Origin of the sequence: Ramlibacter aquaticus, from assembly GCF_015159745.1 — a bacterium.
Classification (GTDB): domain Bacteria; phylum Pseudomonadota; class Gammaproteobacteria; order Burkholderiales; family Burkholderiaceae_C; genus Ramlibacter; species Ramlibacter aquaticus.
Map to the genome: position 1 here is coordinate 1 of NZ_JADDOJ010000006.1, position 56266 is coordinate 56266.

48 protein-coding genes (1 of these 48 cut by a window edge) are annotated in these 56266 nt (G+C 71.3%); 18 read left to right on the forward strand and 30 right to left on the reverse strand.

Annotation, left to right across the window (positions count from 1 at the left end):
• The 4 genes from IM725_RS02615 to IM725_RS02630 form a co-directional block, all read right to left on the reverse strand.
• Window positions 1-188: hypothetical protein (locus tag IM725_RS02615; protein WP_193779016.1), on the reverse strand; the 188-nt coding region annotated here is incomplete at its 3' end.
• Window positions 167-1924, reverse strand: a complete 1758-nt coding sequence (locus IM725_RS02620; protein WP_193779017.1) for a M61 family metallopeptidase — start codon at window positions 1922-1924, stop codon at window positions 167-169. The genes IM725_RS02615 and IM725_RS02620, both read right to left, overlap by 22 nt.
• Window positions 1921-2652: a DsbC family protein gene (locus IM725_RS02625; protein WP_193779018.1), complete on the reverse strand. Its 732-nt coding sequence runs from the start codon at window positions 2650-2652 to the stop codon at window positions 1921-1923. The genes IM725_RS02620 and IM725_RS02625 overlap by 4 nt, the downstream gene beginning before the upstream one ends.
• A 14-nt stretch (window positions 2653-2666) precedes the next feature.
• Complete coding sequence (locus IM725_RS02630; protein ID WP_193779019.1) at window positions 2667-3800, reverse strand: FAD-dependent monooxygenase; 1134 nt, start codon at window positions 3798-3800, stop codon at window positions 2667-2669.
• Between the two features lie 24 nt (window positions 3801-3824).
• Between IM725_RS02630 and IM725_RS02635 the strand changes: the two genes are divergently transcribed.
• From IM725_RS02635 to IM725_RS02665, 7 genes are all read left to right on the forward strand, one after another.
• A complete protein-coding gene (locus tag IM725_RS02635; RefSeq protein WP_193779020.1) occupies window positions 3825-4682 on the forward strand; it encodes an MOSC domain-containing protein in 858 nt (285 codons plus the stop codon).
• 215 nt (window positions 4683-4897) lie between these two features.
• A complete protein-coding gene (gene ychF / locus IM725_RS02640; protein ID WP_193779021.1) occupies window positions 4898-5992 on the forward strand; it encodes a redox-regulated ATPase YchF in 1095 nt (364 codons plus the stop codon).
• 215 nt (window positions 5993-6207) lie between these two features.
• Complete coding sequence (locus tag IM725_RS02645; RefSeq protein WP_193779022.1) at window positions 6208-7644, forward strand: MFS transporter; 1437 nt, start codon at window positions 6208-6210, stop codon at window positions 7642-7644.
• A gap of 11 nt (window positions 7645-7655) precedes the next feature.
• Window positions 7656-8303 carry a fumarylacetoacetate hydrolase family protein gene (locus tag IM725_RS02650; RefSeq protein ID WP_193779023.1) on the forward strand — a complete coding sequence of 216 codons (648 nt, stop codon included), beginning with the start codon at window positions 7656-7658 and terminating at the stop codon, window positions 8301-8303.
• The gene (locus tag IM725_RS02655) at window positions 8300-9298 is read left to right on the forward strand and encodes a 2-dehydropantoate 2-reductase (RefSeq protein ID WP_193779024.1); all 999 of its coding nucleotides are present in this window, start codon (window positions 8300-8302) and stop codon (window positions 9296-9298) included. The genes IM725_RS02650 and IM725_RS02655 overlap by 4 nt, the downstream gene beginning before the upstream one ends.
• A 61-nt stretch (window positions 9299-9359) precedes the next feature.
• Window positions 9360-10925 carry an acyl--CoA ligase gene (locus tag IM725_RS02660; protein ID WP_193779025.1) on the forward strand — a complete coding sequence of 522 codons (1566 nt, stop codon included), beginning with the start codon at window positions 9360-9362 and terminating at the stop codon, window positions 10923-10925.
• 7 nt (window positions 10926-10932) lie between these two features.
• A complete protein-coding gene (locus tag IM725_RS02665) occupies window positions 10933-11631 on the forward strand; it encodes an SDR family oxidoreductase (protein ID WP_193779026.1) in 699 nt (232 codons plus the stop codon).
• Window positions 11632-11661: 30 nt separating this feature from the next.
• Here the strand turns inward: IM725_RS02665 and IM725_RS02670 are convergent, their stop codons facing one another.
• From IM725_RS02670 to IM725_RS02690, 5 genes are all read right to left on the reverse strand, one after another.
• A complete protein-coding gene (locus IM725_RS02670; protein WP_193779027.1) occupies window positions 11662-12663 on the reverse strand; it encodes a serine/threonine protein kinase in 1002 nt (333 codons plus the stop codon).
• On the reverse strand, window positions 12660-14117 hold the full coding sequence (locus IM725_RS02675; RefSeq protein ID WP_193779028.1) for a serine/threonine protein kinase: 1458 nt from the start codon (window positions 14115-14117) through the stop codon (window positions 12660-12662). Before IM725_RS02675 ends, IM725_RS02670 begins: the two co-directional genes overlap by 4 nt.
• Window positions 14118-14149: 32 nt before the next feature.
• Window positions 14150-14902, reverse strand: a complete 753-nt coding sequence (locus IM725_RS02680; protein WP_193779029.1) for a metallophosphoesterase family protein — start codon at window positions 14900-14902, stop codon at window positions 14150-14152.
• 108 nt (window positions 14903-15010) lie between these two features.
• Window positions 15011-15430 carry an organic hydroperoxide resistance protein gene (locus IM725_RS02685; RefSeq protein WP_193779030.1) on the reverse strand — a complete coding sequence of 140 codons (420 nt, stop codon included), beginning with the start codon at window positions 15428-15430 and terminating at the stop codon, window positions 15011-15013.
• 28 nt (window positions 15431-15458) lie between these two features.
• A complete protein-coding gene (locus IM725_RS02690) occupies window positions 15459-15905 on the reverse strand; it encodes a MarR family winged helix-turn-helix transcriptional regulator (RefSeq protein ID WP_193779031.1) in 447 nt (148 codons plus the stop codon).
• Between the two features lie 194 nt (window positions 15906-16099).
• On the opposite strand from IM725_RS02690, the gene IM725_RS02695 reads away from it, so the two are divergent.
• On the forward strand, window positions 16100-16363 hold the full coding sequence (locus IM725_RS02695) for a hypothetical protein (protein WP_193779032.1): 264 nt from the start codon (window positions 16100-16102) through the stop codon (window positions 16361-16363).
• Window positions 16364-16397: 34 nt separating this feature from the next.
• Here IM725_RS02695 and IM725_RS02700 read toward each other — a convergent pair whose 3' ends face one another.
• The gene (locus tag IM725_RS02700) at window positions 16398-17207 is read right to left on the reverse strand and encodes a crotonase/enoyl-CoA hydratase family protein (protein ID WP_193779033.1); all 810 of its coding nucleotides are present in this window, start codon (window positions 17205-17207) and stop codon (window positions 16398-16400) included.
• 86 nt (window positions 17208-17293) lie between these two features.
• On the opposite strand from IM725_RS02700, the gene IM725_RS02705 reads away from it, so the two are divergent.
• A complete protein-coding gene (locus IM725_RS02705) occupies window positions 17294-18943 on the forward strand; it encodes a GMC family oxidoreductase (protein ID WP_193779034.1) in 1650 nt (549 codons plus the stop codon).
• Between the two features lie 22 nt (window positions 18944-18965).
• On the opposite strand, the gene IM725_RS02710 is transcribed toward IM725_RS02705, so the two are convergent.
• Window positions 18966-19769 (reverse strand): ABC transporter permease, encoded by an 804-nt coding sequence (locus IM725_RS02710; RefSeq protein ID WP_193779035.1) that lies wholly within the window; start codon window positions 19767-19769, stop codon window positions 18966-18968.
• On the reverse strand, window positions 19769-20695 hold the full coding sequence (locus tag IM725_RS02715) for an ATP-binding cassette domain-containing protein (protein WP_193779036.1): 927 nt from the start codon (window positions 20693-20695) through the stop codon (window positions 19769-19771). The genes IM725_RS02710 and IM725_RS02715 overlap by 1 nt, the downstream gene beginning before the upstream one ends.
• A gap of 41 nt (window positions 20696-20736) precedes the next feature.
• Between IM725_RS02715 and asd the strand changes: the two genes are divergently transcribed.
• A complete protein-coding gene (asd, locus tag IM725_RS02720) occupies window positions 20737-21597 on the forward strand; it encodes an archaetidylserine decarboxylase (RefSeq protein WP_193779037.1) in 861 nt (286 codons plus the stop codon).
• A 33-nt stretch (window positions 21598-21630) separates the two neighbouring features.
• Here asd and IM725_RS02725 read toward each other — a convergent pair whose 3' ends face one another.
• Entirely contained in the window at window positions 21631-23124 is a 1494-nt protein-coding gene (locus tag IM725_RS02725) for an AMP nucleosidase (protein ID WP_193779038.1), read from the reverse strand.
• Window positions 23125-23354: 230 nt separating this feature from the next.
• Here IM725_RS02725 and IM725_RS02730 point away from each other — a divergent pair, with 230 nt between their 5' ends.
• Window positions 23355-23606 carry a hypothetical protein gene (locus tag IM725_RS02730; protein ID WP_193779039.1) on the forward strand — a complete coding sequence of 84 codons (252 nt, stop codon included), beginning with the start codon at window positions 23355-23357 and terminating at the stop codon, window positions 23604-23606.
• 182 nt (window positions 23607-23788) lie between these two features.
• Here IM725_RS02730 and IM725_RS02735 read toward each other — a convergent pair whose 3' ends face one another.
• Window positions 23789-25915: a DUF6600 domain-containing protein gene (locus tag IM725_RS02735; RefSeq protein ID WP_193779040.1), complete on the reverse strand. Its 2127-nt coding sequence runs from the start codon at window positions 25913-25915 to the stop codon at window positions 23789-23791.
• An 88-nt stretch (window positions 25916-26003) separates the two neighbouring features.
• The gene (locus tag IM725_RS02740; protein ID WP_193779041.1) at window positions 26004-28037 is read right to left on the reverse strand and encodes a DUF6600 domain-containing protein; all 2034 of its coding nucleotides are present in this window, start codon (window positions 28035-28037) and stop codon (window positions 26004-26006) included.
• 1083 nt (window positions 28038-29120) lie between these two features.
• Between IM725_RS02740 and ltrA the strand changes: the two genes are divergently transcribed.
• The 4 genes from ltrA (at window position 29121) to IM725_RS02760 (ending at window position 33483) form a co-directional block, all read left to right on the forward strand.
• Window positions 29121-30872 (forward strand): group II intron reverse transcriptase/maturase, encoded by a 1752-nt coding sequence (gene ltrA, locus IM725_RS02745; RefSeq protein ID WP_193779042.1) that lies wholly within the window; start codon window positions 29121-29123, stop codon window positions 30870-30872.
• A gap of 153 nt (window positions 30873-31025) precedes the next feature.
• Entirely contained in the window at window positions 31026-31814 is a 789-nt protein-coding gene (locus tag IM725_RS02750) for an MlaE family ABC transporter permease (protein ID WP_227753526.1), read from the forward strand.
• Entirely contained in the window at window positions 31814-32776 is a 963-nt protein-coding gene (locus IM725_RS02755) for an MlaD family protein (RefSeq protein WP_407692494.1), read from the forward strand. The genes IM725_RS02750 and IM725_RS02755 overlap by 1 nt, the downstream gene beginning before the upstream one ends.
• A complete protein-coding gene (locus IM725_RS02760; RefSeq protein WP_227753528.1) occupies window positions 32773-33483 on the forward strand; it encodes a hypothetical protein in 711 nt (236 codons plus the stop codon). Before IM725_RS02755 ends, IM725_RS02760 begins: the two co-directional genes overlap by 4 nt.
• A gap of 105 nt (window positions 33484-33588) precedes the next feature.
• On the opposite strand, the gene IM725_RS02765 is transcribed toward IM725_RS02760, so the two are convergent.
• From IM725_RS02765 to IM725_RS02805, 9 genes are all read right to left on the reverse strand, one after another.
• The gene (locus IM725_RS02765; RefSeq protein WP_193779044.1) at window positions 33589-34227 is read right to left on the reverse strand and encodes an alpha-ketoglutarate-dependent dioxygenase AlkB; all 639 of its coding nucleotides are present in this window, start codon (window positions 34225-34227) and stop codon (window positions 33589-33591) included.
• A gap of 68 nt (window positions 34228-34295) precedes the next feature.
• Window positions 34296-34742: a histone H1-like DNA-binding protein gene (locus IM725_RS02770; protein WP_193779045.1), complete on the reverse strand. Its 447-nt coding sequence runs from the start codon at window positions 34740-34742 to the stop codon at window positions 34296-34298.
• A gap of 200 nt (window positions 34743-34942) precedes the next feature.
• The gene (locus tag IM725_RS02775; protein WP_193779046.1) at window positions 34943-36163 is read right to left on the reverse strand and encodes a ribonucleotide-diphosphate reductase subunit beta; all 1221 of its coding nucleotides are present in this window, start codon (window positions 36161-36163) and stop codon (window positions 34943-34945) included.
• A 125-nt stretch (window positions 36164-36288) separates the two neighbouring features.
• Window positions 36289-39213: a ribonucleoside-diphosphate reductase subunit alpha gene (locus IM725_RS02780; RefSeq protein ID WP_193779047.1), complete on the reverse strand. Its 2925-nt coding sequence runs from the start codon at window positions 39211-39213 to the stop codon at window positions 36289-36291.
• 216 nt (window positions 39214-39429) lie between these two features.
• Entirely contained in the window at window positions 39430-40014 is a 585-nt protein-coding gene (ampD, locus tag IM725_RS02785) for a 1,6-anhydro-N-acetylmuramyl-L-alanine amidase AmpD (protein WP_193779048.1), read from the reverse strand.
• Window positions 40001-41455, reverse strand: coding sequence for a sigma-54-dependent transcriptional regulator (locus IM725_RS02790; protein ID WP_287066985.1), 1455 nt, complete (start codon window positions 41453-41455; stop codon window positions 40001-40003). Before IM725_RS02790 ends, ampD begins: the two co-directional genes overlap by 14 nt.
• Window positions 41452-43161: a sensor histidine kinase gene (locus IM725_RS02795; RefSeq protein ID WP_227753529.1), complete on the reverse strand. Its 1710-nt coding sequence runs from the start codon at window positions 43159-43161 to the stop codon at window positions 41452-41454. Before IM725_RS02795 ends, IM725_RS02790 begins: the two co-directional genes overlap by 4 nt.
• A gap of 1 nt (window position 43162) precedes the next feature.
• Window positions 43163-43393, reverse strand: coding sequence for a PP0621 family protein (locus IM725_RS02800; RefSeq protein ID WP_193779049.1), 231 nt, complete (start codon window positions 43391-43393; stop codon window positions 43163-43165).
• Window positions 43394-43406: 13 nt separating this feature from the next.
• Window positions 43407-44204, reverse strand: coding sequence for a cytochrome C assembly family protein (locus IM725_RS02805; protein WP_193779050.1), 798 nt, complete (start codon window positions 44202-44204; stop codon window positions 43407-43409).
• 79 nt (window positions 44205-44283) lie between these two features.
• Between IM725_RS02805 and ffh the strand changes: the two genes are divergently transcribed.
• Window positions 44284-45660, forward strand: coding sequence for a signal recognition particle protein (gene ffh, locus IM725_RS02810; RefSeq protein WP_193779051.1), 1377 nt, complete (start codon window positions 44284-44286; stop codon window positions 45658-45660).
• 21 nt (window positions 45661-45681) lie between these two features.
• On the opposite strand, the gene IM725_RS02815 is transcribed toward ffh, so the two are convergent.
• The 4 genes from IM725_RS02815 to IM725_RS02830 form a co-directional block, all read right to left on the reverse strand.
• Window positions 45682-46782 carry a hypothetical protein gene (locus tag IM725_RS02815; RefSeq protein ID WP_287066991.1) on the reverse strand — a complete coding sequence of 367 codons (1101 nt, stop codon included), beginning with the start codon at window positions 46780-46782 and terminating at the stop codon, window positions 45682-45684.
• On the reverse strand, window positions 46779-47111 hold the full coding sequence (locus IM725_RS02820; RefSeq protein WP_287066993.1) for a metal-sulfur cluster assembly factor: 333 nt from the start codon (window positions 47109-47111) through the stop codon (window positions 46779-46781). The genes IM725_RS02815 and IM725_RS02820 overlap by 4 nt, the downstream gene beginning before the upstream one ends.
• 146 nt (window positions 47112-47257) lie before the next feature.
• Complete coding sequence (locus tag IM725_RS02825; RefSeq protein WP_193779052.1) at window positions 47258-48109, reverse strand: adenylate/guanylate cyclase domain-containing protein; 852 nt, start codon at window positions 48107-48109, stop codon at window positions 47258-47260.
• 241 nt (window positions 48110-48350) lie between these two features.
• Window positions 48351-49265, reverse strand: coding sequence for a LysR family transcriptional regulator (locus tag IM725_RS02830; protein WP_193779053.1), 915 nt, complete (start codon window positions 49263-49265; stop codon window positions 48351-48353).
• Between the two features lie 83 nt (window positions 49266-49348).
• On the opposite strand from IM725_RS02830, the gene IM725_RS02835 reads away from it, so the two are divergent.
• Both IM725_RS02835 and IM725_RS02840 read left to right on the forward strand, forming a co-directional pair.
• A complete protein-coding gene (locus IM725_RS02835; RefSeq protein ID WP_193779054.1) occupies window positions 49349-50899 on the forward strand; it encodes an NADH-quinone oxidoreductase subunit L in 1551 nt (516 codons plus the stop codon).
• An 18-nt stretch (window positions 50900-50917) separates the two neighbouring features.
• Complete coding sequence (locus IM725_RS02840) at window positions 50918-53467, forward strand: YbcC family protein (RefSeq protein ID WP_193779055.1); 2550 nt, start codon at window positions 50918-50920, stop codon at window positions 53465-53467.
• A gap of 65 nt (window positions 53468-53532) precedes the next feature.
• Here IM725_RS02840 and IM725_RS02845 read toward each other — a convergent pair whose 3' ends face one another.
• Window positions 53533-54795 (reverse strand): M20/M25/M40 family metallo-hydrolase, encoded by a 1263-nt coding sequence (locus IM725_RS02845; protein ID WP_193779056.1) that lies wholly within the window; start codon window positions 54793-54795, stop codon window positions 53533-53535.
• A protein-coding gene (gene uraD / locus IM725_RS02850) for a 2-oxo-4-hydroxy-4-carboxy-5-ureidoimidazoline decarboxylase (RefSeq protein WP_193779057.1) crosses the window boundary here: on the reverse strand, window positions 54792-56266 show its 3' portion. It continues 313 nt past the right edge of the window; 1475 of the gene's 1788 nt are visible here — the last part of the coding sequence; the start codon falls outside the window, past its right edge; it ends in the stop codon at window positions 54792-54794. The genes IM725_RS02845 and uraD overlap by 4 nt, the downstream gene beginning before the upstream one ends.

A 56266-nucleotide genomic window follows, 5' to 3' on the forward strand; every position in this document is an offset into this window, starting at 1 on the left:
GCTGGCCGGGCCGCGGCCTGCTGCAGCAGCCGGGTGAAGACCGGGTCGGCCATGGCCTTCAGGCGCGGCGGCCCGGCCAGCTCGTGGCTGACCCAGCCCAGGGTGGCCAGGTGCAGCAGCAGCACCGCCAGGACCAGCGCCGCGAGCGCGGCGAGGCCCGGCCGGATCAGGCGTTCGCGGCCAGCCACGGCTGGGCGCGGGCGGCGTCGCGCAGCACCAGCCGCCAAGTGATGGAACTCGCGGGCAGGGTCAGGTCCAGCCGCAGCAGGCGGCGGTCGCGCGCCACCAGGGCCACCAGCTTGCGGTGCGTGCCGGCGTAGAGCGGCAGGTCGTCCATCTTCGACAGGCGCCAGCCCTGGCCGCCCACCTCGATGCCCAGCCATTCGTCGCCCGCCGCCATGCCGGCCTGTTCGGCGGCACCGCCGCGCAACACGGTCTTGAGCGTGACGCTGCCGCCGGACTCGGTCACGCGCAGCCCCAGGCGCTGCTGCCACTGCGCAGGCTCGTGCAGCACCTCCACGCCCTGCTGGCGCAGCAGGTCCTCCAGGGGCAGCTCGCGCGTGCCATGCACCCAGGCCGCCAGCTCGCGCGTGAAGGCGCGGCCGCCCACGTCCTTGAGCACGGCGGCGAAGTCGGCCTCGCCCATGGGCCCGGCCTTGCAGCGCGTCCACAGGGCCCGCATCACGTCGTCCAGCGTCGCCTGGCCCTCGGCGCGCAGCGCGAGGTCGAAGCACAGCGCCACCAGCGCGCCCTTGGTGTAGTAGCTCACGGTGGCGTTGGGCGTGTTCTCGTCCTGGCGGTAGTACTTCACCCAGGCGTCGAAGCTGGCCTGGGCCACCGACTGCACCTCGCGGCCCGGCGTCTGCATCACCTGGTTGATGGTCTTGTTCAGAAGGCGCAGGTAGGTGGGCTCGTCGATCAGCCCGGCGCGGCGCAGCAGCAGGTCGTCGTAGTAGCTGGTGAAGCCCTCGAAGAACCAGAGCAGCTGGGTGTAGTTCTCGCCCGCGTAGTCGTACTCCGCGAATTCGGCGGGGCGCAGCCGTTTCACGTTCCAGGTGTGGAAGTACTCGTGGCTGATCAGGCCCAGCAGGGTGACGTAGCCTTCCGCCATGCGCGACTCGCCCAGGCGCGGCACGTCGCGACGCGAGGCGATCAGCGCGGTGGAATTGCGGTGCTCCAGCCCGCCGTAGCCGTCGTCCACCAGGTTGAGCATGAACACATAGCTCTTGAAGGGCGGCTTGCGGCGCTCGTGCCAGAAGCGGATCTCGGTCTCGCAGATGCGGTGCACGTCCGCCAGCAGCCGGGCGCCGTCGAAGGATTCGGGCGCACCCGCGACCACCAGCCGGTGCGGCACGCCGGCGACGCGGAACTCCGCGCTCCAGAAGCTGCCCATCTCCACCGGGCAATCCACCAGCTCGTCATAGTCGGCCGCCAGGTAGGTGCCGAAGCCGCGCTTGCCCACCTTCCAGGGCGCCAGGCCCGTGGCCACCTGCCAGCCGGCCATGGTCGCGTCGGCCACCAGCTCGAGCGAGTGCACCCTGTGCTCCTGGCCGTGCGCGCGCAGGCACAGGCTGGTGCCGTTGAAGAAGCCGCGCTGCGCGTCCAGCCAGGCGGCGCGCACCGAGTTGTCCCAGGCGTAGGCCTCGTAGCTGATCAGGAGCGGCGTGCCCGGCACGCACTCGGCCTGCCAGCTGCACTTGTCCAGCTGGGCCAGCGGCACCGCCCGCCCGTCCTGGCGCGCGACGATCTTCTGCAGGTGGCGCGAGAACTCGCGCACCAGGTAGCTGCCCGGGATCCACACCGGCAGCGACAGCTTCTGCTGCGCCGAGGGGTTGTCGATGGACAGCGTGACGCGGAACAGGTGGGCGTGCAGGTCGGCCGCCTCGACCCGGTAGTGCACGCTGGCGCCGCGGGCCCCTGTCATTGGGGCTTGGCGGCGGTGCCCGCCTGCGCCAGCAGCTTCTCCACCTGCGCCAGGGGCATGGCGCCGGGCATGCGCGTGCCATCGGCGAAGAAGGTCGTGGGCGTGCCCTGGATCTTGTGCTTGCGGCCGAACTCCAGGTTGCGCGTGATGGCGCCGGTGTCGCAGGCGCCCATGGCCAGCGGCGCCGGCTTGTCGCGCACCATCCAGTCCTGCCAGGCGCGGCCCTTGTCGGCGGTGCACCAGTGGTTGCGCGACTTCTCCGGCGAGTCGCCGCCCAGGATCGGGTAGAGGAACATGTAGACCGTGACGTTGTCGATCTTCTGCAGGTCGCGCTCGAAGCGCTTGCAGTAGCTGCAGTTCGGGTCCTCGAAGATGGCCATCTTGCGCGCGCCATTGCCGCGCACGATGGTGAAGGCGTCCTTGAGCGGCAGGGCCGCGAAGTCCACGGCCAGCAGCTTCTGCTCGCGCTCCTCGGTCAGGTTGCGCTTGGCGCGGGTGTCGAAGATGGCGCCCTGCACCAGGTAGTTGCCCTGGTCGTCGGTGTAGTAGATGTCGCTGCCGACGCGCACTTCCCACAGGCCCTGGATCGGGCCCTTGGCCACCTCCTCGATCTTGCCCAGCGTGGGCAGCCGCTCGGCCAGGTTCTTGCGGATCGCGGCTTCCTGCGCGTGCAGCGCACCCGCGGCCACCAGCAGCGCCAGCGCCGCGAGGGAGGACTTCATGTTCATGCTTGGTTCCAGTGTCAGAGGCGGCCCATGGCCTGCCGGACCGCCCAGGCCTTGAGCGGCCCGCTGCGGTCGAAGCCGCGCATGCCCCAGTTGCGCACGGCGGACCAGGGGTCGCCCGTGCGCGCGAAGAGCTGCTGCAGCGAATCGGTGGCCAGACCCATGGTGAGCACGTCGCCCTTGCGGGCGCGCTCGTAGCGGCGCAGCAGGCGCTCGTCGCCCACGCTGCGCCAGTACTCGCGTCCGTGCAGGGTGCGGGCCAGTTCCCGGGCATCGGCCAGGCCCAGGTTCAGGCCCTGGCCGGCCAGCGGGTGCACGGTGTGGGCGGCGTCGCCCGCCAGCACCCAGCCCGGGCCGCACCAGCGGTCGGCGCGGGCGATCTGCAGCGGCCAGGCGGCGCGCTCGCTGGCCAGCGCGAGGGGGCCCAGCGCCTCGTGGCTGGCCTGCGCGACGCTGCGGGCGAAGTCGTCCGGCGACTGCGCGAGCAGCGCCGGGGCGCGCTCGGCCATGACCGACCAGACCAGGGCCACATGGCGCCCGGCGGCCGCGGGGTCCGGCGTGGCGCTGCCCGCGCCCGCGCCGTCGGCGAGCGGCAGCAGGGCCATGATCTCGCCGTTCGCGAACCACTGGCGGGCCACGTTGCCGTGCGGCTTCTCGCAGCGCAGGCGCGCCGCGATCGCATGCTGGGGATAGGGCTGGGCCTGGAACTGCACGCCGAACTCGGCCCGCGTGCTGCTGGCCTTGCCCTCGCACACCGCGGTGAGCGGGGCGGGCTCGGGCGCGTCCAGCCAGGTGACCAGCGGCTGGAAGCGCAGGGCCTCCTCGAGCCGGGCCAGCAGGCCCTGCACGTCCACGATCCAGCACAGCGCATCCAGGCCCAGGCGCTGGGCGCCGAAGCGCAGTTCGCCGCCCTCGTCGCCGTGCACTTCCATGGCCGCCACGGGCGCGGCATGCTGCGCGTCCGGCCAGGCCCGCACCTGTTCCAGAAGGTCGCGCGCGGAGGCATTCAGGGCGTAGGCCCGCACATCGCTGCTGGCGCCCTGCGGCGGGCCGCCGCGCACCAGCCCCACGCGCAGTCGGTCACGCGCCAGCAGGAGGGCGAGCGTGCGCCCCACGATGCCGGCGCCGCGTATGCATACATCGAGGACCATTCCGGCATTGTAGGATTGCCCGCCATGAGCCCCGACGTCAGCACCCGCATCGCCCGACTGTTCTGCTATCCCGTGAAGTCGTGCGCAGGCGTGGAGCTCGCGCAGGCCGACCTGGCCGAGACCGGCCTGGACCTGGACCGCGCCTGGATGGTGGTGGACGAGGACGGCGAATTCGTCAGCCAGCGCGAGCTGCCGCGCATGGCCCTGGTGCGGCCGCAGATCAAGCTCTCCGAGGTGGTGTTGCGCGCGCCTGGCATGCTGGCGCTGCACCTGGCGGTGGACACCGTGGAGTCGCCGCGCCGCGTGCGGGTCTGGGACGACGAGGTCGACGCCTGGGACATGGGCGACCTGGCGGCCCAGTGGTTCAGCGATTTCCTGGGCCAGCGCCTGCGCCTGGTGCGCTTCGACCCCGAGGTGCGCCGCCTCTCCAGCCGGCAGTGGACGGGCACGCTGGAAGCCCCCAACCAGTTCAGCGACGGCTTCCCGCTGCTGGTTGTAAGCGAGGGCTCACTGGCGGAACTCAACCGACGCCTGGCCGAGGCCGGCCACGCGGCCGTGGGCATGGAGCGCTTCCGCCCCAACATCGTGCTGGCCGGCCTGGAGGCCCAGGACGAGGACCGGCTGGGCGCGCTGCGCATCCTCACCGGCGACGCCGAGGTCCTGCTGCGGCCGGTCAAGCCCTGCCCGCGCTGCCCCATGCCCGACATCGACCCGGCCACCGGCGTGCCCAGCCCCGAAGTCGGCGACACGCTGCGCCGCTACCGTGCGAACGAGCGCGTGGGCGACGCGGTGAGCTTCGGCATGAACGCGGTGATCGTCGCAGGCGTGGGCCAGCGGCTGGCGGTGGGCCAGGCGGTCGAGGCCGGCTGGCAGTTCGACTGAGCGGCGCCGCCGGGCGGCGCTGCCGTCCCGCAGGGCGCGGCCGCACCCCGGCCGGTACAATCGCAGGCTGATCCCGGGCCGGCCCTCGGCCCCCGGGAACGTGCCGCCCGTCCGGTGGCGCCCGGCGGTTTGCGCGGCCCACCGCGGCCGGCGCGGCGCCCCGCACGCCCGGACCCGGCGCACCCCTTGAGCTGATCCATCCAGAAGGTTTCCCCATGTCCTTGAAATGCGGCATCGTTGGCCTGCCCAACGTCGGCAAGTCGACCCTGTTCAACGCCCTCACCAAGGCCGGCATCGCCGCCGAGAACTACCCCTTCTGCACCATCGAGCCCAACGTGGGCGTGGTGGAGGTGCCGGACCCGCGCCTGGCACAGCTCTCGGCCATCGTGGAGCCCGAGCGCATCGTGCCGGCCATCGTGGAGTTCGTGGACATCGCCGGCCTGGTGGCCGGTGCCAGCAAGGGCGAAGGCCTGGGCAACCAGTTCCTCGCGCACATCCGCGAGACCGACGCCATCGTCAACGTGGTGCGCTGCTTCGACGACGCCAACATCATCCACGTCGCCGGCAAGGTGGACCCGGTGGCCGACATCGAGGTCATCCAGACCGAGCTGTGCCTGGCCGACCTCGGCACGGTCGAGAAGAGCCTGCAGCGCTACACCAAGGCTGCCAAGTCGGGCAACGACAAGGAAGCCGCCAAGCTGGTGCAGGTGTTGACCCGCGTGCAGGCCCACCTGGACGCCGGCAAGCCCGTGCGCACCCTGGCGCAGACGGACGAGGAGCGCGCCCTGCTCAAGCAGCTGTTCCTCATCACCGCCAAGCCGGCGATGTTCGTCGGCAACGTGGACGAAGCCGGCTTCGAGAACAACCCCTACCTGGACCGCCTGAAGGAGTACGCCGCCACGCAGAACGCGCCGGTGGTGGCCATCTGCGCCAAGATCGAGGCCGAGCTGGCCGACATGTCGGACGAGGACAAGGGCATGTTCCTGGCCGAGATCGGCCAGGACGAACCGGGCCTGAACCGCCTGATCCGCGCGGCCTTCAAGCTGCTGGGCCTGCAGACCTACTTCACCGCCGGCGTGAAGGAAGTGCGCGCCTGGACCATCCACGTCGGCGACACCGCGCCGCAGGCCGCGGGCGTGATCCACACCGACTTCGAGCGTGGCTTCATCCGCGCCCAGACCATCGCCTTCGACGACTTCATCGCCCTCAAGGGCGAACAGGGCGCCAAGGACGCCGGGAAGATGCGCAGCGAGGGCAAGGAGTACGTGGTCAAGGATGGCGACGTCCTCAACTTCCTCTTCAACGTCTGACGCCGGCGGCCGCCAGTCCGGACCCCGAAAACGGCCGGAAAAAGGTATAGTGAAAACGCGTTTCGCTTCGTGAAGTAAGCGGACGTCAAAAGTTAAAAAAACGCGTGGTCCCCCGGTACCACGCGCCGCTCGACCCTGCTAGATTGGGCCGAGGCGGTGCCGTTCGCATCCGCCATCGACGCGGAGTTCGCACGGTGACAAATCTCTCCACGCCCATGGCCGGCACTGCGGCTGGCGCCCCTGCGGCAACAGGTCCCACCTCCTTCGTCCGCTCGGCATGGCCGCAGCTGCTGATGGGCGTGGTCTGCATGGTGGCCATCGCCAACTACCAGTACGGCTGGACCTTCTTCGTCCCAGAACTGCAGAAGGCCTTCGGCTGGGAACGCGCCGCGATCCAGGTGGCCTTCACCCTGTTCGTGCTGTTCGAGACCTGGCTGGTCCCCGTCGAGGGCTGGCTGGTGGACCACTACGGGCCACGCGCCGTGGTCTTCGGCGGCGGCGTGATGTGCGCGCTGGGCTGGTGGGTCAACTCCTGGGCCGCGTCGCTGCCGGCCTTCTACGTGGCGCAGATCATCTCGGGCATAGGCGCGGGCGCGGTCTACGGCACCTGCATCGGCAATGCGCTCAAGTGGTTCGGCTCACGGCGCGGCTTCGCGGCCGGCGTCACGGCCGCGGGCTTCGGCGCCGGCTCGGCGCTGACGGTGGCGCCCATCCAGAACATGATCGCCAATGCCGGCTACCAGCACGCCTTCCTGTTCTTCGGCCTGGTGCAGGGCGCGGTGATCTGCGTGCTGGCGCTGCTGCTCGCCCCGCCGCCCGAGGGCACGGCCGCGGCGGTGGTGCAGCCCCACCACATGCGCCACAACTACCGGCCCAGCCAGGTGATCGGCCCCATGTCCATGTGGGTGCCGACCATGGTGGCGGTCGGCGTGGTCGCCATCGTCATGTTCATCGCCGGCCTGGGCTTCTGGATCCCGCTCATGCTGTGCGCGGCGATCTTCCTCGTCGGCGGCGGCCTGGTGGTCGCCAAGGGCGAGCCGGTCTTCGTGCTGATGTACTTCATGTTCGTCGCCGTCGGTGCGGGCGGCCTGATCGTCACCGCCAACCTGGCCTCCATCGCGCAGGACCTGAAGGTGGCCAAGGTGCCGGTCAGCCTGATCGGCATGACGTTGCCGGCGCTCACCTTCGCCGCCACCATGGACCGCGTGCTCAACGGCGTCACGCGGCCCTTCTTCGGCTGGGTGTCCGACCGCATCGGCCGCGAGATGACCATGTTCGTCGCCTTCACCCTGGAGGGCCTGGGCATCTACGCGCTGTACAAGCTGGGCTCGGACCCGGTGTGGTTCGTGATCCTGAGCGGCCTGGTGTTCTTCGCCTGGGGCGAGATCTACAGCCTGTTCCCGGCGACCTGCACCGACACCTTCGGCGCCAAGTACGCCAGCGCCAATGCGGGCGTGCTCTACACCGCCAAGGGCACGGCCGCGCTGCTGGTGCCCTATGCCAGCACGCTGGTGAAGAGCACGGGCTCCTGGGACATCGTCTTCCTCATCGCGGCCGCCGCCAACGTGGGGGCCGGCCTGCTGGCCGTGCTGGTGCTGCAGCGCTGGCGGCGGGCGGTGATCACGCGCGGCAATTCGCGCGTCTTCCTGTAGTCTTGCGGTCCATGCAGAAACCCGGAAAGTTCCTCGCCCTCTGGAACAACTACCACGAGCTCGCCGCCAAGCAGGGCAACGCCATCCCGGCCGAGCCCCTGTACTTCGTCAAGACACCCAACAGCTACAGCGGCCATGACGACCGGGTCATGCCGCCGCGCGACACCGAAGTCGGCCGCGTCTTCTACGAAGGCGAGCTGGGCATCGTGATCGGCCGGCGCTGCGCCGGGGTGGACGAGGCCGAGGCCGAGGCCTGCATCGCTGGCTACACTTGCGTGAACGACCTGACGGCGCCCGCGCTGCTCGGCCGGGACGCCTCCTTCGCCCAATGGACGCGGGCCAAGTGCTTCGACGGCTTCGGCGCCTTCGGCCCCGCGGTGGTGAGTGGCCTGGACTGGCGCACCTTGCGGGTGCAGGTGGTGGTGGACGGCCGGGTGCGCCAAGACTATCCCTGTTCCGACATGGTCTTCAGCCCCGCGCAGATCGTGGCACGCATTTCGCAAGACATCACCCTGGAGCCCGGCGACCTGATCGCCTGCGGCACCTCGGTCGGCGCCCTGCCGCTGCGTGAGGGCAGCGTGGTGGAGGTGAAGATCGACGGCATAGGCACCCTGCGCACGCACTACGGGGCGAAGAAGGACCAAGGACAGCAGTCATGAGAATCTGTGTGGTGGGCGCCGGCGCGATCGGCGGTTTCGTCGCGGCGCGCCTGGCGAAGGCCGGCCATGAGGTCAGCATCATCGTTCGCGGCAAGAACCTGCAGGCCGTGCGCGAGCGCGGTGGCCTGCGCCTGATCGAGCAGGACGGCAGCGAATTCCTGGCCCCCGTGAAGGCCACGGACCGCATCCCCGAGGCCGGCCCCCAGGACCTGGTCGTGCTGGCCGTCAAGAGCCACCAGGTGGCCGACGTGGCCGCCGACCTGCCCGCGCTGTTCACGGCCACCACCCGCGTGGTGACCATGCAGAACGGCATCCCCTGGTGGTTCTTCCACGGCATGCCCGGCTTCGAGGGCCGCAGCCTGCGCAGCGTGGACCCCACCGGGGCCGCGTCCACCCACATCGACGCCTGGCGCATCATCGGCAGCGTGGTCTACCCGGCCGCCGAAGTGACCGCGCCCGGCGTGGTACAGGTGATCGAGGGCAACCGCTTCTCCCTGGGCGAGCCGGGCGAGCGCAGCGAGGCGCTCTCGGAGGTCAGCAAGACCTTCATCGCCGCGGGCTTCAAGGCCCCGATCGCGCGCGACATCCGCGCCGAGATCATGGTCAAGGTCTGGGGCAACATGAGTTTCAACCCGATCTCGGCCCTGACGCACGCCACGCTGGAGGACATCTGCCTTCACCCCGGCGCACGCGCCCTGGTCGCCAGCATCATGCAAGAGGGCCTGGCCGTGTGCGAGAAGCTGGGCATCCGCCTGGGCGTGGGCATCGACCAGCGCATCGCCGGCGCGCAGGCCATCGGCCAGCACAAGACCTCCATGCTGCAGGACGTGGAGGCCGGGCGCCGGCTGGAGCTGGACGCGCTGGTGGCCGCCATGCTGGAACTGGGCGAGGCCACGGGCGTCCCCATGCCGCAGCTGACATCCATCCATGCGCTGGCCGACCTGCTGGCGCAGACCCTGGCCCGGGCCCAAGGCCGGCTGGCCATCCAATCCTGAGGCCGCGGCGCCGCGCGCCGCGCCCCACCTTCGAATCCTTCATTTCACCAGAGGTTTTTGCATGGGCCACCCCGACACCCTCCACGCCATGATCGCGGCGCAGGACCCCGCCGCAACCGCACTCACCGTGCCCGCCGAGACCTACGCCGGCGGCGCACAGCCGCTGCGCTACGAGGGCCTCGCAGCGCAGATCGCCCACACCCGGGCCCAGCTCAACGGCTGGGGCCTGGGCCGTGGCGACCGGGTCGCCATCGTGCTGCCCAACTGCCCCGAGATGGCAGCCTGCTTCGTCGCCGTGGCCAGTGCCTGCACGGCCGCGCCGCTGAACATGGCCTACACCGAGAAGGACTTCGAGTTCTACATGGGAGACATCCACGCCCGTGCGGTGGTGATCGCGCAGGAGGGCGGCAACGCCCTGGCGGCCGAGGTCGCGCGCCGCATGGGCATTGCCATCCTCTGGCTGCACAAGGACACCGCCCAGGGCGCGGGCCGCTTCACGCTGGTGTCGGACCTGCCCGCCGCCACCGCGGCGCAGCCCGGCCCCGCGCAGGCCGAGGACGTGGCCCTGATCCTGCACACCTCGGGCACCACCAGCCGGCCCAAGATCGTGCCGCTTTTGCATCGCAACGTCACCGCCTCGGCCTACAACATCCGCAAGTCGCTCGCGCTCACGCCGGCCGACTGCGGGCTGCACGTGATGCCCATGTTCCACATCCACGGCCTGATCGCGGCGCTGCTGGCGCCCTGGTCGGCGGGCGGACGGGTGTTCGTGTCGCCGGGCTTCAACGCCCTGAAGTTCTTCGGCTGGATGGCCGAGGGCAAGCCCACCTGGTACAGCGCGGTGCCCACCATGCACCAGGCCCTGCTGGTGCGCGCCGAGAAGGGCGACAACGCCGGCATCATCCGCGACAACCCGCTGCGCTTCCTGCGCTCCTCGTCCAGCTCGATTCCCACCCAGGTGATCGCCGAGCTGGAGCGGGTGTTCGGCGCCCCGCTGATCGAGGCCTACGGCATGACCGAGGCCGCGCACCAGATGTGCAGCAACCCGCTGCCCCCGGCCCAGCGCCGCCCTGGCTCCGTGGGCATCGCCGCCGGCCCGGAAGTGGCCATCATGGACGACGCCGGCACGCTGCTGGGCCCGGACCAGATCGGCGAGGTGGTGATCCGCGGCGCCAACGTCACGCCCGGCTACGAGAACAACCCCGAGGCCAACGCCAAGGCCTTCACCAACGGCTGGTTCCGCACCGGCGACCAGGCCTCGCTGTCGGCCGACGGCTACCTCACGCTGACCGGCCGCCTGAAGGAGATCATCAACCGCGGTGGCGAGAAGATCTCCCCGCTGAAGATCGACGAGGCCCTGATGGACCACCCGGCGGTGCAGCAGGTGGTGGCCTTCGCGATGCCGCACAAGATGCTGGGCGAGGCGGTGGCTGCGGTGGTGGTGCTGCGCGAAGGCCAGGCCGCCACCGAGGCCGAGATCAAGGGCTTCGCGGCGGGCAAGCTGTCCAAGTTCGAGGTGCCCGAGAAGATCATCTTCATGAACGAGATCCCCAAGGGCGCGACCGGCAAGCTGCAGCGCATCGGGCTGTGGGACAAGCTGGTCGCGGCGGGCGCGGCGACCGCCTGAGCCCGCGATGGCGATCCCGCTGCAGGCGCCCTTCTCGCTGGCCGGCAAGCGCGTCCTGCTGACGCAGGCCGGCGAGTTCATGGGCCCCGCCCTGGCCGCGCAGCTGCGGGCGCTGGGGGCCGAGGTGGTGTGCAGCGAGCGGCCCCTGGCCGAACCGCAGGCCGCCCAGGAGGTGGTGCAGGCCGCGGGCGAGGTGCACGTGCTCGTCATGCACCTCGCGTACCCGGCGCCCAGCACGCGGGTCGAGGACGTGCAGGAGGACGAGTGGCGCGACCTCTTCGCCCACCTGGTGGACCCCATGCCGCGGCTGGCGCGGGCGGTGCTGCCGCAGATGCTGCAGCGCGGCCACGGCAAGATCCTGGTCATGGGCAGCGCCGCCGCCCTGCGCGGCCAGAAGCGCACCAGCGCCTACAGCGCCGCCCGCGGCGCCCAGCTCGCCTGGGTGCAGTCCGCGGGGCTGGAGCTGGCGCCGCGCAACATCCAGGTGAATGCGATCGCGCAGAACCTGGTCGACAACCCGACCTACTTCCCGCCCGAGGTGCAGGCCAACCCGAAGTTCCAGGAGCGCCTGCAGCGCGAGGTGCCCCTGGGGCGCCTGGTGAGCGCGCAGGAGGACGCGGCCTTCGCGGCCTACCTGTGCAGCGACGCGGCCGACTGTTTTGTCGGCCAGGTGTTCCCGCTGTCGGGCGGCTGGGCGATCCGCTGAGGCAGCGGGCCACCCGCAGGCCGCCGCGGCTCAGGCCACCAGCGGCGGCTCCTGCAGGGCCTCGATCTGCTCCTCCAGCATCTGCACCTGGCCCTGCCAGTAGTCGCTGCTGCCGAACCAGGGGAAGTTCGCCGGGAAGGTCGGGTCGGCCCAGCGCCGGGCCAGCCAGGCGCTGTAGTGGATCAGGCGCAGCGTGCGCAGCGGCTCGATGAGCGCCAGCTCGGCGCGGTCGAACTCGCGCATCTGCTCGTAGCCGTCCAGCAGCGCGCCCAGCGAGCGGTTGCGCTGGGCACGATCGCCCGAGAGCAGCATCCACAGGTCCTGCACGGCGGGCGCGGTGCGCGCATCGTCCAGGTCGACGAAGTGCGGGCCCTCGCCGGGGGTCCACAGGATGTTGCCGAGGTGGCAGTCGCCGTGCGAGCGCAGCAGGCGGATGCCGTCCGCGCCGCCGCGGCCCAGCGGGGTCTCGTCGATCAGGGCCAGCGCCTCGTCGCAACGCTTCTGCCAGGCGCCCTGCACGTCCAGCGGGATCTGGTCGTGCGCCAGCAGCCAGTCGCGCGAGTCGCGGCCGAAGCTCTGCAGGTTCAGCGCGGGCCGCAGGGCGAAGGGCCGCCGCGCGCCCACGGCGTGGATGCGGGCGAGGAAGCGGCCGGTCCACTCCAGCACCTCCTCGTCCTCCAGCTCGGGGGCGCGGCCGCCGCGGCGGGGGCTCACGCTGAACTGGAAGCCGGCATGGTCGTGCAGGGTGCGGCCCTGCAGCACCAGCGGCCCGACGACCGGAATCTCGGCCGCCATCAGCTCGGCGGCGAAGGCGTGCTCCTCCAGGATCTGCGCCTCGCTCCAGCGGCCGGGCCGGTAGAACTTGGCGACCACGCTGGCGTGGCCTTCGTGCGGCGACTCCAGCTGGACCTGGTAGACCCGGTTCTCGTAGGAGCTCAGCGCCAGCAGCCGGCCGTCGCCGTAGAGGCCGACGCCGGCCAGGGCGTCCAGCACCACGTCGGGGGTGAGCGCGTCATAGGGATGCAGGGTCATGCCGCATTGTCCTCGTCCGCCTGCGCCAGCGCGTCGAAGGGCAGGGTCTGCTTCACCAGCATGACGCTGCAGGGCGCGTCCATGGCGACCCGGATCGGCAGCGTGGCGACGAAGCGCTGCATCTTCAGCCCGTGCGTGGCCGCGCCCAGGATGATGAGGTCGACCGCGTTCTGCCGGGCGTAGGCCAGCAGCGCCTCGGCCGCGTCGCCGGCATCGAGCACGTGCAGCGAGACCTGGCGCCCGGCCAGGTCCAGCCCGGCCGACCACTGGCGCAGGCGGTCCAGGTGGCTGCGGTGCAGCTCGACGGCGTTGCGGCCGGGCGCGCCGGGCAGGCCGCTGCCGCTGTCGACCACGGTGACGCAGGCGAGCCGCGCCCCCGGGCGTATGCCCAGCGAACGCTCCACGGCCAGGCGCAGCGAATACAGCGTGGCGTCGCTCACGTCGCGCCAGGGCACGGCCACCATCACGATGGGCACGCTGGCCAGCTCCTGCGTGGGCAGCGGGCTGGGCTGGTAGTGCAGGCCGGCCGCCTTGAGCCAGCGCCACAGCCGCGTGCGCCACGGGTCGGCCCGGGTGCGCCGGCCGCGCGGCCCCACGCGCACCTCCTCCGGGTGGGCGAGGTCGAAGGCCAGCTGCGCGGCCGAGCCGTAGCGGCGGCTGGCCTCGGGCTCCAGGCAGCGCAGGATCACCTCTTGCAGCCAGGCCGGCACGCCGGGCTGCAGCGCGCGCGGCGGCACGGGCTCCATCCACAGCCGCTGGCGCAGCCCGCCGCGCGTCTGCGGCTCGCCGAAGGGCAGCTCGCCGGTGGCCAGCTCGTAGAGCATCACGCCGATGGCGAAGATGTCGCTGCGCGGGTCGCCCCGCATGCCCACCACCTGCTCGGGCGCCATCCACGGGCCCGAGCCCACCGGCAGGCGCGTTTCCTCGGCCAGCAGGTCGGGGTAATGGGCGTGCCAGCTGAGGCCGAAGTCCAGCAGCACCGCGCTGCCCTCGGGGCGGATGACGACGTTGCCCGGCTTGAGGTCCAGGTGCACGGCCTCCTGCAGGTGCAGGCTGTGCGCGGCGGTGGCGACGGCGGCGCCCAGGCGGGCGATCAGCTCGGCGGCGGGGCGTTCGCGGCGGTCCTCGGCCTCGTCCAGCCAGGCCTGCAGGGTGCGGCCCTGCACGTACTCCATGACCAGGAAGGGCGTGCGCGCCAGGTCGCCGGCGGCCACGAAGCGCGGCACGTGCGGGCCGGCCAGCACCTGCAGCATCTGGTGCTCCACCTCGAAGCCGACGATGGTCTCGGTGCCGTCGCTGCCCGCCATGCGCGGCACCTTCATGGCCAGCGGAAACGGCGGCTCGCGGCCGGCGGCGGCGTAGCGCACGCGGTAGATGTGGGCCATGCCGCCCGCATGGACGCAGTCCTCGACCAGGAAGCCGTCGAGTTCGGTGCCGGGCGCCATCAATGTCATCGTGCCTCCCCTGTTCCCTACACCGGCCCGCCTCAGCGGCCCCGGGCCAGCCGGGCCGCGTCGGCCTCGGGCCGGCCGGCGCGGCGTATGGCCTGCGCCGCGGCCGCCACGTCGTATTCCACGCGCAGGAAACGCAGGCGCTGCGCCTCGCCGTCGAACAGCGCGTACATGGCCTGCGGCCGGCCATCGCGCGGCTGGCCCACCGAGCCCACGGTGGCCAGCCAGCGGCGGTGCCCGGGCACCGGGATGGCCACGCCCGGCGTGGGCTCGAAGGCCATCACGCGGCCGCCCGCGCCGTCGTAGAACAGCCGCTGCTCGTGCACGTGGCCGCCGAAGACCCAGCGCGCCCCGGCCGCCTGCGCGGCCGCCAGGCTGGCCGTGGCCGACAGCGGCGTGTCCACGTAGGCCCAGCGCGCGGGCGCGTCCGCGCTGGCATGGACCATGAGGATCTCGCCCTCCCGGATCACCAGCGGCAGGCCGGCCAGGAAGCCGCGCTGGGCCGGGCTCAGCTGCGCGTGGGTCCAGGCCGCACCGGCCTGGTCGGCGCGCTGGGGCACGCCGGCGGGCGGCTGGACGGCGACGGCGTCATGGTTGCCGCCCAGCACCCAGGCGCCCTGCGCGGCATGCGCCATGACGAGGTCCAGCACGGGGCCGGGGTCGGCGCCGTAGCCCACCAGGTCGCCCAGGAAGGCGTGGTGGGTGGCGCCGCGGGCCCGGGCGTCGGCCAGGCAGGCCTGCAGGGCCTGCAGGTTGGCGTGGAGGTCGGAGAGCAGGGCGAGCTTCATGGCGGCGACGCCATCATCCACCAAGGCAGCGCCGGGCCCAAATGGGCGCGGGGGCCGGGCTGACCTGCGTCAACCCGGCCCCCGCGTGCGAGCGCAGGGCGTGGCGCGTCAGACCTTGACGGTGAAGCCGACGTCGATGTTGCCGCGGGTGGCGTTCGAGTACGGGCACACCTGGTGGGCGGCGTCCACCAGCGACTGGGCGGCGGCCGCGTCCATGCCCGGCAGGTTCACCGTCATGCGCACGGCGATGCCGTAGGCGTTCGGGATCGGGCCCAGGTCGACTTCGGCGTCCACCGAGAGCTCGGCCGGCAAGGCGACCTTGGTCTTCGCCGAGACGGCCTTCATCGCGCCGATGAAGCAGGCCGAGTAGCCCGCCGCGAACAGCTGCTCCGGGTTGGTGCCGGTGCCGGAGGTGCCGGGCGAGCTGAGCTTGACGTCCAGGCGGCCGTCGTCGGTGCGGGAAACGCCTTCGCGGCCGCCGGTGGAATGGGCGCGGGCGGTGTACAGGACTTTCTCGAGCTGGGTCATGGTGCTTCCTTCAGGGTGGGAGGGTGGATCAGGCCGCGAGGCTGGCGCGCAGCGCCTTCAGTTCGCGGGTCAGGCGGACGACATCGGGCAGGGAGCAGCCGGAGCGCTCCAGCACGCAGCCGGGCAGGTGGCGGGCGGCGGCCTTCAGGCGGCGGCCGGCCGGCGTGAGCTTCACGTGCACGCGCCGCTCGTCCTCGACGGAGCGAAGCCGCGCCAGCAGGCCGGCCGCCTCGAGCCGCTTGAGCAGGGGCGTCAGGGTGCCGGAGTCCAGGTGCAGGCGCTCGCCGAGGGCGGACACGGACAGGCCGTCCTGTTCCCACAGCGCGAGCATCGCCAGGTACTGCGGGTAGGTCAGGCCGATCTCGTCGAGCAGCGGCTTGTAGAGCTTGGTCATGGCCAGCGAGGCCGAATACAGCGCGAAGCAGAGCTGGTTGTCCAGCAGCAGCGAGTCGTCGGAGAGGGAGGCGTTGACCATGGCCTGAATTATGGCACGCAATTCAATTGCACACAACTGATCTATGAAAAGGGCCGCTTTGGCACCCCTTATGGATGAGCTGGGTCTTAAGCAAAACAACTAGGCCGCGGCAGCCGAACGCCTACGCCGCCGGGGGCCAGCGTTCCTAGACTTGCATCACGGTTCGGGCGAAGGCGCCCGGACGGAGATTCACCATGGCAACCACCACTTCAACCCGCGTCGTGCCCTCGTCGTCCACCCCGCGCAGGAACTCCACCCCCCTGCTGCTGGTGACCGCGGGCATCATGGGACTGGTGCTGCAGACCTCGCTGCCCTCGTGCAGCTTCGACCTCTCGGGCATGCTGGACAGCAACAAGACCTGCGGCGCCCAGCTGGCGCAGAGCATCCACCAGGCCGGCGGCAGCAATGCCGAGCGCGTGCTGGGCTCGGCCGCCTGCAAGGGCCCGCAGATCCGCTGAACGGAGCGGCACGCCCCCTTGCGGCGGACTGCCGCTAGCGGCCCTGGAAGCGGGCGGCGCGCCGCTCGACGAAGGAACGCACGCCCTCCGCCGCGTCCTCGCTGCGCGAGAGGCGCTGCTGCACCTCGATGAACTCCTGCATGGCGGCGATGGGCCCTTCCTCCACCGCCTTGAGCGCGTTCAGGCGCGTGGCCACCACGGCCAGCGGCGCCTGGGCCGCGATCGCCTGCGCGATGCGCAGGGCCTCCTCCAGCTCCTGGCCGGCAGGCACCACCTTCTGCACGAAGTTCAGGCGCAGGGCTTCGGCGGCGCCGAACTCGTCCCCCGTCAGCAGGTGCAGCAGGGCGTTGCCCAGGCCGGCGCGCTCGGCCATGCGCAGCGTGGCGCCGCCCGTGGCCATGATGCCGCGCTTGACCTCCAGCTGCGAGAAGCGGCAATCGTCGGCCGCGACCACCACGTCGGCGGCCAGCATGAGTTCGATGCCCAGGGTGTAGGTGATGCCCTTGACGGCGGCCACCATGGGCTTGGTGCGGCGCCGGTAGCCGGGCGTGCCCAGGTTGAGCGGCTCGACGTCGCCGGGGCGCACCAGCTTCTCGCCGCGCTGCATGGAAGGCGCGATGGTGGGCAGGTCCAGGCCGGCGGTGAAGTGCTTGCCGAAGGCGTGCAGCACGCCCACGCGCAGCGCGGGGTCGTCGTCCAGCCGCGTGTAGGCCTCGCCCAGCTCGCGGAACATGCGCGGCGTGAAGCCGTTGTACTTGGCCGGGCGGTTGATGCCCACCAGCAGCAGTTCGCCCCGCACCTCGCAGTGGATGCTGCCTTCGGCGGGTGTCTCGGGATGGTCCATGGCGTGTCCTCGATTGGGTGTTTCCGCTCTAATTACAGCAGGCCGCCCGGGTGTACAACCGCACGCAGGTGACAACTGGAGTGTGAATGGTCGACTACATCATCGTGGGCGGGGGATCGGCGGGCTGCGTGCTCGCGGCGCGGCTGAGCGAGGACCCCGCGGTGAAGGTGACGCTGCTCGAAGCCGGCCCGCCGGACCGCAGCGTGCTCATCCACTGCCCCGGCGGCCTGGCCCTGATGGCCAAGAGCGGCCAGGCCAGCTGGCGGCTGGAGACCGTGCCGCAGCCCGGCCTGGGCGGGCGCCGCGGCTACCAGCCGCGCGGCAAGGTGCTGGGCGGCTCCAGCTCCATCAACGCGATGATCTACCTGCGCGGCCAGCCCCAGGACTACGACAACTGGGCCGCGCGCGGCAACCCCGGCTGGTCCTGGGCCGAGGTGCTGCCCTGGTTCAAGCAGGCCGAGCACAACGAGCGCGGCGCGAACGAATTCCACGGCAGCGGTGGCCCGCTCAACGTGATGGACCTGCGCAGCCCCAACCGCTTCAGCAGCACTTTCGTCGAGGCCGGGCGCCAGGCGGGCTACCCGGTCAACCCCGACTTCAACGGCGCCATCCAGGAAGGGGTGGGCCGCTACCAGGTGACGCACCGCAACGGTGAGCGCTTCAGCGCGGCCAAGGCCTACCTCACGCCCGTGCTCTCGCGCCCCAACCTGCGCGTGATCACCGGCGTGCACGTCACGCGCGTGCTCACCGAAGGCCGCCGCGCGACCGGCGTCGAGTACCTGCAAGGCGGCCAGCGGCACAGCCTGCAGGCGGGGCGCGAGGTGATCCTCAGCGCCGGCGCGTTCCAGACCCCGCAGCTGCTCATGCTCTCGGGCATAGGCGCGGGCGCCCAGCTGCAGGCCCACGGCATCCCGGTGGTGCACGACCTGCCGGGCGTGGGCCTGCACCTGCACGACCACCCGGACGTGGTGCAGGTGGTGGACGCGCCGCACCTGAAGGACCTGTTCGGCCTGTCGCCCACCGGCCTGGTGCACGCACTGCGCGGCATCGCGCAGTGGCGGCGCAGCCGCAGCGGCATGCTCACCACCAACTTCGCCGAGGCCGGCGGCTTCATCCGCAGCGACCCGTCCGAGCCGCGGCCCGACCTGCAGCTGCACTTCGTGATCGGCAAGCTGGTGGACCATGGCCGCAAGACCACCTTCGGCCACGGCTACTCCTGCCATGCGTGCGTGCTGCGGCCCAGGAGCCGCGGCAGCGTGCGCCTGGCCAGCCGCGACCCGCTGGCCGCGCCGCTGATCGACCCCAACTTCCTGGGCGACCCGGACGACCTCGCGCGCCTGGTGCGCGGCTTCAAGATCATGCGCCGCATCCTGTCGCAGCCGGCCCTGGCCTCGCTGGGCGGGCGCGAGCTGGCGGTCTCGGCACGGGCCCAGAGCGACGCCGAGATCGAGGCCTTCATCCGCGACCACGCCGACACCATCTACCACCCGGTGGGCAGCTGCCGCATGGGGCCGGACCCCATGGACGTGGTGGATGCGCAGCTGCGCGTGCACGGCATGCAGGGGCTGCGCGTGGTCGACGCCTCCGTCATGCCGGAGATCACCAGCGGCAACACCAACGCGCCGGTCATCATGATCGCGGAGAAGGCGGCGGCGATGATCCGCGCCTCGGCGGGCGGCAGCGCACCGGCCCCGGCCGCCGCCACGGCACGGGCGGAGCCGGCGGCGGCGCACTAGGGCTGCGGCGGCGGGCCCAGGCTCAGCTGCGGAAGCGCCGCCGGGTCAGGCCCAGGGCCAGCCAGTAGGCGCCCACGGCATACACCGCAAGCACCACCAGCCCGCGCACCGGGTGCTCGGGCCACCGGTCCATGAACATGGGCCGGACCAGCTCGACCGCATTGGTGAGCGGCAGCCAGTCGGAGACGGCGCGCAGCAGCGCCGGCAGCTGATCGCGCGGGAAGAAGACGCCCGACAGGAACATCATGGGCGTGAGAAAGAGCGTGAAGTAGTAGGTGAAGAAGTCGTAGCCCTTGGCCACCGCGTTGAAGACCAGCGCGATGCTGGAGAAGGTGATGCCCGCCGCCGCCAGCACCAGCCAGGCCACCGCGAGCTTGGGGCTGTGGCTGATGCCCAGCGCCAGCATCACGCACAGGATGGCCGTCACGGTGAAGATGGACTTGTAGGCCGCCCACAGCATCTCGGCCAGCACCACGTTGTCCAGCGAGACCGGCGCGTTCATGATCCCGTCCCAGGTCTTCTGCACATGCATGCGCGAGAAGGCCGAGTACAGCGCCTCGAAGGACGCCGCGTTCATCGCGCTCATGCAGATCGAGCCGCTGGCCAGGAACAGGATGTAGGGCACCTGCGTGCCGCCCAGCCGGACCTGCCCCACCAGCGCGCCCATGCCGTAGCCGAAGGCGACCAGCCACATCAGCGGCTCGGCGATGTTGCCGACCAGGCTGGGAATGGCCAGCTTGCGCCACACCAGCAGGTTGCGCATGAACACCGGCCACCAGCGGCCGGACAGGTCCGGCACGCGCCACACGGACTGCGGATTGCGCATCAACCGTCCTCCCGGATCTGCCGGCCCGTGAGCTTGAGGAACAGGTCCTCCAGGTTGGCCGGGCGGTGCAGGGTGCGCAGCTGCGCACGGGCGCCCAGCGCCTGCAGCAAGGGCAACGCCTCATGGGTGTAGAAGAAGACCGTCTCGCCGCTCTGCTCGATGCGCGCGGCCAGGGGCTGCAGCGACGGGTCCCCGGCGAGCGCGAGCGCGCCGGCGCCGTAGGCCTCGACCACGTCGGGCTCCAGGTACTGGGCGATCAGCGCGCGCGGCGCGCCCTCGGCGATCTTGCGGCCATGGTCCAGCACCAGCAGGCGCGAGCACAGCCGCTCGGCCTCGTCCATGAAGTGCGTGGTCAGCAGGATGGACTTGCCCTGCTGCAGCAGCAGCTGCAGGCGCTCCCACATCAGGTGCCGGGCCTGCGGGTCCAGGCCGGTGGTGGGCTCGTCCAGCAGCAGCAGCCGGGGGTCGTTCACCAGCGCGCGCGCCAGGCTGAGCCGCCGGCGCATGCCGCCGGACAGCTCGCCCGGCTTGGCATCGGCCTTGTGCGAGAGCGCGGCGAACTCGAGCAGGCGCGGCACCCGCGCCCGCGCCTCATGGGCCGCAATGCCGAAGTAGCGCGCATAGACGAGCAGGTTCTCGGCGCAGCTGAAATCGGGGTCCAGGCTGTCGAACTGGCTCACCACGCCCAGCTGGGCCTTGATCGCGTTCGCATCCTGCGGCATGCGCAGCCCCAGGGCGTGCACCTCGCCCGAATCGGGCACGGTCAGCCCCAGGCACATGCGCAGGGTGGTGGTCTTGCCGGCGCCGTTCGGGCCGATCACGCCCAGGCACTCGCCGGGCGCGATCTCGAACGAGACGTCCTGCACCACGGGCTGCTCGCCGTAGCGCTTGCACAGGTGGCGGGCTTCGAACAGGGCGGAGGGCATGGGGTTCGCGGCTATTGTGTCGCACTCCCTAGAATGCGCGCATGTCCCGATTCGCGGTGCTGCCGCAATACCTCCTGCCCAAGCGTCTCTTGACGCAGCTCATGGGCCGCATCGCCAGCCTGCGCGCGGGCGCCTTCACCACCTGGATGGTGCGCCGCTTCGTGCGCCGCTACGGCGTGGACATGGCCGAGGCGGCCGACCCGCGCATCGAGAGCTATGCGAGCTTCAACGACTTCTTCACGCGGCCGCTGAAGGCCGGCGCCCGGCCCATCGCCGAGGCCGACTTCGTCTGCCCGGTGGACGCGGCCATCAGCCAGTTCGGCCCGATCGCACGCGACCAGATCTTCCAGGCCAAGGGCCACAGCTACTCGACGCGGGCCCTGCTCGGCGGCGACGCGGCGCTGGCGGCGCAGTTCGACGATGGCCATTTCGCCACGCTCTACCTCGCGCCCAAGGACTACCACCGCATCCACATGCCCTGCGACGGCGTGCTGCGGCGCATGGTCTACATCCCCGGCGACCTGTTCTCGGTCAACCCGCTGACGGCGCGCCACGTGCCGGGCCTGTTCGCGCGCAACGAACGCGTGGTCTGCGTCTTCGACACGGCGCACGGCCCCTTCGTCAACGTGCTCGTGGGCGCCACCATCGTCGGCAGCGTGGCCACGGTGTGGCATGGCGTGGTGAACCCGCCGCGCAGCCGCGACATCCGCAGCTGGGACTACAGCGGCCAGGGCATCCGGCTGGCCAAGGGCCAGGAGATGGGCCGCTTCCTGCTCGGCAGCACGGTGGTGATGCTGTTCCCGCGCGGCGTGGTGAGCTTCAACGCCGACTGGCAGCCGACGCGGCCGGTCCGCCTGGGCGAGCCCATGGCCATGGCCGCCCGGGCGCCAGGCCCGGCCTGACCCGGGGCCGGGCCGCGCGCCCCGGCCCCGGGCCTACTGGAACGCCACCTCGTCGAAGCTGCGCAGCTTGCGGCTGTGCAGGCGCTGGGTGCCGGCACCGCGCAGCAGCTCGATCGCGCGCATGCCGATGCGCAGGTGCTGGTCCACGCGCTCGCGGTAGAACTGGTTGGCCATGCCCGGCAGCTTGATCTCGCCGTGCAGCGGCTTGTCGCTCACGCACAGCAGGGTGCCGTAGGGCACGCGGAAGCGGAAGCCGTTGGCGGCGATGGCCGCGCTCTCCATGTCCAGCGCCACCGCCCGGCTCTGGCTGAAGCGGCGCTGCGGCTCGTTGCCCGGCAGCAGCTCCCAGTTGCGGTTGTCGGTGCTGGCCACGGTGCCGGTGCGCATGATGCCCTTCAGGTCGGCGCCGCGCAGGCCGGTGACGTCGGCCACGGCCTGCTCCAGCGCGACCTGGATCTCCGCCAGCGCGGGGATGGGCACCCAGACCGGCAGCTCCTCGTCCAGCACGTGGTCCTCGCGCACGTAGGCGTGGGCCAGCACGTAGTCGCCCAGCTGCTGGCTGTTGCGCAGGCCCGCGCAGTGGCCCAGCATCAGCCAGGCGTGCGGGCGAAGCACCGCGATGTGGTCGGTGATGGTCTTGGCGTTCGAGGGCCCCACGCCGATGTTCACCATGGTGATGCCGCCGTGGCCGGGCCGCATCAGGTGGTAGGCCGGCATCTGCGGCAGCCGCGGCGGCACGGCGCCGAAGGCATCGCCAGGCTCCACCGGGCTGCCGGCCCGGCGCGTGACCACGTTGCCCGGTTCGACGAAGGCCGTGTATTCGCTGTCGGGCCGCGCCATGGCCTCGTGCCCCAGCCGCACGAATTCGTCGATGTAGAACTGGTAGTTCGTGAAGAGCACGAAGTTCTGGAACCACTCCGGCGCCGTGCCGGTGTAGTGGCGCAGGCGGTGCAGCGAATAGTCCATGCGCGCGGCCGTGAACAGCGAGAGCGGCTGCGCCTCGCCCGCGCGCGGCTGCCAGGTGCCGTTGGCGATACCGTCGTCCATGGCCTCCAGGTCGGGCAGGTCGAACACGTCGCGCATGCGCATGCGCCGCTCGGCGCTCAGGTTGCCTTCCAGGTGCTCGTTCTCGGCGAAGGAGAAATGCACCGGGATGGGCTGGGTGCTGGTGCCCACCTCCAGTTCCACGCCGTGATTGTGGCGCAGCAGGCGGAACTGCTCCAGCAGGTAGTTGGCGTACAGGTCGGGCCGCGTGAGCGTGGTCTCGTAGCGGCCGGCACCGGCGACGAAGCCGTAGCTCAGCCCGGCGTTCTCCAGCGCGGCCTGGCGCACCACCGTCTCGGTGTGGATGCGCACGAAGGGGTAACAGGCGCGCACGTGGCCGGGCAGCTCCTCGCCGGACACGAAGCGCTGCATGGCCTCGCGCAGGTGGCCGATCTGCTGGTTGTAGATCAGCCGGACCTGCGCCAGCGCGCTCTCGGGATCGGTGTGCCGCGTGGGCGCGATGAAGGGCGGCATGTGGGGCATGCGGCCATTTTGCAGCACCCGCAAGCCGCCTCCGTGACGCCTGCGGGCTGCTGCGGCAGCGTCCTACAAGGTGTAACGGCGACAGATGACGTTACAAAAACTGGCTTGCGGCCACAGTGTTCCCAGCCCGCGATTTGCACTGCGTTCCACCCGGATCGCACGCGAAAACACCGGAAAAACCCAAGAAACCGCGTCAGCCTGCGCCCAACGAACACCAAGGAGTCCACCCCATGAGCACCACGACGATGGCCAATCCCTTTGCGCTGATGACCGATCCCGCTGCCGTGCGCGAAATGATCGAGAAGTCGGAAGCGCTCGGCCGCCTGAGCCAGCGCCAGTGCCATCCCCTGGACCGGGCGGTGATCCGCAGCGCCAGTGCCGAGCTGGCCGCCTACGACGCCAAGATCGACCGCACCACGGTGTACCTGCCGCCGGAAGAGGACCGCAGTGCGACCCGTGGCCTGCCGCGCCGCCTGAACTGAGCACCCCGGGCGGCCAGGCGCAGCCCGCATCCCACATCGCGAGGGGCCCCGACGGGGCCCCTCGCGTTTTTGCAAGGCTGTGCAGGTGCGAGGGCGCGAAGCCGGTCCCACCGGTCTGGGGCGGGTCTCGATCAGGGACCGCCCTTCGCAAACTGCAAAGCGGCAGGGCGGCCCCAGCCTCCTCAGGGGCGCCGGCCGCCGTCGTCAGGCCGGGCGCCGGGCTCGTCCCGGCGCGGCACGGGCCTGGGGATCTGCTTGTGCACATCCCGCTCGGGCTGCCCGGGCCGCACCTGCTCGCGCTGCGGTGCCTGGGGCTGCTGGGGAGGCTGCTGCGCCTGGATGGCGCGCTGCTGCTCCTGGACGGCACGCTGCTGTTCGCGCTGCAGGCGCTGCGCCTCCTGCTGGGCGCGTTGCTGCTGCTGGACCGCGCGTTGCTGCTCGGCCTGCTGGCGCTGCTGCTCGCGCGCCGCCCGCTCCTGCTGCTGCAGGCGCAGGGCCTGCTCCCGCTGCGCGTTGCGGACGGCCGCAGCCTGCTGCTGTGCCGCGCGTTGCTGTTCCTGCTGCGCACGCTGCTGCTCCTGCTGCTGGCGCTGGCTGTCCCGCTGGGCTGCGCGCTGCGGGTCTTCCTGCGGCCCGGGCTGCGCCTGCGGCTGGCGTTGGCCCTCCCTTTGCGCGGCGCGCTGCTGCGCCTGCTGTGCCCGTTGTGCCTCCTGTTGCGCCTGGCGATCGTGCTCGGCGCGTTGCTGCGCCCGCTGCTGCTCCTGCTGCTGGCGCAGCGCCTGCTGCGCGGCCTGGGCGTCCCGGGGTGTCCCGGGCGGCATGCCGGCGCCTGGCACAGTCGCGCGCCCGGCCGGTTGCGGCGGCAGGCCCGCGGCTGGCACGGCAATGCCGGCCCCCGGGACCGCGGGGACGAAACGGCGCGGAAGCGGCGCAGGCACCGGGTGGACCGCCACGGGGGGCGGCAGGGCCTGGGCCGGCGGCGGTGGCGCGCGCAGCGGGGCGCGCTGCTGCGTCTCCAGGGCGAAGCGGCGGCCGTCCGCCACCACGGGCGGCGGGGCCGGGGGCGCCTGCAGCAGGGCGCGCCGGTCCAGCCCGGCCGGCCGCACGGGCACCGGCCGCCCGGTCTCAAACTCGTGCAGGGGCATGGCCGAGAACCAGCCCGGCGGGCGGTGGAAATGGGGCGGCTCGCGGCGCAGCACCACGACCTGGTTCACCTGCTGCACATACACCGTGCTCGTGCGGTACCAGGGGCGCCAGGGCTCCCAGGGCGCGAGCGGGTACCAGCCGATGCCCGGGCCGCTGCGCAGCGTGAGGCTCCAGCCGCCACCGCCGATGAACCCGACCAGCGCGGGGGCGTAGACCGGGCGCGGCCCCAGCCGCCCCGGCACCCAGGCCCAGCGCGGGCCCAGCTGCACCCAGCGGCCGTAATGGAAGGGGGCGAAGCCCCAGGGCGCGTCGTCGATCCAGGTCCAGCCCCAGGGCGCGATCCATTCCCAGTGGCCATACCGGTAGGGCGCCCAGTCGACCACCGTGACGGCCGGGTACCAGACCGGCCCCCAGGTCGAGTCCTGGGCCCAGCGGCCGTAGTGGTCCAGCTGGGCATAGCCGACCACGGTGCGCGGCACGTAGCGCGCGGCGATGGACCGGTCCTCGTCACGGTTGTGCGCCGCGGCCCAGCGCTCGAAATCGTCCTCCAGCAGGGCGGCAACGCCCAGCGCCAGCGTCAGGTCGCGGCCGGTGAAGGCCAGCTGGTCGCCGGCGGCCAGCTCGCGCGAGGCGCCGTTGGCCCCGTAGGCCGTGACCACGCCGCTGCGCACGGACACGCGCGTGATCTGCAGCGCCAGGTCCACGTCGATGCGGAATTCGCCGGGCACCGCGGCCCGCACGGCCAGCTGCGGCGTGTCGATCTCGAAGCTGTCGTCCGCGCCGAGCTGGCGCACCCGGGCCATGGCGCTGCCCTGGTCCAGGGTGGCCTGGACGACGCCGGCATCGATGTCGGTGAGGTCCAGGAGGCTGCGGCCATCGAGCTGGAGGGCGGCGGAGCCGGCATGCAGCTCGGCCCGGCCGCCCGCGTCCACCCACAGCCGGTCGCCGCGGGTCAGGGGACGGTTGCGCGTGGCGTCCAGCCACTCGCTCTCGCCGGCGGGCGCCCAGGCGACCGCGCCCTGCTTGGCCGTCAGCGTGGCGACGCGGGCGGGCGGATCGGCCTGGGCCTGCGCGGGCAGGGCTGCCAGGCCGGGCAGCAGGAGCACGAGCACCGCCACCCAATGACGCGCCAGGGCGCGGAACCCGCGAAGAATGGCATCCATGGGAGGACCTCCTTCCTACTCAACGCGCGAGGCCGGCCGCCGGAGGTCAAGGCGGCGTCAACAAGGTTAAATCATGCAGCCACCCTGCTCAGCCGGGCGGCCCGGCGCGCAGGATGGGCACGCCGCGCTGGCGCTGCTCCCAGGCCTGCTGGTCGCGCTTGAACTGCTCGGCCACGGCCTGCTGGTGCCTGTGCCAGGCCGCCAGGGCCTCCGCCTCCTGGCGCTGGCGGCGCAGCGCGGCCGCGTCCCGCTCCGCCGCGCGGCGGGCATGGGCCAGCTGCAGCTCGCGCGCCTGCCGGCGGGCCAGCGAGGGCGCCGCCCGGCCCCGCGCGCCGCGGTGCGACACCCCCGCGCGGCCGGCACTGCCCCGGGCGGAGGCGCTCGCGGTCCGGGCTTGCGACGCCGGGGCGGACGCCACAGGCTGCGCAGGTGCCTGGGCCACCGCGCTGCCCGCGGCCACGCCCGACGCAGGCCGGGCGGAGGCTGACGCCGCAGGGGACGGCTGGGCCTGGGCCTGCTGTGTGGACGGCTGGGCAGGCGCTGGCGGCGGCTCGGCTTGTGTCCGGGCCTGCGCCTGCGCCTGCGGCTGCGGTTGCGGTTGCGGTTGCGGTTGCGGTTGCGGTTGCGGTTGCGCTTGCGCTTGCGCTTGCGCCTGAGGTTGCGCCTGCGCCTGGCGCTGGGGCTGCGCTGGCGGTGCCTGCGTTTGCGCTTGCGCCTGGGGCGGTGCTGGCGGCTGGGCCTGTGCCTGGGCGGTCGCGGCGCTGCCCAATCTTTCAGGCGGCGGCGCAGGCAGCGCCGCGGTGGCCTGGGCCGGTGCCTTGGCCCCTGCAGAAGCCTGCGCCCCGCCCATCGTCCGGGCCGCGGACTGTGCCGGAGCGGGCGCCGCGGGCAGGGCCACCGGGGCCGGCGGCGAAGCGATCGCCACCAGGGAGGCCAGGGCCACGCGCAGCCCGCTGGCTGCCTGCGGCCGGGCCTGGCCCAGATCGCCCTCGGCCACGCTCACCGCGTCGGGGTGCCGCTGCCAGGCGTGGGCGCCCGGCTGCGCCGTCAGGCCGCCATTGGCGGCCGCCACATAGCGTTGCGAGGCCGCGTAGGGCGGCTGCCAGGCTTCGCCCGGGGCCAGCGGGAACCAGGCCAGGCCCCGGCCCGCGCCGCCGCCCGGCAGTTCGGTGAAGGCGACCATGGCCGGGCCGTAGACCGGGCGCAGGGTGAGCGGGCCCGGGGCCCAGGCCCAGCGCCCCTGCCATTGCGTCCAGCGGCCATAGTGCGAGGTGGCGAAGCCCCAGGGCGCATCGTCCAGCCAGGTCCAGCCCCAGGGCGCGATCCAGCGCCAGTGCCCCATGCGGAAGGGGGCCCACCCGGCGGGCACGCTGTTGGGCACCCACAGCGGGCCCCGCGTCGCGTCCTGCACCCACTGCCCGGCGTCGTCCAGCTGCTGGTAGCCGGCCAGTTCACGCGGCAGGTGGCGCGCGGCCACGGACTGGTCCTCGCGCCGGTTGCGCTCGGCCACCCAGCGGTCGAAGGGGTCGTCGGGCGGCGATTCGCGCGTCGCCAGCACCGCCAGCGCGCGGCCCTTGAAGACCACCTGCTGGCCACCGCCCAACGGCATCGCCGCGCCCCCGTCGCCATAGGCCGTGCCGGCGCCGGCCAGCACGGTCACGCGCGTGGTGCCGTGCACCGGGTCGACGTCCAGGCGGAAGTCGCCGGGGTAGGCCACGCGCCAGGCCAGCTGCGGCGTGTCCACCTCCAGGTTCTCGCCCTCGGCCAGGGTGCGCGCGTGCAGGGCCAGGCTGCCCTGGCGCAGGGCGACGCGCAGCGCGCGGTCGTCCATGGTGCGCAGCTCGAGCTGCGTCAGCCCGTCCATTCTCAGCATCGCCGAGCCGGCCTGCACCTCGGCCCGTGCGGCCTTGTCGGTCCACAGGCGGTCGCCCTCGACCAGCGGCCGGCTGGTGGGGGCGTCCACCCATTCCACGTCGCCCGCCGGCGCGAAGCTCACGGCGCCCTCGGTGTCGCCCAGGCGGGCCACCCGCGCAGGCGGGTCGGCGGCCTGCGCGGCCAGGGCCAGGCCCAGGCCGCCCAGCAGCAGCAACAAACGCAGTGTCCCCGTCATCGTCATCGGCATGGGTCCAACCGAGTAGAGCGCCTGAGCTGGTGCGCAGGTGTTGCCGCCGCGCGAGCTTTGTAATGGCGCGTAAGCCGGTGGCGCCCATGCGGGCCCGTCGCCGCGCCACGCGGCACTATGATGGATTCATGGTGCGACTCGAAGTCGCTTCATCGTCGTCCCCGAGACGACCTATACCCAGAGCGTTTCTCCTCGGAGGAACGTCAACTTCCCTAGCGGAAGTTCATCAGATGGCAGCGGTTTTGCTCCGGCAAAACAACTGCCCGAAGTCACCCTCACGGGGCGGCTTCACAACAAAAACCGGCCTGACGGCAGGTATTCTGTTGTCTGAAAGACACGCTTTACAAATCTTTACGCAGATTTGTACGGGCGTGAAACTGGACTCTGGCCAGTTAAAGGCGACACCGCCTGAGGTGTCTTGTTTCTTCTACTGAAACCACTTCTGGAACGAAGTGACTGCGTCCATGCGTGCAGCCGGAGTAATCCAACTGTTCGGAGCCATGGAAAGCCATCCCGTGCCCGTGAGGGCACGTAACTGCCTGTGAAGGTATGCGAAAGCGCGGAACAAGCCGTGCTGGGATGACGCGGTATAGGGTACGGGAAAGAGAACTGAACGTTCGTAAGAACCGTCGTCAACATCAGGAGCTTGCTCTTGTTTCGGTGCGCAATCACCGGAGCTCCGAGACCAAAATGGCACACGTGGAGAGTCGGCTGTCATGAACGACGACTCGTTCCTCCAAGGCGTGCGGCGGATAGAACGTCCCTAACCCCATCTTCTGGCTTGCCAGCCAGATGGGCACCTTAGGAAACGAGGTAAGCCCGATACATCGCCCTGCTCAAATGAGCAGGGCAACCTGAGCGTAAGCAACGGCCATGGTGTAGCGGGTAGAGGAAGAAGCAAAAAGCAAACGCTGGCCTGTAACGGGTCGGATAGGGGTTCAAACTTTGCCCTAACGCGAAAGCGGGCTGACTTGCTTCAGGTGCGACGGTGCAAGCCGCTGCAAACTTTATTAACTGGCCCTGCGGGTAGATCTACCCGGCAGGGCAGGTCTGATCCCATAGGGGCTCCTCATCGGAGTAGGTATGGAACAGATCAACGACCAACAGGTCCGCGACCTAGGGATCCTCACCGATCCTGAAACTGCGACTCCGGACGTACCAAGCAACTGGCATCTCATTGATTGGGGTCTAGTTGAATTGTTCGTCGGGAAGTTGCAGACGCGTATTGCGCAGGCAGAACAGAACAAGAACTACAGGATGGCCAATCGGCTCTCTCGTAGCCTCGTTCGCTCCTGGCAAGCCAAGGCATTGGCTGTCCGGAGAGTGACCACCAACCAAGGGAAGCGGACGGCTGGCACCGACCGCGAACTCTGGTCTACACCAGACGCCAAGTGGGCGGCGGTATGTCGACTTAACAAACCGGGATATAAGGCGCGACCATTGCGACGCATCTATATCCCGAAATCGAACGGCAAGGTTCGCCCTCTGGGCATCCACACCATGTTCGACCGGGCAATGCAGGCGTTGTACCACCTTGCGTTGGACCCTAAGGTGGAGTGCAAGTCCGACCCAAATAGCTACGGCTTTAGGAAAGGACGAAGTACGCACGACGCTTGCGGTCAACTGTTCATATCGTTATCCAAAGACACCTCTGCGCAATGGATTCTCGATGCGGACATTTCCGGGTTTTTCGACAACATCAATCACGACTGGTTGCTTGCGAACGTCCCAATGGACAAACGCATCCTCCGTCAGTGGTTGAAAGCAGGTTTTCTCGATAAGGGATGCCTCTACCGCACGGAAGTGGGCACCCCGCAAGGGGGCATCATTTCACCGACCTTAGCAAACTTCACACTGAACGGCCTTGAGTCTGGCCTGCATCGCCACCTGTTGGCGACGCTGGGCTCGAAGCGGGGCAGCGGGGTGAAAGTCAACGTGGTGCGATACGCGGACGACTTTGTCGTCACCGGAATTTCGAAAGAGCTTCTGGTCTCCGTAGTTCAACCGTGGATAGAACAGTTCCTGCGTGAGCGAGGACTGTTCCTGTCTGCGGAGAAAACTCGGCTCGTCAGCATCTTCGAAGGCTTCGACTTCCTAGGATGGAATTTTCGAAAGTACGAGTCCCAGCTGGCCAAACGGCAGCGCGGATTCAAACTTCTCATCAAACCGAGTCGCAAGAGCGTGTCCGCGTTCTACGACAAGGTGCGCACCATCATTGGCAAGTCGCTGTCGGTTCCCACACAGGACCTCATCAAAACGCTAAACCCAATCCTTCGCGGATGGGCGCGTTACCACCGCGGCGTGGTTGCCAAAAAGACCTTCACCCGGCTCGACAGCCTCATTCACTGGCGGTTGAGACGTTGGGGAAGTCGCCGGCATCCGCGCAAAACCGGAAAGTGGGTATATCAAACCTACTGGCTCCCGGTCGATCACCGTGTCGTTTTCACCGCCACGGGGGTTGACGCTCAAGGGGAACCAGTGACTTCTGTGCTCTACCGCTTGGGTTCCACAAAAATCGATCGGCATCACAAGGTCTTTGGCAAGTTCAATCCCTACGATCCGTCGTGGGAACGCTACAGCGAAATCCGAAGTGCGGCGTCAGGGGAGCAATCCATCCTAAGCGCTGCGCGACTGAAACTGTGGCAGGAACAAGGCGGCTACTGCGCCTTGTGTGAGGTGCCTATGAACAGTACAGACCCGATCGACGACCATCACATCGTCTATCGGATGTACGGTGGGAGCAACGCTCTCGCCAACCGCGTGCTCATGCATTCGGTTTGTCACCGGCGGGTACACGCCCTTGGCTTGGAGGTCACCAAGCCGGCCTCAGCATGAGAGGCTTTAATCTGGATTGCTTAGACTAGGGCCATGCAGCCCGATGACGCTAAGTCTCCAGTGGTCGTGCGTGAGCCGTATGCGTCGAAAGGCGCAAGTACGGTTCTTCGGGGGGGGCGAAGCCGCGAGGCTTCGCCCCTACCCTCCAGTTCCTTGTGGCATGCGCGCCTGGTGGGCGCGGGCGTCCTGCCCCTGCGCTGGATCGCGGGCTGGGGCCGGCTGCTGTTCACCGTGGCCAGCCTGCTCGTCCTCGCGCTGTCGCCCTCCAGCTACGGCCGCGAGTGCCGCACGGTGCTGCTGCGCCACCTGGTGGCCGACACCGCGCCCATCCTGGCCGGCTTCACCGCGCTGTGCGCCCTGCTCACGCTGGTGATCACGCGCATCGTGATCGTCACCGCGCTGAGCTACGGGCTGACGCGCTACGCGCTGGAGATGGTCATCCGGGTGCTGGTGCTGGAGCTCATCCCGCTCACGGCGGCGCTGTTCGTCGCCCTGCGCTGCACCATCCCCAACGGTGCGGCCCTGGCCACGCTGCGGCTGCAGGGGCGCTTTCGCGAATGGCAGGCGCGCGGGCTGGACCCGCTGGCCGCGCAGGTGATGCCGCGCGCCGTGGCCGGCGTGTACGCAACGCTGACGCTGGCCGCGTTGAGCTGCGTGGTCGCCCTGGTGATCGCCTACTTCGCGGTCTACGGCGCGAGCACCGCGGGCCTCGCCGCCTACACCCGGGTGTTCGGCCGCGTCTTCAATCCGTCGGTGTCGCTCATCTTCGTGCTCAAGACGCTGTTCTTCAGCGTGGCCGTGTCCTTCATCCCCATGGCCTCGGCGCTGGCCGATGCGCAGCCCGGCCACTCGCGCGAGGGCGCCGCGCTGCAGGCGCTGGTGCGCATGTTCGCGGTGCTGCTGCTCCTGGAGGCGGCCTCGCTGGCCGGCAACTACTATTGATGGACCCGATGGAAGAACCCTCCACTGAACGCAGCCTGCGCCAGCTCGCGCCCAAGGCGGCCCTGCTGCTGGCCTTCACCGCGCTGCTGGTGGCCGGCTCGGTGCTCTATCTGCTGTATGCGCGCGGTGTCTTCGAGAGCAAGCAGACCCTGGTGCTGCTGGCCGAGGATGCCGAGGGTGTGGGCGCCGGCCTGGACATGACCTTCGCCGGCTTCCCGATCGGCCGCGTGCGCAAGGTCGAGCTGGCCGCGACGGGCAAGGTGCGCATCCTGGTCGACGTGGACGCCGACGACTGGCACTGGCTGCGCAGCAGCAGCGTGTTCACGCTGGTGCGCGGCGTGGTCGGCGGCACCACCATCAAGGCCTACTCAGGCATCCTCAGCGACCCGCCGCTGGCGCCGGGGGCGGAGCGGCCGGTGCTCAACGGCGATGCCACCGCCGAGCTGCCGCGGGTGCTCTCGGCCGCGCGCGAGGTGCTGGACAACCTCTCCGCGATCACGGCGCAGGATGCGGCGCTGCGGGGCGCGGTCGGCAACCTGCAGGCGATCACCGAGCGCATGAAGGGCCCGCACGGCGCGCTGGGCGTGGCCTTCGGCAACGACGCCGACGCGGCCAAGCTGGTGGCCGCGCTGGAGCGCAGCAACGCCCTGCTGGCGCGGCTGGACACGCTGGCCGGGCATGCCGACACCCAGGTCTTCGGGCCGCAGGGCGTGGTGCGCGATGCGAAGGCCACGGTGCAGCAGCTCAACGCGGTGCTGGCCGACACGCGCACCAGCCTGAAGAAGGTGGACGCGCTGCTGGTCGAGGCGCAGGGCATCGCCGGCAACGTGCGCGGCGCGACCGGCGACCTCTCCAGCCTGCGCGGCGAGGTCGAGGCCAACCTGCGCAAGCTGGAGGGCCTGGTCAACGAGATCAACCGCAAGTGGCCGTTCGCGCGCGACACCGAGGTGAAGCTGCCATGAGGCGCGCGTCGACCCCGTCCTCCGCGCCGCGGCCCGGGCGCGTCGCGGCGCGTCTGCGGCCCGCGCCCTGGGCCGTGCTGGCGGCCGCCGCGCTGCTGGGTGCTTGCGCAGGCAAGCCCCCAGCGCCCGACTGGGAGATGAATGCGCGCGGCAGCCTGGACCGCTATGTCGCGGCCTGGATGGACGGCGCCGACCGGGCCGCCGATGCGGAGTTCGCGCGCGCCCGCACCGCGCTCGCGGCGACCGGCCAGCCGGCGCTGGTCGCCCGCGCCGAATTGACGCGCTGCGCGCTGCAGGCCAGTGCGCTCGTGGTCGCGCCCTGCCCCGGCTTCGAGACCCTGCGCGACGACGCACCCGCGGCCGAGCGCGCCTATGCCGATTACCTCGCCGGCCATCTGGCCCCCTCGCAGGCCGACCTGCTGCCACCCCAGCACCGCGACGTGGCCACGGCCGCCGCGCCCGATGCCGCGCTCGCAGCCGTGCCGGACCCGCTGGCGCGGCTGGTGGCGGCCGGCGTGCTGATGCGCTCGGGCCGGGCCACGCCGGGCGTCATCGCCAGCGCCGTGGACACCGCCGCCGCGCAGGGCTGGCGGCGTCCGCTCCTGGCCTGGCTGGGCGTGCAGGCCCTGCGCGCCGAGGCCGCTGGCGACGCACAGGCCGCGGCCCGCATCCGCCGGCGCATGGCGCTGGCGGCGGGCGAGCGCTGAGCGCGGCTTGGAGCCCGCCACGCCCACGGTCGACCTCGGGGGCCACGACTTTCTCTCCAAGGCGCAGCGCCCCCGGCAACCCTGCGGCGGATGCGCAGGCGCCGCTCAGCGGCGCAGGCGGCGCGTGCGGAAGGTGATGGAGTAGCGCAGCGCCGGCGTGGGCGCGACGCTGTGCTGCCAGTCCCAGCGCGAGGGCCCCCGCAGCAGGTAGATGGAGCGCGGCGCCAGCGGCAGGTGCAGCACGTCGCGCGCGCGCGGCGCGTGCGCCGGCCAGCGGCGAAAGCGCATCACGGCCTCGCCCAGCAGCGAGATGCCCACCACGTCCTCGAAGTCGGGCACGTCGCGGTGCCAGCCCAGCGGCGTGCCGGGCGCGTACTCGGCCACGAGCGCGTGCGCCAGGCCCTGCGGTGTCACGCCCAGCCAGGCGGCCGCCCGGTCACGCAGGGGCAGCAGGGCCGCGGGCAGGGGCGGCGCATCGTCAAGGCGCTGGGCGTCGAAGTCGTAGCGGCCGCCGAAGCTGGCGACGCGGCGGCGTGCGGTGTAGCCCTTGTAGGCCATGGCCTCCAGCGGCAGGGACTGCGCGAAGGCGATCCAGTGCGCCTCGTCCTGCGGATCGAGGAAGTCGGCCTGGTAGCGCAGGCCCTCGGGCAGGGCGGCCGCCTCGCTGCCGAAGAGCTCGGCCTGCGCGGGGCCGGTGCCTGCAGGAAGGGCGGTGCCCTGGGGCGCGGGGGGATGACCGGGCATCGCCCCATGCTAAAGAAAAAGCCCGGCGCCGTGAGGCAGCCGGGCTGGTGCGGAAGAACTCCGCCGCCTCAGGGCTTGGAAGCCGTGGGGAAAGGCCAGGCGGCCTGCGGGTTCAGCGTGGTCTGCGCCGCAGGTGCCGCTGGCGCAGGGGCCGCAGCGGCAGGCTTGGCAGCAGGCGCTTTCGCCGCCTTTTTCGCAGCCTTCTTCGCAGGCTTTTTCGCAGCAGCCTTCTTCGCAGGCGCCTTCTTCGCCGCGGCCTTCTTGGCCGTGGTCTTCTTCGCGGCGGCCTTCTTCGCAGGCGCCTTCTTCGCAGCGACCTTCTTGACCGCGGCCTTCTTCGCCGGGGCCTTCTTGGCCGCAACCTTCTTCGCCGGGGCCTTCTTGGCCGCAGCCTTCTTCGCCGGGGCCTTCTTGGCCGGGGCCTTCTTCGCGGCCGGCTTCTTGGCCGCGGCCTTCTTCGCCGGGGCCTTCTTGGCGGCGGCCTTCTTTGCCGCCGGCTTCTTCGCAGTTGCCATTTCCATTCTCCTGTTCAAGTTGACCAAAACATCAACCCATGAAGCACCTCACGCATTGTTGGTGGGCGTGAAGCGATCCATGAAGTTGGGCTTGCCGCCCAGCTCCATGAACACCTGGGCCCGGTCCGCGCCGCTCGTGCCGGCGGCTGTGGATGCGGATCGGGCGCTGTTCTCTTCGACTTTCCTTCTTGTCGTTCTTTTCAGTCCCAGGAAAGCGCGCCACCCGTCTGGTACTCGATGACCCGGGTTTCGAAGAAGTTGCGCTCTTTCTTGAGGTCGATCATCTCGCTCATCCAGGGGAACGGGTTTTCCTCGTTCGGGAAGAGCGGCTCCAGGCCGATCTGCGTCGCACGCCGGTTGGCGATGTAGCGCAGGTAGCCCTTGAACATGGAGGCGTTGAGGCCCAGCACGCCACGCGGCATGGTGTCCTCGGCATAGCGGTACTCCAGCTCCACGGCCTTGGCGAACAGGCCCTTGATCTCGGCCTTGAATTCGGCCGTCCACAGGTGCGGGTTCTCCAGCTTGAGCTGGTTGATCAGGTCGATGCCGAAATTGCAGTGCATCGACTCGTCGCGCAGGATGTACTGGTACTGCTCGGCGGCACCGGTCATCTTGTTCTGCCGGCCCAGCGCCAGGATCTGGGTGAAGCCGACGTAGAAGAACAGGCCTTCCATCAGGCAGGCGAAGACGATCAGGCTCTTGAGCAGCTTCTGGTCGGCCTCGGGGGTGCCGGTGTGGAAGTCCGGGTCCATGATCGCCTCGATGAAGGGGATCAGGAACTGGTCCTTGTCGCGGATGGACTGGACCTCGTTGTAGGCGTTGAAGATCTCGCTCTCGTCCAGGCCCAGCGACTCCACGATGTACTGGTAGGCGTGGGTGTGGATCGCTTCCTCGAAGGCCTGGCGCAGCAAGAACTGGCGGCACTCGGGCGCCGTGATGTGGCGGTAGGTGCCCAGCACGATGTTGTTGGCGGCCAGCGAATCGGCGGTGACGAAGAAGCCGAGGTTGCGCTTGATGATGCGGCGCTCGTCCTCCGAAAGGCCGTTCGGGTCCTTCCAGAGCGCGATGTCGCGCGTCATGTTCACTTCCTGCGGCATCCAGTGGTTGGCGCAGGTGGCCAGGTACTTCTCCCAGGCCCACTTGTACTTGAAGGGGACGAGCTGGTTGACGTCGGTCTGGCCGTTGATGATGCGCTTGTCGGAGGCCACCACGCGGCGCGTGGCGCTGCCCGCGGCGGCCGGCGCGCGCGGCGCGGCGGGTGCGAGCGCGACGTCGTCGAAGGACTGCAGCGCGGTCTGGGGAAGGGAGGCGGATTGCGGGGCGAGTGCCTCGCGAGGAGAGAGGGGCACCTCGCGGTTCGAAGTCGAACCGCTGTTCAAGGCTGGCGAAGTGGGAGTGACTTCTTCGTCCCAGGTCAACATAAGTTTTCCAATGCTCGGATTATGTGAGCAGCGATGTGAATCGCAAAGTGTTCGTTCACATCACCGCCCGATTCTGTTGCTCAATCGCATCGGCGTTCTGTCAGAGAACGCCGACACACGAATCATCACTGGCAGGCTTCGCAGCCCGGGTCGTCGATGGCGCAGAACTTGATGTCCGTCGCCGGCGCCGCGCCCGTTTCCGCGGCGGCCATCTGCGCCTGCGCAGCGGCCGCGGCCTTCTCGAGCGCACCCATGCTGCTGGTCGGCGTGCCGTTGGACACCGCGTTCAGGCGGCCGGACTGCACCGTGGACTTCTCGGCCTGCGTCGCGCTGGTGGTGCGCAGGTAGTAGGTGGTCTTCAGGCCGCGCAGCCAGGCAAGCTTGTAGGTGTCGTCCAGCTTCTTGCCGGAGGCGCCCGCCATGTAGATGTTGAGCGACTGCGCCTGGTCGATCCACTTCTGGCGGCGCGCCGCGGCTTCCACCAGCCACACGGTCTCCACCTCGAACGCGGTGGCGTACAGGGCCTTGATCTCCTGCGGCACGCGGTCGATGGGACGCAGCGAGCCGTCGAAGTGCTTCAGGTCCATGACCATCACGTCGTCCCACAGGCCCAGGCGCTTGAGGTCGCGCACCAGGTAGTGGTTGATGACCGTGAACTCGCCGGACAGGTTGGACTTCACCGACAGGTTGCCGAAGCAGGGCTCGATGGAGGCGTCCACGCCGATGATGTTGGAGATGGTCGCCGTCGGGGCGATGGCCACGCAGTTGCTGTTGCGCATGCCATCCTGGGCGATCTTGCGGCGCAGGGCGTCCCAGTCCAGGGTGGCGGAACGGTCGAGCTCCACATAGCCGCCGCGGGCCTGGGCCAGCAGGTCCAGCGTGTCCAGGGGCAGGATGCCCTTGTCCCACAGCGAGCCCTTGTAGCTGGAGTAGCGGCCACGCTCGCGGGCCAGCTCGGTGGACGCCCAGTAGGCCTGGTAGCACACGGCCTCCATGGACTTGTCGGCGAACTCCACCGCCTCCTGGGAGGCGTAGGGGATGCGCAGCTCGTACAGCGCGTCCTGGAAGCCCATCACGCCCAGACCCACCGGGCGGTGGCGCATGTTGGAGTCACGGGCCTTCTTGACGGCGTAGTAGTTGATGTCGATCACGTTGTCGAGCATGCGCATGGCCGTGGTGACGGTGCGCTTGAGCTTGTCGTGGTCGATGGCGCCGTCCTTCAGGTGCTGGGCCAGGTTGACCGAGCCCAGGTTGCACACGGCCGTCTCGGCGTCGCTGGTGTTCAGCGTGATCTCGGTGCACAGGTTGGACGAGTGCACCACGCCCGCGTGCTGCTGGGGCGAGCGCACGTTGCAGGCATCCTTGAAGGTGATCCAGGGATGGCCGGTCTCGAACAGCATGGTCAGCATCTTGCGCCACAGGTCGGTGGCCGGCAGGGTGCGGCTGGGCTTGATCTCGCCCCGCTTGGCTTTCTCTTCGTAGGCCACGTAGGCCTTCTCGAAGTCGGCGCCGAACTTGTCGTGCAGGTCGGGCACGGACGAGGGCGAGAACAGGGTCCACTCGCCCTTCTCCATCACGCGGCGCATGAAGAGGTCGGGGATCCAGTTGGCCGTGTTCATGTCGTGGGTGCGGCGGCGGTCGTCACCCGTGTTCTTGCGCAGCTCCAGGAACTCCTCGATGTCCAGGTGCCAGCTCTCCAGGTAGGTGCAGACAGCGCCCTTGCGCTTGCCGCCCTGGTTCACCGCCACGGCGGTGTCGTTCACCACCTTCAGGAAGGGCACCACGCCCTGCGATTCGCCGTTGGTGCCCTTGATGTGCGAGCCCAGGGCGCGCACGCGGGTCCAGTCGTTGCCCAGGCCGCCGGCGAACTTGGACAGCAGCGCGTTTTCCTTGATGGACTCGTAGATGCCGTCCAGGTCGTCCGGCACCGTGGTCAGGTAGCAGGAGGACAGCTGCGAGCGCAGCGTGCCGCTGTTGAACAGCGTCGGGGTGGACGACATGAAGTCGAAGGTCGACAGCACCTCGTAGAACTCGATGGCGCGCGCCTCGCGGTCGATCTCGTTGAGCGCCAGGCCCATGGCCACGCGCATGAAGAATGCCTGGGGCAGCTCGATGCGGGTCTTGCGAACGTGCAGGAAGTAGCGGTCGTACAGGGTCTGCAGGCCCAGGTAGTCGAACTTCAGGTCGCGCTGGGGCTTGAGCGCGGCGCCCAGCTTGCGCAGGTCGTAGTTGAGCAGCTCGGGGTTGAGCAGCTCGGCGTCCACGCCCTTCTTGATGAAGACCGGGAAGTAGTCGGCGTAGCTGGCGGCAGCCTCTTCCGGGGACACGTCGCGCGCGAGCACCTCCTTGAAGATGGTGTGCAGCAGCAGGCGCGCGGTGGCGTAGGTGTAGTCGGGGTCCTTCTCGATGTGGGTGCGGGCGGCCAGGATGGACGCCTTGTACACCTCGTCGATCGGCACGCCGTCGTACAGGTTGCGCATGGTCTCGGCCACGATGGGCTCGGGCTTGACGTCAGCCGACAGGCCGCTGCAGGCCGACTCGATCAGTTGCTTGAGCGCGCCCAGGTCCAGCGGGACGCGCTGGCCGTTGTCGGTGACATGCAGTTCGGGCGCCGCCTTGGGGGCCTGCTGCTCCTGCTTGGCGGCGCGCTCCTGGGCGCGGCGCTCGCGGTACAGCACGTAGGCACGGGCGATCTCATGGTGGCCGCCGCGCATCAGGCCCAGTTCGACCTGGTCCTGCACGTCCTCGATGTGGAAGGTGCCGCCGCCCGGGCGCGAGCGCATCAGGGCGCGCATCACCTGCTGGGTGAGCTCGTCCACCGTCTCGCGCACGCTGGCCGAGGCCGCGCCCTGCGTGCCATGCACGGCCAGGAAGGCCTTCATCATGGCGACGGCAATCTTGTTCGGCTCGAAAGGCACCACGGCCCCGTTGCGGCGGATGATCTGGTAGTGCGCCAGCGCGTTCTGCGCCGGCTCGCTCGCGGTGTTGTTCGGTGCGGCCACCAGGCCGGCGGCGGGGGCGGAGGGGGTGCTCAGTGCCGTGTGCTGCATGCGTATGTCTTTCCTTGACTGCCGTTGTTTTCGCGGGGGGCGCAGTGTAACCCGCCGCGGCGTTGGGGCACTATATATAGGGCTCGCCAGGCTTTCAAGCACTAGATGTAGTGGTTTCCTTGGGGGTGGCCTGTTCACCACCTGTGGATTTCCTGTTCGCAACCGGCAGGCGGCCGCGCCTGCTCCTGCATGCGCGCGCCGCGCCTGGCTTGCGACTCAGGCGAGCGTGCCCGGCGGGAAGAAGGCGGCGGGCCAGCCGACCTGGCGTTGCAGCATCGACCATGCAAATTGCGCGCCCGGATCACGCTTGCGGCCGGGCGCGATGTGCTCGTGCCCGGCGACGTGCGCCACCGGGTAGCGTTGCGCGAGGGCACGGCAAAGCCGCGAAAGCGTGTCGTACTGCACGGCCTCGAAGGCCTGGTCCTCCAGGCCCTCGAGTTCGATCCCGACAGAATCGTCGTTGCAGTTGTCGCGCCCGCGCCACGACGAGGCCCCGGCGTGCCAGGCGCGGTCGTCGCAGCTGACGAACTGCCACAGGCTGCCGTCGCGCCGCAGGTAGAAGTGCGAGGACACGCGCAGGCCCTCGATGGACTTGAAATAGGGGTGCGCGTCCCAGTCCAGGGTGTTGGTGAAGAGCCGCTGCACGTGGTCGCCGCCGTACTCGCCGGGCGGCAGGCTGATCGAATGGATGACCACCAGGTCCACCACCGCGCCGGGCGGCCGCGGCCCGAAGTTCGGCGACTCCAGGCGCCGCGCGCCGGTGTACCAGCCGCCCTGCCAGGCGGCCTCAGGCCTCGTCATTCGACTCGTCGCCCGGCGCGGCGATGGCCAGCCGGGCGATGCGGTAGCGGATCTGGCGCAGCGACAGGCCGAGGCGGCGCGCCGCTTCGGTGCGGTTGAAGCCGCTTTCGCGCAGCGCCTGCACCAGGATCTCGCGCTCCTGCTGGTCCAGCCAGGCCTGCAGGTCGCTCGGCAGCGCGCCGGGCGCCAGGGGTGCCGGGGCGGTCGTCACCACGGGCAGTTCCGCGCCCAGCGCCAGCGCCGAGGTGGGCGCGAAATCGACCTGCAGCGCGTCGCCGTCGGACAGCGCGACCGCCCGGTGCAGCAGGTTCTCCAGCTCGCGCACGTTGCCGCTGAGGGGGTGCGAGAGCAGCTGCCCGATGACCGCCTCGGACAGGTCGGGCACGGGCATGCCGGTTTCCTGGGTGATGCGGTCCAGCAGGGCCTCGCACAGGGCGGGCAGGTCCTCGCGCCGCTCGCGCAGCGGCGGCACCACGATCTCGATCACGTTGAGCCGGTAGAACAGGTCCTGCCGGAAGCGCCCGGCCTGCACGTCGGCGGCCAGGTCCTTGTGGGTGGCGCTCACGATGCGCACGTCCACCGCGTCTTCCTGGGTGGAGCCCAGCGAGCGCACCTGGCGCTCCTGGATGGCGCGCAGCAGCTTGGACTGCATGGGCAGGGGCAGGTCGCCGATCTCGTCGAGGAAGAGGGTGCCGCCCTGGGCGGCCTGGAAATAGCCCTGCCGGTCGGCCGTGGCGCCGGTGTAGGAGCCCTTGCGGGCGCCGAAGAATTCGGCCTCCAGCAGGGACTCGGGGATGGCGCCGCAGTTGACGGCCACGAAGGGCCCGTCGGCGCGGTGGCTGCAGGCATGGATGGCCCGCGCCACCAGCTCCTTGCCGGTGCCGGACTCGCCGCGCACCAGCACGGGCGCCATGCTGCGCGCGACCTTGCCGATGCGCTCCTTGACCTGGCGCATCGCGGCCGACTCGCCCACCAGGCGCGCCAGCGCGGCGCCCGGCGCCGGCGCCTCGGCCTGCGGCGCGCCCGCGCGCGGGGCGCTGCGCGAGCGGCTGCGCGGGGCGCCGTCCTGGATGGCGGAGGCCACCACGGTGCGGAACTGCTTGAGGTCCACCGGCTTGGTGAGGTAGTCGAAGGCGCCCGACTTGAGCGCCTCCACCGCGTTCTCGGCCGAGCCGTAGGCCGTCATGACGATACAGCGCTCGCTGCGCTGCTGCGAGGCCATGCGCTGCAGCAGGTCCAGGCCGCTGCCGTCGGGCAGGCGCATGTCGGTGATGACGGCGTCGAAGCGGCGCTCCTGCAACAGGGCGGCGGCTTCGGCGACGGTGCCGGCCGCATCCACGCGATAGCCTTCGCGCAGCAGCGTCAGTTCGTAGAGGGTGCGCAGGTCGGGCTCGTCGTCGACGACGAGCACCTGGGCGGCATGCAGGGGCGGCGGGCTCACGCGGCTATTTTGTCAAAGCCCGCGGTGCCTGCCTGCGGCGCCTGCGCAACGGCGAGCTTGAGCGAGAACTGGTTGCCCTCGCGCAGCAGCCCGGCGGCGCCCCCCAAGCAGCGCTGGTAGGCGATCTGCGCCCCGTGCCGCTCGCACAGCTCGCGGCAGATGAACAGGCCCAGGCCGCTGGAGCGGCTCTCGGAGGTGAAGAAAGGCTCGAACAGGTGCTGCTCCACGCTGGGCTCCAGCGGCGCGCCGTCGCTCCAGACCTGCAGCGCGGCCCCGCCCTCGGCGGCGCGCGTCACCACGCGGATCGAATCGGGCGCCTGGCCGGCGTAGCGTGCGGCGTTGTCCAGCAGGTTGACCAGCACCCGCCGCAGGTGGTCGCCGTCGAAGCGCACCCACAGGGCCGGGGCACCGGCCTCGACGTGCACGCGCGCGCTGTTGCGCGTCTGGGCCGACCAGTCGGCGCAGGCGGCGCCCACCGCCGCGTCCAGCGCCAGCACGGCCCCGCCGCCGCTGCCCGGGCGGGCGCGGGAGAGGTCCAGGATCTCGTCCACGATCTGGGCCAGGCGCTGCGCGTTCTTGCGCACCAGGCCGCTGAGCTGGCGCAGGGCCGGGTCCTTCAGGTCCTCGTCCATCAGGGCGTTGGCCTGGGCGATCGCCGCCAGCGGGTTGCGGATCTCGTGCGCCACGGCCGCCGACATGCGGCCCATCGCCGCCAGTTTCTCGGTGCGCAGCCGCGCCTCCATCTCGCGCAGGTCCTGCAGGAAGATCACGCACAGGCTGTGGCTGCCCGGCTGGCCCTGGGCCGTCAGTCGGGTGCGGGCCTGGACCCGGCGCGTGCCCACGCGCGGCTCCTCCAGCGCCAGTTCGGCCGACTGCGGGGTGCCATGGGTGAAGCTCTGCATGGACAGGGCGAACAAGGGCTTCCAGGACGGACGGCCGGTGAGGGAGAAGTTGCCCTGGAACTGGCCCATGCCCAGCAGCTGGCGGGCGGCCGGGTTGGCGGTGTTCACGCGGCCCGCGCCGTCCACCACCAGCACGCCTTCGGAGAGCGCCTCGATCACCAGCGCGTTCACCTGCGCCTGCATGCGCGCGGCCTGGCGCTCCACGCGGGCCGCGCTTTCCTCGCGCGCCAGCCGGGCCGCCATCTGGTTGACCAGGAAGGCCAGCGCGAAATAGCCGGCGCCGGTGAGCGCGGCCTGCAGGAAGGGCCCGGCCTCGCCGCCGCCGTGCAGGGCCAGCACCCAGGCATCGGCCAGCAGCAGCAGGGTCACGCCGGCCGCGGTGCCCAGCGCCAGCAGGGCCGAGCCCATGGCCGAGGCCGTCAGCACCGGCAGCGCGAACAGCGGCGAGAAATTGATGCCCGCCGCCTGCAGGAACTGCAGCACGGCGAAGGCGATGAGGTCCACCCCGATGGTGGAGACCCACTGCGGATCGAAGTCGCGGCCCGGCGACCGCGGCCGCAGGTACAGCCGCACCGCGAGGGCGGCGGCGAGGTAGGCCGCGCACAGCGCCACCAGCCACCGGCTGACCCCCAGCGCCGGCGCCAGGGTGTGCAGCACGCCCAGCACCAGGGCCAGCACCAGCGCGATCATGACGCGGGCGGTCATGAAGCCGCGCCACATCCTGGCGAAGGTCGAGTCCTGGCTCAGCGGGTCGTCGGCGGCAGCCAGGCCGGGCAGCGGCGTGGGCAGGGGCGGAGCGGCCAACTCAGCCCCCGCCGCGCGCGCGATGCTCTTCGCAGCAGTAGAACTGGCCCGCCGGCCCCGGCAGGGCTTCGGAGCGCGGCAGGTGCAGGCCGCAGGCCGGGCAGGCCACCATGGCCTGCGGCACGGCGGGCGTCGCGCCCGGGGCCGGGCCGCCGCGGGGGGCGGCGGTGCGCGAGCCGCGGGCCAGCCACAGCACCGTCATCACCACCGCGAAGAGGACCAGGTACTTCATGGTCGAGCCCCCTTCACTCCATGCGCCGCAGGATCACTTCGAGCACGAAGCGAGAGCCGGCGTAGGCCAGCAGCAGCAGCAGCGAGCCGATGTAGAGCACGCGCACCGCCTTGCGGCCACGCCAGCCGAAGCGGTAGCGCCCCAGCAGCAGTCCGGCGAAGACGACCCAGGACAGCACGGAGAACACCGTCTTGTGGTCCCAGCGCGCGGGCTGGCCGTAGAGCCGCTCGCTGAACAGCAGGCCGGCCACCAGCGTCAGCGAGAGCAGCACGAAGCCGGCCCCGGCGAAGCGGAAGGTCAGGCGCTCCAGGGTGAGCAGCGGCAGCCCGGCCTGGGGCGTGGCGGCCGTGCGCATGGAGTGCTCCACGCGCATCATCAGCCAGGCGTGCAGCGCGGCCGCCGCGAACAGCCCGTACGAGGCGATGCCCAGGGCCCAGTGCAGCGGCAGCCAGGGCGAGACCGACACGTGCAGCGGCGCCCCCGGGAACGCGGCGGCCAGCAGCACCGTCGCCATGCCCAGGCCGGCCAGGGCCCAGCGCGCCTGCAGCTGGGGGAAAAGCTGGGTCTCGACGGCATAGACGGTGAGCACCAGCCAGGCCGTCACCGAGAGGGCGGGCGCGAAGCCGAAGTGCGGCGTCTCGCCCAGCAGGCCCCAGGCGATGGCCAGCGCGTGCACCCCCCAGCCCACCTTCAGGGCGCGCCGGGCTGCCGGCTCGGACAGGCGGCGCGCACCCGCCGCGGGCACCGCGTAGGCAGCCGCCGCCGCGACCGACAGGGCCATGGCAGCGGGGGAGGCACTGGCTAGAATCATGGCCAGAGTTTAGCCGTGCCCCCCGCGGCGCCCGCGATGCAAGGAATCCCCCTTGCGCGGCTCCACCTTCCCCACCCCTATGGCCTCCGCCCTCACCGACAAGCTTTCGCGCCTCGCCAAGGAACTCCGTGGCCAGGCCCGCATCACCGAAGCCAACGTCCAGGACATGCTGCGCGAGGTGCGCATGGCGCTGCTGGAAGCGGACGTGGCCCTGCCGGTGGTGCGCGATTTCATCGCCCGGGTGAAGGAGAAGGCGCTGGGCCAGGAAGTGCTGGGCTCGCTCTCGCCAGGCCAGGCGCTGGTGGGCATCGTGCACAAGGAGATCGCCGCCACCATGGGCGAGGGCATCTCCGACATCAACCTGCAGGCCCAGCCGCCGGCGGTGATCCTGATGGCCGGCCTGCAGGGCGCCGGCAAGACCACCACCACCGCCAAGCTCGCCAAGCTGCTGATCGAGAAGCGCAAGAAGAAGGTGCTGACCGTCTCCGGCGACGTGTACCGCCCGGCCGCCATCGAGCAGCTGAAGACGGTGACCCAGCAGGCCGGCGCCGAGTGGTTCCCCAGCTCGCCCGACCAGAAGCCGCTGGACATCGCCCGCGCCGCACTCGATTTCGCGCGCAAGCAGTATTTCGACGTGCTGCTGGTGGACACGGCCGGCCGCCTCGCCATCGACGAGGCGCTGATGAACGAGATCAAGGAACTGCACCGCGAGCTCAAGCCGGTGGAGACCCTGTTCGTGGTCGACGCCATGCAGGGCCAAGACGCGGTCAACACCGCCAAGGCCTTCAAGGAAGCGCTGCCGCTCACCGGCATCGTGCTCACCAAGATGGACGGCGACTCGCGCGGCGGCGCGGCGCTCTCGGTGCGCCAGGTCACGGGCGCGCCCATCAAGTTCGCCGGCGTGAGCGAGAAGATCGACGGCCTGGAGGTCTTCGACGCCGAGCGCCATGCCGGCCGCATCCTGGGCATGGGCGACATCGTCGCCCTGGTCGAGCAGGTCACCGCCGGCGTGGACATGGAGGCTGCCCAGAAGCTGGCCGCCAAGGTCAAGAGCGGCGAGGGCTTCGACCTCAACGACTTCCTGGCCCAGATCCAGCAGATGAAGCAGATGGGCGGGCTCTCCAGCCTGATGGACAAGCTGCCCAGCCACCTCACCGCCAAGGCCGGCCAGGTCGACATGGACAAGGCCGAGCGCGACATCCGCCGCAAGGAAGGCATCATCTGCAGCATGACGGCCCTGGAGCGCCGCAAGCCCGAGCTGATCAAGGCCACCCGCAAGCGCCGCATCGCCGCCGGCGCCGGCGTGCAGGTCCAGGAAGTGAACCGCCTGCTCAATGAGTTCGAGCAGATGCAGACCATGATGAAGAAGATGAAGGGCGGCGGCCTGATGAAGATGATGAAGCGCATGGGTGGCATGGCCGGCAAGGGCGGCGGCATGCCCAAGCTGCCCTTCTGAGGACCCCCGTCCCGGCGCGCTTCAGGCCGGGTGCTGGCGCCGCCAGCGCCAGTGCGCGGCCGCCAGCGTGAGCGCGAACAGCGCGAGCGCCGCCGCGTTGGCCAACGCCCCCTGGCTGCGCGCCGCCGCCGAGCCCAGCGGGCCGGCCAGCCGCCAGGCCAGCCCCGCGTGCAGCAGCCCCCAGGGCAGGTAGAAGCCGGGCCCGAAGGCCACCTTCAGCCGCGCCACCGCGGGCAGGATCACCGGCGCGTGGGCCAGCACCATGCTCACCAGGAAGCCCAGGCCCAGCGCATGCAGGGCCGCGTCGCGCCAGGCCAGGCTGCCCGCGCTCCACAAGGCCCAGGCGGTGCCGCCCACCGCCAGCCAGGCGTAGCCGGCCAGCAGGCACAGCGCCATGTAGCGCGGCAGGCCCGCGGCGCGCACGGTGCGCCGGGCGACGTCGTGGCGCAGCAGCCAGCCGGCCAGCGCCACCAGGGCGGCCCCGAAGGCGATGCCGGCGCGCCCGTCCACCAGCGTGCCGCCGGCCCCTGCGAGCAGCACCGCCACCAGCGCGGCCAGCGCGCCCAGGGCGCCGGCGCGGCGGCGCGTGAGCCGGGTCATCTCCAGGCGTTCCGCGGTCACCGTGAGCACCAGGAAGCTGAACCAGAAGGCGAGCGCGGCGGTGTCGCCGGGCTGCAGGGCCTGCACCAGGTTGCCGGCCAGCCAGGCGAGCGCGCCCACGCCGAGCAGCGCGATGTGCGGCACCCGCTCGCGCGCCAGCAGGCCGGCATGCACGGCCACGCAGGCGCAGCTGCCCAGCACCAGCAGCAGGGCGCCGCCCCAGGCCCAGCCCGCCGCCAGCGCGAGGCCCCCGGCGAGGGCCGCGGCCGGCACCGCCCAGGCCAGCGGCCGGCGCAGGGCCACGGCCCGTTCCAGCCCGATCACGGCGCCGAAGAACACGCTGGCCATCAGCATGCCGTGCGAGACAGCGGCCCGCGCCGCGAGCCCACCCTGCGCCAGCCCGACCCCCGCGCGCAGCAGCCCGCCGAACACGCCGAGCACCAGCAGCAGCGGGACTGCGGCCGCCAGCAGCACGCCGGCGGCGGGGCGCCGCGGACGGGCCGCACGCAGGGGCGGACTCACCAGCCCATGAAGGCCTTGGCCCGCGTGCTCATGCGATCGGGCGTCCATGCCGGCTCCCAGACTCGTTCCACATGGATGCGCCAGCCCGCGGGCAACCGCGTGTCCAGGGCGTCCTCGATGTCACCGACGATGACGTCGCTCGCCGGACAGGCGGCCGAGGTCATGGTGACCTCCACGTCGACGCGGTCGTGCGCGCAGCGCACCCCGACAACCAGCCCCACGTCGACGATGTTCAGCGCCACCTCGGGATCGACCACGCTGCGCAGGGCCGCGTCCACGGGCTCGCGCAGGGCCTCGGGGCCTTCGAAGGGGTAGCGTTCGGTGTCCACGGCTTGAAGATGCAGATGATCTGCTTCTTATCATCCGTGTGCGCGCGGGGCGGGGCTTGATGCACATCAAGCCCGGGCACCGCATGCCGGGGGATCGCCCGCCGCAGCAGCCCGGAGGCTTCGCCCGGGGCCGCTCCGCGCGGGCCTCAGTTCACCAGGCCGCCGAAAGTGGTGCGGATGCGCTCGTTCAGCAGGGGCACCACGTTCTTCAGGCCCTGCACGCCGTCGGTCATCAGCATGTCGCGGTACGGCCAGAGCAGGTCGCCCACGATCAGCAGCACCACCACCCAGACCAGGCGGCGAAGCCAGGGCCAGGACCGGTTCTGCTGCGGCAGTTCCACCGGCCGGGGCGTGGCCACGGGCTTGCCCGGGGTGTCCACCGTCACCTTCCAGACCACGATGGGCTCGGCGATGTTCTTGAAGGTCTGCGGGCCCATGCGCTCGGCCTTCATCTGCACCTTGCCCCGCACCGTGTCGTACACGATCTGGCTGATGGCGACCCCGCCATGCGGCGCCTTGGGTTCCAGGCGGGCGGCGATGTTCACGCCGTCGCCAGCCATGTGGCCGCCGATCACGCGGTAGACGTCGCCGATGTGGATGCCGATGCGGTGCTGCAGCCCCTTGCCGTTGGGCAGCTTGCCGTTGCGCTCGGCGAACTCGGTCTGCATCTCGAGGGCGAACTTCATGGCCGCGACGGCGCCGTCGAAGCTCAGCATCATGCCGTCGCCCATGGTGTTGAGCACCTCGCCGCCATGCTTGGCGCACAACTCGCGCATGCGCGTGAAGTCGGCATGCACGGCGGCAATGGTGGCTTCCTCGTTCTCGCCCATGCGCTTGGAGTAGCCCACCACGTCGGTGAAGACCATGGCCGCCAGGCGTGCACGTTCGCCCGCCTCGGGCGTGCCGGAGGTCACCACGCCGAAGACCGAGGAGCCGAAATCGCTCGCCGGCGCGTCCGTGGTCGGCGAGTCCTCCGGCGGCTGCAGTTCCTGGTTCATGGACGTTCTCCGGTCAAGCGTCTTCGATTCCTGCCCCGCATCCCGGTTGACGGGAAGCACACCATCATCTGTCACTCCTCGCGCCCGCGCGGGGCCCAACCTGCCGCAAATTGTTAATTGGAGTTACGAATTCTTGCGGCCCGTGGACGGTACCCGGCCGCCCGCCCCCTTGTCAATAATTGCGCAGCGGCGAGAACAAGTTCACGGGATGCCGCCAAAAGGCGCTTGACAAACCGGTTTTCTAGCGGGCAGCCGCAGCCACCGGGCCCAGGACGTCCGCGGCGGGCCGGCGCAGCAGGCTGCGCAGCAGGGCCGGCTCGAACTGGCGTTGCACCGTGATGGCGTAGAAGTGTTCGTGCAGGTCGGGCACCACCGCGTGCTCCACCAGCTTGCCCGCGCGCAGTTCGTCCTGCACGACCACGGTGGGCAGCACGGCCAGGCATTCGGCGTCGCGCGCGAGCAGGCGCAGCATGGCCATGTCGTCGGCCTCGGCCCGCAGCCGGTAGCGCACGCCCCATTGCTCGCACAGCAGGTCGAAGGCGGCCCGCATGTCGCTGTCGCGGCCGGGCAGGACCAGGGGCGTCTCGGCCAGCGCCTGCGGGAAGCGAAAGGCGGTGCGCTGCCGCCGCGGCTTGCCCACCACGCTGACCGGCTGGCGCGCCAGCAGCCGGCAGCGCCAGGGGTCGTCCGCCCCCGGCACCACGCGGCGGTTGGACAGCACCAGGTCCAGCAGGTGCAGGCGCAGGCGCGGCAGCAGTTCGCCCAGGCCGCCGGACTGCAGCACCAGGGTGACGTCGTCGCGGCCCAGGAGCGGCCGCAGGAAGTTCTCCTGGAAGTTGCGCGAGAGCGTGGCCACGGCGCCCACCCGCAGCACCTCCGTCTCCTGGCGTTCGCCCCCGGCCAGCACCGCCAGCATCTCGTTGCCGGTGGCGAAGATGGTCTCGGCGTAGCCCAGCGCCAGCCGGCCGGCCTCGGTGAGTTCCAGGCTGCGGCCGCGCCGCTCGAACAGGGGCTGGCCCAGTTCCTCCTCGAGCTGCTTGATCTGGCTGGACAGCGCCGACTGGGAGACGTGCAGCCGCGCCGCGGCCCGCGTGAGGTGCCCCTCGCGCGCCACCGCCCAGAAATAGTGCAGGTGATGGAAGTTGAGGCGGGCCATGGCGTGTCGGTTCTGTTTTAGCGAACGTTTCCTTAAGAACAATGAATTTTACTTAAGAGCCGTGTTTGCGCACAGTACGGCCCATGGATTTGACTGCCCTCTTTCCCCTGCCTGCGCTCGCGCCGGCCACGTCCCAGGCGGCCGCGGCGGCGCTGGCCGCGGCCGCCCTCGCCCCGATCGCCATGGGCCTGGCCGCCCTGGCCTGCGGCCACCACCGCCCTGCGGCCTCGTGCTGGGCGCTGCTGCGCGCCGCCTCCACGCTCGCGCTGGCCGCCGCCGCCACCACGCTCGCCCTCGTGATCGGCACCGGCCCCGCGCGGCAGCCCTGGCTGCGCGCGGACCTGCCCGGCGCCCTGGTGCTGCTGCTGGTGGCCTTCATCGGCTGGGTGATCGTTCGCTACTCGGCCACGGCCCTGCAGGGCGAGCCCCGGCAGCCGCACTACGCGCGCTGGCTGGGTGCCACCGTGGCGGGCGCGACCACGGTGCTGGTCACCAACCACCTCGCCCTGCTGGCGCTGGCCTGGTGGTTCACCAGTTTCTCGCTGCACCGGCTGCTGCGCTTCTACGCCGAACGGCCGGCGGCACGCATCGCCGCGCACAAGAAGTTCCTGATGGCGCGCGCCGCCGACACCTGCCTGGCGCTGGCCTGCGTGCTGCTGGCCGTGCAGGCCGGCACCCTGCAGATCGATGCGCTGGGGGCCTGGGCCGGGCAACAGGCCCGGCTGCCCGCGGCGGTGCAGGCGGCCCTGCTGCTGGTGGCCCTGGCCGCGGCGCTCAAGTGCGCGCAGCTGCCCTTCCACGGCTGGCTGATCCAGGTGATGGAGGCCCCCACGCCGGTCTCGGCCCTGCTGCATGCGGGCGTGGTCAACCTGGGCGGCTTCGTGCTGCTGCGGCTGGCGCCGCTGGTGGAGCACTCGCTGCCCGCGCAGGCGCTGCTGGTCTGCGCCGGCACCGCCAGCGCCGTGCTCGCCGCGCTGGTGATGACCACGCGCATCAGCGTCAAGGTGGCGCTCGCCTGGTCCACCTGCGCGCAGATGGGCTTCATGCTGCTGCAGTGCGGCCTGGGCCTGTGGGAGATGGCGCTGCTGCACCTGGTGGCGCACTCGCTGTACAAGGCGCACGCCTTCCTGACCGCCGGCGAGACGGTGCAGCAGGCGCGCATCGCGCGCCTGCTGCCGCGGCCCACGCCGGCGCCCGCATCGCTGGTGCTGGCCACCGCGGGCGGGCTGGCGCTGGTGGTGCTGGCCGCGACGGCCTGGGGTGTGCTGCCCCACGCGCAGCCCGCGCTGCTGGTGATGGCGGGCATCGTGGCCTTCGCGCTGGCGCCCCTGCTCGCCGGCGACGGCGCCTTCGCGCCGCTGCGCGCCTGGGCGCTGGCCATGGGCGTCGCGGCCCTGTACTTCGGCCTGCATGCCGCCTCCGCGCGCTGGCTGGTGCCGGGCACGGGCTTCAGTTCCACGCTGTGGTGGATCCCCGCGCTCGGCTTCCTGGGCCTGGCCGGCGTGCAGGCCGCGCTGGCCCAGCCGCGCCAGGCGCTCGCGCGCAGGCTGCATCCCGGCTTCTACGGCGGGCTGTTCCTGGACGAAGCCCTGGCGCGCCTGCTGTTCCGCCTTTCGCCGCCCCCCAGCCACTGAACCCGGAGACACGTCGCCATGCACCTTCACGAATCCGACCGGGTCGCGCGCACCGCGGCCATCGCCGACGCCGTCGAGACCGCCTGCGCCTGCATCGCCCCCACCTGGCCGCTGGACCAGATGATCGCCGTCAACCCCTGGTGGGGCTGGGTGGACCGCCCCATGGCGGAAGCCGGCGCCTGGCTGGGCACGCTGACCGGGACGCGGCTGGCCATCCCGCTGGCACAGGTGCGCGAGGCCTGGAAGACCGGCGGCCTGCGCAGGGACGACCTGGAGGCCGCCTGCAGGCTCGCGGGCGGCGAGGATGCGTCAGCGCCCGCCCGGGCCGCCGACCGGCTCGCGGCCAGGCTGCAGTCGGCCGACAGCGGCGAGGCGCCCACGCGCCTGCCGCTGCTGGCCGACCTCGCGCCGCGCGGGCCGGTGCATGACGCCCAGCCGGCGCGCGAGGCTGCGCTGCACCAGGCGAGCCAGCATTGCGCGGCCTTCTTCGACGAAGCGCAGGGCAGCTGGCACCCGGCACGCGAGCAGGGCCTGTGGGTCAGCTGGAAGCAGGCCCTGGCGCAGGACCGCGGCATCCACTGGCAGCGCGGCCGCGGCTGGCTGCACGACACCCTGGCGGCCTGGCCCGCCAGCCCGCTGGAGGCGATCGAACTCGGGCTCGCGCAGCTGCCGCTGCCGCCCACGGCCGCGCCGGCCTACCTGAGCGCGCTGCTTCTGGACGTGGGCGGATGGGCCGCCTGGTGCGCCGGGCGCCGCTGGCAGGCCCGCCTGGCCCAGGGCGAGGACGGCACCCTGGTGGAGCTGCTCGCGATCCGGCTCGCCTGGGACGTGCTGCTGGCGCAGGACCAGGACGTCCTGGCCGCGCAGGCCGGCTGGGCGGCGGCCTGGGCCGGGCATGAGACTGCGGTGCGGGCCCTGGCGCGCCGCCAGCACGACGACTGGCTGCTGCAGCTGGCGATGGACCTGGCCTACCAGCGCCCGCTGGCGCGGCAGCTGGCGGGGCGCGGAACCGGCAACACGGGCGCGCCAGCGGCCGCGAAGGCCGATGGGACACCGGACGGGGCCCTCGCGCCCACGGCCCAGGCCGTGTTCTGCATCGACGTGCGCTCCGAGGTGTTCCGCCGCGCGCTGGAACAGGTGGCGCCGCAGGTGCACACGCGGGGCTTCGCCGGCTTCTTCGGCCTGCCCATCGCCTACGCGCCGGCCGGCACCGAGGCCCGCCAGCCGCAGCTGCCCGGCCTGCTGGCACCCGCCCTGGTGGCCAGCGAGGACGGTGCGGCCCTGGGCCAGCAGCTGCTGCAGCGCCGGCGCGAAGCCCTGCGCTGGCGCACCCTGCGGGACCGCTGGCGCACGGCGCCCGGCTCCGGTTTCAGCTTCGTGGAAACCTGCGGCCTGCCCTACGCGGCCAAGCTGCTGCGGCGCTCGCTGCCTGGCACGGCCGGCGCCGCCCGGGTCGAGACCGTCGGCCTGGCGGGTGCGGACGCGAGCGCGACGCCCCGCCTGCCGGAAGCGTTCAGCGCCAGCGAGGCCGGCGCGGAGCTCGCGGCCGGCATCCTGCGCGCCATGGGCCTCACCGCCGGGTTCGCGCCCCTGGTGCTGATCGCGGGGCACGGCAGCCAGAGCGCCAACAATCCGCAGGCGGCCGGGCTGGACTGCGGCGCCTGCGGCGGCCAGACCGGCGAGGTGAACGCCCGCGTGCTGGCCAGCCTGCTGAACGACCGGGCGGTGCGCACCGGGCTCGCGGCGCGCGGCATCGCCATCCCCGACACCACGCACTTCCTGCCCGCCCTGCACAACACGACCACCGACGAGGTGCAGGTGTTCGACCAGCACTGGGTGCCGGCGCATGCCCGCGACGCGATGGACGGCCTGTGCGCCCAGCTCGCCGCCGCGGGCGAGCGGGCGCGGGCGGAGCGGGCGCCCGCGCTGGGGGCCGCTGCGCAGCCCGCAGCGGGGCTGACCCGCTGGCTGCGCCAGCGCGCGAGCGACTGGTCGCAGACCCGCCCGGAGTGGGGCCTGGCCAACAACGCGTCCTTCATCGTCGCGCCGCGCGAGCGCACCCGCGGCCTGCCGCTGCACGGCCGCGCCTTCCTGCACGACTACGACTGGCGCAGCGACAGCGACCTGTCGGTGCTCACACTCATCATGACGGCGCCGCTGGTGGTCACGCACTGGATCAACATGCAGTACCACGCCTCCACGGTGGACAACGCGCGCTGGGGCAGCGGCAACAAGCTGCTGCACAACGTGGTGGGCGGGCGCATCGGCGTCTTCGAGGGCAACGGCGGCGACCTGCGCATCGGCCTGGCCCGGCAGTCGCTGCACGACGGCACGCGCTGGATGCACACGCCCCTGCGCCTGTCGGCCTTCATCGAGGCCCCCACCGACGCGATGGACACGGTGCTGCGGCAGCACCCCGAGGTCAGGCGCCTGGTGGCGGGCGGCTGGCTGCACCTGCTGTGCATCCCGCCCGGCGGCGGCGAGGTGCTGCGCTGGACGCGGGCGGGCTGGCAGCCCTGCGAGGGCGACCCCTTGCACGAGCGGGCCGCGGACGCGCTGGCGGCCTGACAAGCACCCCCTGCGCGACGGCACCGGGGCCTGCCAGCCCCGCGTGCCCCGAGGGCCTGGAGGGTTCAGCCGCCCAGCACGTCCAGCAGCGTGCGGGCCACCACCCGGGTTGCGCGGCGCAGGTCCTCCAGCTGCAGGTGCTCGTCGGCGCGCTTGGCGTTCGATTCCAGCACCGTGCGGGGGCCGGCGCCGTAGAGCACGGCCGGTACGCCCTGCGCGCTGTAGAGCCGCACGTCGGTGTACAGCGGCGTGCCGCAGACCGGGATGTCCTCGCCGAAGACGGCCTTGGCATGCCGCTGCAGCCCGGCCACCAGCGCCTCGTTGCCGGGCAGGGGCTTGAGCGACTGGGCCAGCAGCAGGCGGCGGATCTCCAGGCGGATGCCGGGGCTGTCGCGCAACGCCCCGGCGAGCAGGGCGCGAACCTCGGCCTCCACCACCTCTGCGTCCTCCTCGGGGATCATCCGGCGGTCGATCTTCAGCACCACCTTGCCGGGCACCACGTTGGTGTTGCTGCCGCCCTCGATGCGGCCCACGTTGAGGTAGGGGTGCGTGATGCCCGCGACCTGCGAGCGGCGCTGGCGCAGCACGCCGTCGTTGTGCGCGTAGATCGCCGTGAGCACGCGGTTGGCCGCCTGCAACGCGTCCACCCCCGTGTCCGGGTAGGCCGCATGCGAGGCGGTGCCGTGCAGCGTCACTTCCATCTGCAGGCAGCCGTTGTGCGCGTTCACCACCTGGTAGCTGAAGCCGGCGGCGATGAGCAGGTCCGGCCGGGTGAGCCCCTGGCGCAGCAGCCAGCCCGGGCCCAGTTCGCCGCCGAACTCCTCGTCGTAGGTGAAGTGCAGCTCCACCCCACCGCGCAGCCGGCCGGGCCGGGCCGCGGCCAGGGCATTGAGCGCGCGCAGCGCGAAGGTGTAGGTGCCGAAGTCGCCCTTGGACACCGCCGTGGCGCGGCCGTACAGGGCGCCGCCGTCGACCTCGGCGCCGTAGGGATCGTGCGTCCAGCCCTCGCCGGGGGGGACCACGTCGCCATGCGCGTTCAGCGCCACCACCGGGCCGGGCGGACCGAAAGGGTTGCGCACGATGAGGTTGGTGATGGACACCATGCCAGCGGCCTGGACCTCGGCCGCCGGCACGGCGTGGCGCTCCACCGGCAGGCCCATGGCCTCCAGCAGCGCAGCCGCCGTGTCCGCGTGCGGCGCGTTGTTGCCGGGCGGCGTGTCGGTGGGCACGCGCACCAGCTGCTGCACGAAGCGCAGCTCGTCGTCGAAGTGCTGGTCGATCCAGCGGTCCAGGAAATCGTAGGCGTCTTGCGCGGCGGGAGCGGTCATGCGGGGGTGTCCTGGGCAAGCTGCGCGAGCAGGTGCTCGAAGGCGGCGACGGCCAGCTGCGCGTCGTCGGCGGTGATGGATTCCAGCGGGTTGTGGCTGATGCCCGCGTTCAGGCCGCGCACGAACAGCATGGCCTGCGGCATGATTTCGTGCAGCTTCATGGCGTCGTGGCCCGCGCCGCTGGGCATGCGGAACACCGGCAGCCCCAGGGCCTGCACGGCGTTCTCCCAGCGGGCCTGCCAGGCCGGGTCGCTGGGCGCGGCAGCGGCGCGCAGCGTCTCCTCCAGCCGGTGGCGCAGGCCGCGCCGCTCGCAGATGCGGTCCAGCTCGGCGAGGATGTCGCGGGCGCAGGCATCGCGCGCGGCGTCGGTGGTGGCCCGCACGTCCAGGCTGAAACGACAGCGCCCCGGCACCACGTTGATGGAGCCCGAGGGCACCTCCAGGATGCCCATGGTGGCGACCACGTCGGGCTGCGCGGCAGCACGGCGCTCCGCGTACAGCGCCAGCTCGGCCGCGCCCAGGGCCGCGTCGCTGCGCTGGCCCATGGGCGTGGTGCCGGCGTGGCTGGCCATGCCGATGAACTCGCCCACGTAGCGCAGGCTCCCGTTGATGGAGGTGACCACGCCCAGCGGCAGGTCCAGCGCGTTGAGCACCGGCCCCTGCTCGATGTGCACCTCGACGAAGCCCAGGTAGCGGGCCGCGTCGCGCCGCACCGCGGGGATGTCCTCGATGACGAGGCCGGCCTGCTCCATCGCGCTGCGCAGGGTCACGCCGGCCGCGTCCTGCTGGGCCAGCCAGGCTGGGTTGAAGTCGCCCACCAGCGCGCCCGAACCCAGGAAGGTCGCCTTGTAGCGCTGCCCTTCCTCTTCCGCGAAGGCCACCACTTCGATGCCGAAGGGCAGGCGGCGGCCCGCGCGCGACAGGGCCTGCACGCAGGCCATGGGCACCAGGATGCCGAGCCGGCCGTCGTACTTGCCGCCGTTGCGCACGGTGTCGAAGTGCGAGCCGGTCAGCAGCCGCCGCGCACCGGGATCGCTCGCGTGGTAGACGCCCACCACGTTGCCGACGGCGTCGGTGCGCACCTCGTCGAAGCCGCACGCCTCCTTCATCCACCCGGCCAGCGTGCGCGCGCAGGCGCGGTGCGCGTCGGTGAGGTAGGTGACGGTGAGCTGCCCCGCCTCGGCGAACCCGGGGTCCGAGTGCACGGCCAGGGCCTCGGCCCAGTCCCAGACCTGGTTGCCGGCCTCGGGCCGCTCCCCGGTCTTTTCGACCAGGCGGACCTCGGCGATGCGGTGCACGTTGCGCAGGGCCTCGGCGAACTCGAAATCCGGGTGGTTGTCCAGCCGGCGGGCAAAGGTGGCGATGATCTCGGCCCGCGACAGGCCCTCGCCACGCGGCCCGCGCACGGCCAGGATGAAGGGAAAGCCGAAGCGGGCGTTGTAGTCGGCATTCAGGCGCTGCAGCTGCTCGA

Excerpts from the sequence above, each read along its gene's own strand:
- IM725_RS02620 (WP_193779017.1), bottom strand. The coding sequence starts at position 1,924 with ATGACAGGGGCCCGCGGCGCCAGCGTGCACTACCGGGTCGAGGCGGCC.
- IM725_RS02625 (WP_193779018.1), bottom strand. The coding sequence starts at position 2,652 with ATGAACATGAAGTCCTCCCTCGCGGCGCTGGCGCTGCTGGTGGCCGCG.
- IM725_RS02630 (WP_193779019.1), bottom strand. The coding sequence starts at position 3,800 with ATGGTCCTCGATGTATGCATACGCGGCGCCGGCATCGTGGGGCGCACG.
- IM725_RS02635 (WP_193779020.1), top strand. The coding sequence starts at position 3,825 with ATGAGCCCCGACGTCAGCACCCGCATCGCCCGACTGTTCTGCTATCCC.
- ychF (WP_193779021.1), top strand. The coding sequence starts at position 4,898 with ATGTCCTTGAAATGCGGCATCGTTGGCCTGCCCAACGTCGGCAAGTCG.
- IM725_RS02645 (WP_193779022.1), top strand. The coding sequence starts at position 6,208 with ATGGCCGGCACTGCGGCTGGCGCCCCTGCGGCAACAGGTCCCACCTCC.
- IM725_RS02650 (WP_193779023.1), top strand. The coding sequence starts at position 7,656 with ATGCAGAAACCCGGAAAGTTCCTCGCCCTCTGGAACAACTACCACGAG.
- IM725_RS02655 (WP_193779024.1), top strand. The coding sequence starts at position 8,300 with ATGAGAATCTGTGTGGTGGGCGCCGGCGCGATCGGCGGTTTCGTCGCG.
- IM725_RS02660 (WP_193779025.1), top strand. The coding sequence starts at position 9,360 with ATGGGCCACCCCGACACCCTCCACGCCATGATCGCGGCGCAGGACCCC.
- IM725_RS02665 (WP_193779026.1), top strand. The coding sequence starts at position 10,933 with ATGGCGATCCCGCTGCAGGCGCCCTTCTCGCTGGCCGGCAAGCGCGTC.
- IM725_RS02670 (WP_193779027.1), bottom strand. The coding sequence starts at position 12,663 with ATGACCCTGCATCCCTATGACGCGCTCACCCCCGACGTGGTGCTGGAC.
- IM725_RS02675 (WP_193779028.1), bottom strand. The coding sequence starts at position 14,117 with ATGACATTGATGGCGCCCGGCACCGAACTCGACGGCTTCCTGGTCGAG.
- IM725_RS02680 (WP_193779029.1), bottom strand. The coding sequence starts at position 14,902 with ATGAAGCTCGCCCTGCTCTCCGACCTCCACGCCAACCTGCAGGCCCTG.
- IM725_RS02685 (WP_193779030.1), bottom strand. The coding sequence starts at position 15,430 with ATGACCCAGCTCGAGAAAGTCCTGTACACCGCCCGCGCCCATTCCACC.
- IM725_RS02690 (WP_193779031.1), bottom strand. The coding sequence starts at position 15,905 with ATGGTCAACGCCTCCCTCTCCGACGACTCGCTGCTGCTGGACAACCAG.
- IM725_RS02695 (WP_193779032.1), top strand. The coding sequence starts at position 16,100 with ATGGCAACCACCACTTCAACCCGCGTCGTGCCCTCGTCGTCCACCCCG.
- IM725_RS02700 (WP_193779033.1), bottom strand. The coding sequence starts at position 17,207 with ATGGACCATCCCGAGACACCCGCCGAAGGCAGCATCCACTGCGAGGTG.
- IM725_RS02705 (WP_193779034.1), top strand. The coding sequence starts at position 17,294 with ATGGTCGACTACATCATCGTGGGCGGGGGATCGGCGGGCTGCGTGCTC.
- IM725_RS02710 (WP_193779035.1), bottom strand. The coding sequence starts at position 19,769 with ATGCGCAATCCGCAGTCCGTGTGGCGCGTGCCGGACCTGTCCGGCCGC.
- IM725_RS02715 (WP_193779036.1), bottom strand. The coding sequence starts at position 20,695 with ATGCCCTCCGCCCTGTTCGAAGCCCGCCACCTGTGCAAGCGCTACGGC.
- asd (WP_193779037.1), top strand. The coding sequence starts at position 20,737 with ATGTCCCGATTCGCGGTGCTGCCGCAATACCTCCTGCCCAAGCGTCTC.
- IM725_RS02725 (WP_193779038.1), bottom strand. The coding sequence starts at position 23,124 with ATGCCCCACATGCCGCCCTTCATCGCGCCCACGCGGCACACCGATCCC.
- IM725_RS02730 (WP_193779039.1), top strand. The coding sequence starts at position 23,355 with ATGAGCACCACGACGATGGCCAATCCCTTTGCGCTGATGACCGATCCC.
- IM725_RS02735 (WP_193779040.1), bottom strand. The coding sequence starts at position 25,915 with ATGGATGCCATTCTTCGCGGGTTCCGCGCCCTGGCGCGTCATTGGGTG.
- IM725_RS02740 (WP_193779041.1), bottom strand. The coding sequence starts at position 28,037 with ATGCCGATGACGATGACGGGGACACTGCGTTTGTTGCTGCTGCTGGGC.
- ltrA (WP_193779042.1), top strand. The coding sequence starts at position 29,121 with ATGGAACAGATCAACGACCAACAGGTCCGCGACCTAGGGATCCTCACC.
- IM725_RS02755 (WP_407692494.1), top strand. The coding sequence starts at position 31,814 with ATGGACCCGATGGAAGAACCCTCCACTGAACGCAGCCTGCGCCAGCTC.
- IM725_RS02760 (WP_227753528.1), top strand. The coding sequence starts at position 32,773 with ATGAGGCGCGCGTCGACCCCGTCCTCCGCGCCGCGGCCCGGGCGCGTC.
- IM725_RS02765 (WP_193779044.1), bottom strand. The coding sequence starts at position 34,227 with ATGCCCGGTCATCCCCCCGCGCCCCAGGGCACCGCCCTTCCTGCAGGC.
- IM725_RS02770 (WP_193779045.1), bottom strand. The coding sequence starts at position 34,742 with ATGGCAACTGCGAAGAAGCCGGCGGCAAAGAAGGCCGCCGCCAAGAAG.
- IM725_RS02775 (WP_193779046.1), bottom strand. The coding sequence starts at position 36,163 with ATGTTGACCTGGGACGAAGAAGTCACTCCCACTTCGCCAGCCTTGAAC.
- IM725_RS02780 (WP_193779047.1), bottom strand. The coding sequence starts at position 39,213 with ATGCAGCACACGGCACTGAGCACCCCCTCCGCCCCCGCCGCCGGCCTG.
- ampD (WP_193779048.1), bottom strand. The coding sequence starts at position 40,014 with ATGACGAGGCCTGAGGCCGCCTGGCAGGGCGGCTGGTACACCGGCGCG.
- IM725_RS02800 (WP_193779049.1), bottom strand. The coding sequence starts at position 43,393 with ATGAAGTACCTGGTCCTCTTCGCGGTGGTGATGACGGTGCTGTGGCTG.
- IM725_RS02805 (WP_193779050.1), bottom strand. The coding sequence starts at position 44,204 with ATGATTCTAGCCAGTGCCTCCCCCGCTGCCATGGCCCTGTCGGTCGCG.
- ffh (WP_193779051.1), top strand. The coding sequence starts at position 44,284 with ATGGCCTCCGCCCTCACCGACAAGCTTTCGCGCCTCGCCAAGGAACTC.
- IM725_RS02825 (WP_193779052.1), bottom strand. The coding sequence starts at position 48,109 with ATGAACCAGGAACTGCAGCCGCCGGAGGACTCGCCGACCACGGACGCG.
- IM725_RS02830 (WP_193779053.1), bottom strand. The coding sequence starts at position 49,265 with ATGGCCCGCCTCAACTTCCATCACCTGCACTATTTCTGGGCGGTGGCG.
- IM725_RS02835 (WP_193779054.1), top strand. The coding sequence starts at position 49,349 with ATGGATTTGACTGCCCTCTTTCCCCTGCCTGCGCTCGCGCCGGCCACG.
- IM725_RS02840 (WP_193779055.1), top strand. The coding sequence starts at position 50,918 with ATGCACCTTCACGAATCCGACCGGGTCGCGCGCACCGCGGCCATCGCC.
- IM725_RS02845 (WP_193779056.1), bottom strand. The coding sequence starts at position 54,795 with ATGACCGCTCCCGCCGCGCAAGACGCCTACGATTTCCTGGACCGCTGG.